Genomic DNA, 53,519 nt, shown 5'->3' with positions numbered 1-53,519 from the left:
ATCGCGCGGGAAGCGCGGTAGGCCGCGTCGGAGAAGACACCACGCGCGCTGAGCGTGTCGCTCAGTGTGCTGCCGCCGCTGACATTCGTTTCGAGCGCGTAGTAGGAAAGATACACAACATCAGCGCGCAGGAACGCGGATGCACGCAGCGCGCTCACCTCGCCCGCGGTCAGGACGCCCACAAAGTACGCGCGCTCGGGCGCGTTGGAGATATCAGACTGCGCGGTGGAGCTGTAGCGCAGTGCACGCAGCAGAAATTCTGTGTACATCTCCGCCGATGCACTCATCGTCGTGCCGAATGTCGTTGGGCCGACGCCGTTGGTGTAGCCTTTGGAGTAGGCGTAGGCCGCGTAGGGCAGCGCCCAGTCGGGCACGTCGGTAAAGGGCTGGTAGGCCGTGCAGGTCAGCGCCTCGCTCTCCTCGCCGAGAAGACGAATGAGCATAATGAGCGCCTCCATGCGCGTGGGGGCCTTTTCGAGGTCAAAGCCCTCGCCGTAGCCCGTGTCCGACCCGCGGAAGAGCGTGAGCGTTTTGAGCGAGGCGGCCATGGCCGGATAGTCGACCGAGGAAGAGCTTGCGATGGAATAGAAGCCGCAGTAATTCACGACCGCGGTCTTGCCGGTGACGGTGAAAAGCGCTGTCGTGTCCTCGGCGACGAGATAGCGGTGATTTTCCGCGAGCGCCGCGCCGCTTTTAACCTCACTGCCGTTCGTCACGTCGACGACCGCGCCGGAGGAAAACTGCACATTGACGCTGCCCGCCAGCACGATGACCTGAAGCCCTGTCGTGCCGGAGAGCACATCTCCCTGCTTGAGGCGCGACTCGGTGAAGACGTCGGCGCGCTGCGCGCCCACGTTGGCCTCGGCCACGGCGATGGTCGAGCGGAGTGCGGCCTCAGCCTTTGAATACGCCGCCTGATCGGACTTGTCGAGGGCGGCGTCGATGGACGAAGTCGCCTTGGTGGTAAACGTTGTTTGCAGATAGTTGAGCGAGATCAGCGGGTCGCTGCTGTCTCCCCCTGCGGCCATGGCCGCGGTGGCGAGCATCGTCACTGCGAGGAGCGATGCGAGCAGGGCAATGGGCCTTTTCACGGTTTGGCTCCTTCCTCCTCCGCCTCGGCGGAGGTCTTGGAGATGCGGTAGCTCAGCGTGAGCAGACTGTCGGCAAAGTGGACGTCCTCGGTGAAGACCTCGCTGCCGACGTGCAGCTCTGTGTTGGTGAAATTCCAGATCCCGCGCACGCCGAGCGCAACGAGCTGCTCGGCGACCTCCTGCGCGATGTGCTTGGGCACGGTCAGTACCGCAACATCGGGATGGCACACGGCGAAATAGTCGCCGATCTCGTCGAACGAACGGATAAGCACGTTGTTGACGCGCGTGCCGATGAGCGTGGGGGAGACGTCGAACGCGGTGTCAAGCAGAAAACCGGTCTGCATGAAGTCAAAGTTGCGCAGCAGCGCGTGGCCCAGGTGGCCGGCGCCGACGACGACGAGGCGGTGCTGCTCGTCCACGCCGAGAATATGACCGATCTCGGTGCGCAGCTCCAAAATGTTGTAGCCGTAGCCCTGCTGGCCGAATTCGCCAAAGCAGCTCAGGTCCTGGCGGATCTGCGAGGCGGTGATGCCCATGCGCTCGCCGAGCGAGCTCGACGAGATGCGCACGATGCCCTTGGAGTGCAGATCGTCGAGATAGCGGTAGTAACGGGGAAGACGCCGGACGACAGCGTCGGAAATTTTGCGTTTTTTCATAAGGAACGATCCTTTGTTTTAGGATACTGCAATTATACGAGCGAGAGAAGAAGTTGTCAATTTTTTTAACGATCTTTGACGAAAATTTTAGCTTTACAGAAGTGGAAAAAGTTGCTATACTTACTTTGTTAACCCCTGCGTCCCAATTCAATATGTGCCCGTAGCTCAGTTGGATAGAGCGTCAGACTCCGACTCTGAAGGCCGCTGGTTCGAATCCAGTCGGGCATACCATAAAGAATTACCGGTATAGATGCGTCTGGCGCAAAGCCAAGCGCATCAACCGTTTCCGGGCTTTTTCGAGCCCGGATTTCTTCTTTTGAACCATAGATTTTTATGGAGGTTTCGGAGCAACTGACCGGATTTGAACTGGAGTATCTCATGTCTTGGACAGTTTCCAACCTCCAGCGCCCTTTTAGAGAGAACTTTTCTCTCAAAAAAGCGGCATCATCGCAGAAAAAGAATCATAAATATTTGGGCGTCGTTTTGTCGGCTTTGACAGCTGAAAAAGCGGTGCCTTTTTTCAATTTCTAAAAGGGCGCTGGCTGCAGCGTCTGAAGCGGCAGGCCGGAGAAGACCTCTCCGGCCTTATTTTTTTACAACAGGAGGATCGCTTACATGGACACCCAAAACACAAGCCGTCAGCTTCGCTACCTTGAAGAAGTCCGTACTCCCCTGCACCGTGCAGGATTTGGAACCCTGCCGGTGGAGGGAGAGCAGTTGCCTGTCCATTGGAATGGCACACCCCTCTGCCGCATCACCGGCAAGGGCAGCGTATTCTATCGGCGAGAGGATGTGGACACGCCCCAGGCAGAGGATGCCCTATATCGCGTCGAGGACATCGCCGCGAAAACGCTGGAGTATATGACCGCTATGGAAGCTGCCCCGCAGCTCAAAGCCAGCGGACTGGATGGCGACTACCGTATCCTCGCTGACTTTGGCGGCACGGTGCTGGCAGGTTCTCCGAGCAAATACGGCGTTCAATTCGTCACATGGGATTGGGACTATGACCGCACGGGTGTGGTACACGGACACTACTTTATGGAGAACTACGATGGCGCCAAGCAGGACTTCGCCACACGCTCAGGACTTATCCAAAAGGAACAGCTTTTCAGCCCGGAACAGCTGACTGAGATTTACCGATGCTGCACCGACTCTGTGAATGAGCACTTCTTTGAGCTTACGGATATCATCACCAACTATGATCCTCGGAAAGCCTGCTGGCAGCTGACTTTGGACAGCTTGCTGGATGGCAGCAGCGATACTCGTTATGAGCTGATGCACGAACCTACCCTCGCCATCAAAACACCTACCAAAGAAAAATGAGGAGGAACCACACTATGAACTTTATTCTTAGCCAGCCATCCACTACGCTCGACATTTATACCCATGCCTTTGATAAGAACAAAAAGGCCGCCAGCGCGGGCTTGCAGGGGATGCTGGAGATATGAATATCGTCAGCATCGAAATAACAGTAGCTTTGTGCGGTGAGTTGTGGTATGTGTTGTGGCTGCAAAGGGAGGGATACCATGTACGACTACATGAAAGCCTTGCAGGAACGGTTTGACAAGAAGCCGCCGGAGCGGCTCGTCCGCGCTGTCCAATCCGCCCGCGAAGAGGTACGTGAGGGAGAATGGGTGATGAGAAGCGCAAGAAGCTGCTCCGTCTGCTAGATGCACAGAATATGTTACTGGAGGAGGCCACGCTGCTGAGCTTTACGGCGGGCTTCAAGCTGGCATGTGGCATCGCAAGGGATCTGGAAACAGATGGACTCTATGCTCCTACGCCTATTATTCACAATAATAGGTGAAAATCAACCTACGTTATTGAGCTCGGGTAGCTCGGTCGTCGCGGCTTTAGACCGCCTCGAGTGTATTTACGGCGCGGTGTTCTATGAGATTTTCAAAACGATAATCGTAGACAACGGCTCCGAGTTCGCGGATGCTGACGGCATTGAGCGGAGCGCCCGGCACAAGGATGCAAAGCGGACGACGGTCTATTACTGCCATGCATATAGCTCTTGCGAGCGCGGCACGAACGAGAATATTAACCGCATAATATGGCGGCAGTTCCCGAAAGGGACGGACTTCGACAAGGTGACGGCGGCGGAGGTTAAGTGCGTCGAGACGTGGCTCAATGATTACCCGAAAGAAATCCTCAGCTTTATGTCCTCGGCGGAGGCTTTCAAGATAGCGTTTGACCGGGCGGCGTGAACGCTCTAAAAATTTATTCTATCTTTTTCGCACAAAATACCTGACATTTGCGGAGCTCAGGTAGTTCTCCGCTGCAAGCAGGCGGATGAGCAGCGGCGAAAACGCGATGATACCGCCCGCGCAGAGGTAGATTGCGCACGGAGGCTCATGCTTCGTTCGTCTCTGAAAAGGTGAAGAAAATGCCTGCTGTCAAGAATGGTTTCAAAATTGAGATTCAATGTGCCGACATCGTGATCGTGGAGATGCAGCCTTATTACTTTGCTTTTCAGCTTTCTGTTTGGAATTGCTTTTTAGCCTTCTGCCTGATATAATAATGGTAGCATAACGCGAGAAACTTATCGATAGGATCGGGTGTATTTATGTGAACGCCAAGACCTGATCGGACAAAGAAAGGGTGGGGAGAATGTTATGTCAGAGATAATGTGGCACATCTGCATTTCGAGCATCTACACCTGTGACCGAGTTAGAATGCTTTCTACGATGGGAACGCTTTAATTGCAATTGTGGTCGGAATTCATTGATACTGTTATCTTTTTGAGCTTTGCTTATGGCTGGATACAAATGTTAAGGGAGATATTGATATGGCATTTTTAAATGAAAACGAATGGATACGCCTCAATGAGATCGCATACAATATTTCATTTATCTATACAGTAGAGGAAATGCAGCATGAAATTCTGAACCGATGGCTTCCTTTTTTGATTTCGTATGATAGCGCAATTTTTGCCCGAATCTCTATTGCGGAGAATGGATCCTATCAGTTTCAGGCCCCAGCGGCTTTTCATCTGCCTCAGCAGGCTGTCGATGTCTGGATGCAGGAAAGCCTGAATTCAGATGCTTTTCGCTGGGCGCTGTATACCTGTAAAGGCGGTGCTTTTCGGGAATCTATGGCATCTTCGGATGAACAGGTGAATAGCAGCGGAATCTACCAGAACTTCTATCTGCCCAATCGCTTGGCATATTCCGTCGGCCTTTCCATCTCCTTTCGAGAAGAACCGGTCGGCTTATTGAAATTGTACCGGCAAGCTGATAAGCCTCCGTTTAGCGAACGGGATATGTTTGTATTGGAGCAGTTGCACAAGCACTTTGCATACCGTTTAGTATATGAAGCAAAAAAGGGAGACACCCGCTATTTTTACGCAAAAGGATATCATGAAAAGTTGTGCAGCCAGTACGGCTTGACCAGTCGAGAAGGGGAAATGTTAGATTTGGCCGTACACGGGCTGTCCAATGAAGATATCGCTCAAAAAATGAATATCAGTATCCATACGGTAAAAAAACATTTCCACAGCATATATACCAAAATGAATGTGCGTAACCGGATACAGATGATCCAGAGTCTTCCTGTATCAACCAACAAGATCGATTTTGATGCGCTATAAATAAAACTCGGGAAAAATGTACCGCCTGCATTGGCTAAACTGCATTATCCTTTGGTAGTATATAAAGATTCGTTGGTCTTACATCGGGACACAGAAGGCTTGTCCAAATAATATACAGACTACATAAAATGGAACTGGCGCTGAATTTTAACGCCGGTTCCATTTTGCTATATTTGGGGTACAAAAGTTAGGGGATGCATATGAAACGAAGCGATATTTGGTGGGCAGCTGCTTATGGGTTGTTGGCTGTGTTTACGGTACTCTTTTGCGTCACAGGAGGCTTTGCCAAGGTCAATATAGCGTATCCTTATCTGGCAGGTTTTGCGCAATTCGCTGTCTATGCTACGGCGGGTGAGTTGCTCTCCGGACGTATGTTGGAGGGAACTTGGCAGATCAACCGGGCGACTTGGTTCAAAAGCCTGAGTTGGGGAATAGGAGGCGTCCTTGTCACGCTTGCCTTTACCGTGTTCAGCCAAGGTACCCGGCAAGCCATGGCAGCAGGTCTTCTTCCGGGATATGGAAATGCTCTGGCACAGGCCTTTTTTACCAGCTTGACCAATAATCTGTTTTTTGCTCCTATTCATTCCGCTCTGATGCGAGTATGTGGAAATTATGCTGAAATCCGCTTTTTGGCGGGACAGCATATCACTCCACGCCAAGCGGTGGACTCTGTAGATTGGGGAGAATTGATCGATTTTACTCTGTTTAAAACGATTCCTCTCTTTTGGATCCCCGTCAATACCGTGGGATTTCTTCTTCCGCAAGAATATCGTATCGTATTTGCAGCGGTGCTTTCCTTGGCATTTGGAATATTGATGACTGTTCTCAAATTAAGGGAACGGAAGAATCGGAGTAGAAAGGAGTTACCTATATGATTCAAATTTCAGATAACACTCAGCAGATCCAACCCTCCAAGATTCGAAAAATGTTCAATAAGGCGCTGGAGTACGATCATGTAATTAGTTTTACACTGGGAGAGCCGGATTTTACTGCCTCGTCGAACGTAGTGGAGGCTGGGTGCAGGGCCATTCGGGAAGGAAAGACCAAGTATTCAGAAAATGCAGGGCTGCTGGCTCTGCGCCAGGCGATTGCAGCGTATCTCCATCGCACAGAGGGACTCTCTTACGATCCTGCAAGCCAAATTGTGGTGACGCCTGGAGCCATGGGAGCCTTGTTTTTGGCGCTGAAAGTGCTGCTGAATCCTGGGGATGAGGTTATCGTCAACGAACCCTGCTGGACTAATTATGTCCAACAGATTCGGATGTGCGGCGGCGTGCCGGTGTCGGTGAAAACCAACGCACAACGGGGATTTGATTTGGATGTATCCGCTATTGCCGAAGCTGTTACCGATAAGACAAAGGCCATTATTCTAAACAGCCCATGCAACCCCACAGGAGCTGTAGCCAGCACTGAAACGCTGCTCCAACTGGCCGAATTGGCCCAGAAGCAGGACTTGGTGATCTTGGCTGATGAGGTGTATAAGCACATCCTCTTTGATGGGAGGACTTATACAAGCTTTGCTGCTCTGCCTGGAATGAAAGAACGGACCCTGGTTATTGATAGCCTTTCCAAAACCTATGCGATGACCGGTTGGCGTATCGGTTATGCTGCCGGACCGGAAAATGTGATCCGGAATATGGTCAAGCTGCAGGAAAATGTCAGTGCTTGTGCGGCCACTCCCTGCCAGGTCGCGGCTATTGAAGCTTTGGAAGGTCCACAAGACCACTTGAAGTATATGGTGGATCAGTACCGCCTGCGCCGGGACTATGTGATGAGGCGGATATCTGAGATCCCTGGTTTGTCCTGCCATGCTCCGGCTGGGACTTTCTATGCATTTATTGACATCAGTCAACTGGGTATGCCTTGTGAAGAATTTGCCATGAAGCTGCTGGAAGAACGACAGGTGGTAGTGGTACCCGGTACGGCCTTTGGCGAATTTGGCGAGGGATATATCCGTCTGTCCTATGCGACATCCATGCAGTGCCTGGAGCAGGGGCTGCAGGAGCTGGAGGAGTTTGTCAGATCCCATAAGACTGAGGGGGACCCCGCATGAGTATGATCAACGGTACCCGCTTATATGATCATTTGACCCGACTTGGGCGAATCGGTTTTGTGCCGAAAGAAGGAACCACACGATTGCCGTATACCCCTGCCTATGACGAAGGACGAATCTATGTTCAGCAGTGCATGGAACAGGCAGGACTTCAGACATCCGTCGATCCTGTAGGGAATCTGATCGGTACGCTTCCCGGTCAGGGAGAGATCATTTGCATTGGATCCCACATCGATACGGTGCCGGGGGGCGGGATTTACGACGGAACCTATGGTGTGTTGTCCGGAATCGAGTGTGTGCAGCGCCTTAAGGAGTTGGGATATCAAAATCGGCATCCCATCCAGGTGATTGCATTTACCGAGGAGGAAGGCAATGTCATTGGCGGAACTTTTGGAAGTAAGGCATTTACCGGCGGAGAGATTGATGAAGCTATGCGGCCAAATCTGGCCCTCCACGGACTTACAATGGAGCAGGTCGGCGCCTGCCGAAGAGATCTGACCCAATATCAGTGTTACTTGGAGTTACATATTGAGCAGGGCGGGGTATTAGAAGCTGAAAGGATGCAAATAGGCGTGGTTGATGGTATTGTGGGCATCGTGCGCTATCGCATGACGGTTTCCGGCTGTGCCAATCATGCAGGCAGCACACCCATGCATCTGCGGGATGACGCGCTGGTGAAAGCCTGCCGGATCATTACCCAGCTTATGGAACGGACTGAGGCCGCTTCGCCGGATATGGTCTGCACTGTAGGAACCCTTCAGGTGTTCCCAGGAGCGGTCAATGTGATTCCGGGCAAGGTGGAGTTTATTGTGGAACTGCGCAACCCAACGATGGAGCCCATGGATCAGGTCATTGACTCCGTGCTGAAAGAGCACCCGGAGCTGGTAGGCGAAGAATATATTCGCCAGTCGCCTACCCAGTGCAGTTCTAAGCTGATAAAGCTGAGCGAGACACTGTGCCGCAACCGCGGTATCCGTTTTCGCAGAATGTTCAGCGGTGCAGGACACGATCTGATGAATTGGGGGAAAGCGGTCCCCTCCATGCTTCTGTTCATTCCCAGCAAAGACGGGATTAGCCACTCTATCCGAGAATACAGCGCTCCTGAGGACTTGTACCAGGGAGCTGATCTGCTGATGGAGATGGTTCAGGCTTTGGACCAAGAGGAGGGAAAATTGTGAAGATCAAAATCATCAATCCCAATACGACGCAATCCATGACTGAAAGTATAGAAAATTTAGCACGTCGAGTGGCACGCAGCGACACTCAGGTTTGGGCGGTTACTCCGGCATCCGGGCCGGACAGCATCGAATGTTATGTGGATGAGTATTTGGCTGTTCCGGGGGTCCTGAAAGAAGTGATCCGGGGAGACCGAGAGGAAGGCGCCGATGCATTTATCATCGCCTGCTTTGGTGACCCTGGGCTTCAGGCAGCCAGAGAGGTCACCTCCAAGCCTGTGCTGGGTATCTGTGAGTCGGCCATTGCTGCTGCCAAATTTATAGCGCCGTACTTTTCTATCGTATCGGTGTTGGATCGGTCTCGCAAGGTTACAGAGGATGTGGTCTCCAACTATGGAGCGGAAAAGTTTTGCCGTTCTATCCGATCCACAGGTTTGAGCGTGCTGGAATTTGGCAGGGACCCCAAGAAGGGATTGGAAGCGTTAGCCTATCAGGGAAAGTTAGCCGTGCAGCAGGACGGCGCCGAATGTATTTTGCTGGGGTGCGCTGGTTTCGTGGACTTTGTTGAGGACCTGTCCGCCCAGCTGGGCGTTCCCGTGTTGGATGGGGTAATGCCAGCAGTTAAATTTGCGGAAGCCATGGTAGATATGGGGCTGCGTACCAGCAAGGTGTCTACTTGGGGCTTCCCAGAGCAGAAGAATATCGTAGGCTTTCCCATGTTTACCAAACAAGAATTGATATTTTAGGAGATGACAGTATGCGTACCTTGATTAAAGGAGGCACAATCGTAACCGCAGAACAAGAGTATGTGGGGGATATCCTGGTGGAGGGCGATGTGATCCGCGCAATGGGGACACATTTGGACGAAGCTGCAGATCGTGTGATAGACGCCAAAGGTAAATATGTGTTTCCGGGAGGCGTAGACCAGCACACCCACTTTTCCGCCCTGTGTAATGTCGGCAACCGTGACACCGCCGGATATGAGACGACCGACTCTGCTATTGTAGGCGGCACGACCACCATTGTGGACTTTGCTCCGCAGGATCCGGATCGCGGACTGCTGGATTCCATTGATTATCGAATCAATGTGCGGGCGAAGGATAAGTCTTGTGTGGATTTTGCACTGCATTCCATGGTAACATATATTATGGACAGTATCTTTGATGAGATCGAAGAATTTCCTCGGAGAGGCATTTCCAGCATCAAGATTTTTATGGCCTACAACGGCTCTCCGCTTCATGTAGATGACGGTACTTTCTTCCGTATTCTGGAGAAGAGCCGGCAGGTTGGCGCTACGGTATTTGTGCACGCAGAGAATGGAGAGATCCTGAATTTCCTCCGCAGCGAGTGTGTAAAGAAGGGCCAACTGACGCCGCATTACCATTATGTTTCCCGTCCGCCTTTTACTGAGGCGGAGGCGGTGCGCCGGGCTATTTATCTGGCTGGTCAGACCGATACGCCTCTTTATATTGCTCATATGACCTGTCGGGAAGCCATTGCCGAATTACAAAAGGCCAAGGGAACTGGCCAGCGGGTTTCCGGCGAGACTTGCACTCACTATCTGACCACCACTAAGGAAGTTCTGGATAATCCGGATTTCAATGAAGCGGCTAAGTTCGTTTGCTCCCCCGCTTTGCGGGATCGTGAGGACTGCGAGGCTCTTTGGCAGGCATTATCCGACGGACTGCTGACGGCGGTCTCATCCGACCACTGCGGTATAGATGTGGCAGAGCTCAAGCAGGCCGGCAGGAATGATTTTACTCAGATTCCAAACGGTTCCCCCGGCGCCGGCGATCGACTGCATATGGTGTGGACCGAAGGTGTATGCACGGGAAAGCTGACCCGCCAGAAATTTGTAGATGTTATAGCCACTCAGCCGGCAAAAATCAACGGTATCTATCCGAGAAAGGGAACGCTGGCGGTAGGTTCTGACGCAGATGTTGTCATTTTCGATCCCAATTATGAGGGGACAGTTCATCTGGCAGATAACCCTAACGGCGTGGACTACAACCTCTATGAGGGCCGTCGTCAGTCTGGCCGGGTGGAGACGGTTCTGCTGCGAGGCCAGGTTGTAGTGGAGAACGCCAAGTTTGTGGGCCGCTACGGCCAGGGAAAATTCATCCCTGCAAATATGTACGCATCCGGTTACGAAAACCGAAATTAACCAAGTGTGATCCGTAGCTACTCGCGCTGCCAAAACCGAAGATGTTGGGAGCGGTGGGAGGCTGGAAACCGGAGTGAGCAAAACTTTTGATCTGTTCATGAAAATATACGGTATATAGTATGATCAGTCTCGTTCAAAGCAGATATGCCGTGTCTTGATTTTGCAAGACTTACGTTTTGCGCATCCCTGGACCAAGAAAGTGAGGAGGTGTGATTTGCAGATTCGGATAGGGCCTGTAGTTGCGGAAGCAGAGATTCCATGAAAAAAACCATAGATAATTTATAACAGGAGGCTTGTTATATGGATACTACATATGGAGTGTTGTGTCTCATTCCCCCCATCGTGGCAATCGGATTGGCCCTGTGGACCAAACAGACGATTTTCTCTTTATTCATCGCGGTTTGGTTGGGGTCCACAATGATGAACGGCTTTAACCCTTTGGTTGGTTTTGTCAAAATTATCTCGGACTATATGATCCCCTCTCTCAGCGGAAATGCATCTTTGATTATTTTGGTTACACTCTCCGGCGGTATGATCGCCATGCTCCGTACCACTGGTGCTGCAGAGGCCTTTGCTACTAGGGTGACAAAGGTTATCAATACTGCCAAGAAGGGGCAGATAGTTACTTGCCTAAGCGCCTTCATTTTCAGCTATACGGAGCCCTGCCTCATGCTTGGTACTATCATGCGGCCCGTTACTGACATGGTGCGCATCTCTCGGGCAAAATTGGCTTATATCTTGGATTCCATGGGATGCAATTTAGCTGCGCTTTCTCCCATTAGCAGCTATGGTCCCTTTATCACGGGACTGATTGCCGCAGAGCTGTTGGCAAGCGGCGTTGAGGGCAACGAATGGGGCATCTGGTTGAATATGCTTCCGTTCAATCTGTATGGCGTATTTGCCATGATTTCTGTTTTGATCGTTGCTGCTTTCGGCTTGAACTTTGGCCCTATGTACAAGGAAGAAAAGCGGGCCAGAGAGACCGGAAAGCTGCTGGACGACGGGGTTCAGCCCTTGGTTCCAGAGGTGAAAAATGAACTGCCCGCAGATTATAAGCTTACTATGTGGAACTTTATTATCCCTATTGTTTGCCTGTTTGGTTCTCTCTTTGCCACCATTTTCTGGTCCGGCGATCTGGTTAACAACGGGTTGGTGGGATGCTTCCGCAGTGCCAACATTACACTTGCTATTTGCATCGCCTTTATGGGTGGCGCGCTGGGTGCGGGCATCATGGGTGTAAGCACCAAGCTCTTCAGCGTGACCAAGGCGTTCGATACCTTTGTCAACGGTATGGCCGAACTGATCTCGGTTCCCTTTATTCTGGTGTGCGCATGGTCCTTGGGCTCTATCGTCAAAGGCATGGGGACCAGCGAGTTTCTGATCCATATTGTGGAGCAGTACCTGACTCCCGGCATGGTTCCGGCTTTGGTATTCCTGTTTGGCGCACTCATTTCGTTTTCGACCGGTTCCTCTTGGGGCGTGTGGTCTATTATGATGCCCATTGCTTTCCCAATGGCCGTCGCCTTTGATATTTCCATTCCGTTTGTTGTTGGCGCCGTGATTGGCGGTGGCCTGTTCGGCGACCAGTGCTCCCCTATCTCCAATACGACTGTGCTCTCTTCTACCGGTGCTTCCTGCAACCATATCGTCCATGTTATGACGCAGATCCCCTACGGAATTACGGTTGGTATTTCGGCTTTCGTGGGATTCCTTTTTGGCGGACTGACCGGACAGTATGTCTTGAGTATTGCGGTTACTGCTGCTATTCTGACAGTGAGCCTGATTACTCTGACTCAGCTTACCAAACGGCGTTACCCTGAGAAGGTACACTAACTGCTTTGCCGTTGGAATAGGAGACATTTATGAAAAAGATTGATACCATTGTGGTGGCCCCGCATTTCTATACGATGGAGGGAGCCGGCGTGGGCTATCATAGTGATGCCGCTATGGCTGTAGACGGAGGCAAAATCTTGAAGGTGGGCAACCGGCCTGAGATTTTAGCGGAATATACAGCTGAGGAAATGATCACCTTGGATCATCATATGGTGCTGCCTGGTTTTATCGACGGCCATATGCATACTGCATGCAATATTATGCGCGGATTGGCCCAAGACACCAACAGTTGGATGATGTTCGGCCTCCAGCCCTTTGACAACGCGGTTAATGACGAGGAACGGGATGTGGGCAGCCGAGTGGCCATTCTGGAGGCCGTCCGGGCAGGCACTACCACTCTGGGCGACTATGAATCCAAAATGGAAAATGTGTGTGCTTTCATCGATAAGGTGGGCGCCCGAGGGAATATTGCACAGACGATTCGAGCGGCTAAACGACGGGTTTATCAACCGGGCGAACTCTATGAGTTTGATGATGCCATGGGAGAGGAAAGCCTGAATCGAAACATTGATCTGTATAATAAATGGAACAACAAGGCAGGGGGACGGATTAAGATCCTGTTTGGCCCGCAAGGCGCTGACTTTGTCAGCCCGGAGATGCTGTTGCGTATCCAAAAGGCGGTCAAGGAGCGGGGTACCAAAATCCATATGCATGTGCAGCAAGGAGATCGAGAGACCTATCAGATCGTCCAGCGCTATGGCAAGCGTCCTACAGCTTTTCTGGATGAGTTGGGCTATCTGGATGAATCTCTTATTGCAGTCCATCTTACTGACTGCACAGATGAGGAAGCTGCCCTTATTGCCAAACGAGGTGCCTCAATGATCGTTAATCCGGGTTCGATCGGCATCATTGATGGCATTGTCTGCCCAAGTGTTGTTTTCCAACAGGCGGGCGGTGTGGTGGCCTTGGGTTCCGATCAGGCTCCGGGCAACAACTGCCATAATATCATCAATGAGATGAAAAATGTTTGCCTCTTCAACAAGATCAAGTATCAGAATCCGGAAGTTATGCCCGCCTGGAAAGCCCTGCGTATGGCTACCATTGAGGGTGCCCAAGCGATTGGCTTGGGCGATACCGTAGGCTCTCTTGAGCCTGGAAAATGTGCGGACTATATTGCTATAGATCTCAATTGTCCCTCCATGTTACCGGTGTACACTTACCCAATGCGCAACATGGTACCTAATCTGGTTTACAGTGCCAGGGGATCCGAGGTTTCGCTGGTTGCAGTGGACGGCAAGGTCATAATGCGAGACGGCGCGTTTACCTATGTAGATGAAAAAGAGTACTTGAATGAGATATCTAAGTACCCAGATGACATCGGTCGGCGTGCAGCAGATGAGTTCTTCTCCATTGATGGGACCAATGCTCATTTTATGCGTGAGGATAAGCTGTAAGCGCCTGTTTTGGGGCCTGGGGAAGACCTCCTCAGGCCCCCCTTTTTATCAAGGTGGAAAGCTGTATGGCGGTCGGATATTGCGCGGTTGAATGGTCGTAACTGATTGCTGCATTTCCACAAAACGGTAATGAAGCAGCCTATAATGCTAAGTATTTTCAAATTTCTGCGGTTATGAAACGCCGTCTTCCGGGTATCTTGGTACAGGTTTCCTCTTTTGGAATCAATTGGACTCGATGCTCTGACCCGATATCAGAAAAACAGACTGCTAAGAGCTGCCCCATGATCAGTGTATTGCAATTTACAATAGGACTTTATTTTTGAAAACCTAAAAAGGTGTTTGTTAAGTATGAATCAGATTTTAGAACAAATATATAAAATTGGAATCATTCCTGTGATTGCTATTGACGACCCAGACAAGGCTGTCCCTTTGGCCAAGGCATTGGCAAAAGGTGGTCTGCCTGCCGCCGAAATTACGTTTCGGACCCAAGCGGCAGAGGCGTCGATCCGTGCTATCTGCAAAGAGGTTCCGGAGATGCTGGTCGGTGCTGGTACGGTTACGACCAGCGAGCAGCTGGACTGTGCGCTGGCAGCGGGAGCAAAATTCATCGTCAGCCCTGGCTTCAATCCGGATATGGTCAAATACGGCCTCTCCAAGGGGGCTTTGATGCTTCCCGGCACCGCCACCGGCGGTGAGATGGAGCAGGCAATGAGCATGGGCTTGGATGCGGTGAAGTTTTTCCCTGCCGAGCAAAACGGCGGTATTGCCAAGCTCAAAGCACTGGCTGGTCCTTACCGCACATTAAAGTGGATGCCGACTGGAGGCATAAATGCCAAAAATCTGATGGATTACCTCTCTTTCGACCAGATTCTCGCCTGCGGCGGAACGTGGATGGTCAAAAAGGACATGATCGAAAACGAGCGGTGGGACGAGATCATCCGACTGTGCCGGGAGGCGGTCAAAACCATGCTGGGCATTGAGCTTGCGCACGTCGGCGTAAACTGCGGAAGTGCTGAAGAAGCGGAGTCGCTGGCCCGTGCAGTCAGCGTACTGCTGGGACTGGATGTGCGCCAGACGAGCAAATCGTGGTTCGCAGGAAGCGCGGTTGAGTACATGAATAAGCCCGGTCCGGGGGTAAAGGGACACATCGGCTTCCGAACGAACAGCGTGAAGCGCGCGATGTATCATCTTGGCCGTGCGGGCGTTGTATTCGATGAGGATACGCTTCAGTATAATGACAAGGGCGAGCCAAAATTCGTTTACATCAAGGGTGACTTTGGCGGGTTTGCCATTCACCTTCTGAATCGATAGGAGGAAAGAGTATGCCGAAAGTAGTAACCTTTGGAGAATTGATGGTTCGTCTCCAGCCATACAATTACGAGCGCTTTGTTCAGGCGGACCACTTGGAGTTTTCTTTCGGTGGCGGGGAAGCTAACGTAGCTGTTTCGCTGGCTAACTACGGCCTTGACGCCGTCTACGTCACCAAGCTGCCCGCGCATGCCATCGGACAGGCTGCGGTCAACTCTCTGCGCCGCTACGGCGTGGATACCTCTATGATCGTGCGTGGAGGCGACCGTATCGGTATCTACTATAATGAGAAAGGCGCGTCTCAGCGCGGTTCCGTTTGCATTTATGACCGGGCGCATTCTGCCATTCAGGAGTCCACTCCCTCCGACTTCGACTGGGATGTGATTTTTGAAGGCGCGGACTGGTTCCACTTTACCGGCATCACGCCTGCGCTCGGCCCCAACATGGTGGATGCCTGCCGTGACGCCTGCAAGGCGGCGAAGGCACACGGGCTCAAGATTAGCTGTGATCTCAACTACCGCGGCAAGCTGTGGAGCCGTCAGCAGGCACGGGAGGCCATGACTGATCTGTGTCAGTACGTGGACGTATGCATTTCCAACGAGGAGGATGCCAAGGATGTGTTCGGCATTGAGGCGGAGGCGACCGATATTTATGCCGGCGAGATCAACCGCGAGGGCTACAAGTCCGTTGCAAGACAGCTTGCTGATCGGTTTGGCTTTGAAAAGGTCGCTATCACGCTGCGCGAGTCCCGCTCGGCGTCCGACAACGGTTGGAGCGCCATGCTGTTTGACGCTGTCGGCAATGAATACCATTTCTCCAAAAAATATGACTTGCATATCGTTGACCGCGTGGGTGGCGGAGACAGCTTCGGCGGCGGTCTGATTTACGCTCTGCTCACCGGTAAGGGCAATCAGCGGGCTGTGGAATTTGCCGTGGCGGCCTCCGCGCTCAAGCATACCGTCGAGGGCGATTATAACATGGTTACAGCGGCCGAGGTGGAAAAGTTGGCCGACGGCGATGGTTCCGGCCGCATCCAGCGCTGAATTGATTTTTAAAATATTCCCTGAATTTATAAAGTGTCATTGTAAGCTGCCGATCACTTCAAGATAGGGACTCTTGCAATTCTTCACCTTCCTTTCCTGAGTACGGCATTGTTCGTTGGTGAAAGGGACTGATACCCTGCCAAAGCGACGAACAATGCCAAGGGAGCGCAATGTTGGCAGACGAATAATAAGACCACGCAGCCCAGCGGGGCCGCGGTTGCCAGAGGAAGCGGACGCAAGCCAGAGGCGTGCATTCGCTTCCTCTGGCTTTTCTTTGCCCAAATGTGAGAGAGAAGTGAGATGCGCCAGGTAGCAGCAAGAGTGAAGCACCGTAAGCGTCAACTCCAGCGGCGCCTATACAGTCTCGTTCTCCGGGGTATAATAAAAGAGTTCTGGTATTGAGTGGCAAAAGAATCCCGGCTGCAATTCGCAGCCGGAATAAAAAGAGACCATCCCATATTTTGTGTAAACCTCCAAGGTGGTGTATCAGCCGCTTTATAATAGACCTCTTTTCCGTCCCGGCGGCTAACGATCAGACCTGCTGATTTCAACTGCTTGAGACGGTGAGAAACTGTAGGACTGCTCATATCTACCATGGCCGAAAGATTGATGACGCATTCCTCACAGTGGCAAAGCAGCCAAAAAATGCGGATACGGCTGCCATCCCCCAGCTGTTTGAAAATATCAGCTACGGTTTGAAAGTTCTCTACGCTGGGCATGTGTTCCAGTTCCTGCTCGATAGTTTGTCCGTGGTCGTGGAGTAAGTGGTTCTGAACCATTTAGCACTCCTCCTTGAAGTCATAGGCCGGAGGGAAAAGAAACTTTGCTTCTGAGATGTTTCTGGTTCAGGACCAGCGTCATGGGTGTAATCCAAGATACGGACACCATCGCCTACCTCTTTCTGCACCAGCTCCCGCATACGTTTGGCGAAAGGACAGGGGTAACCAATGGGAGTCCCTTTGCTGATACAGGAAGCAAACGCAATGGTGTCTGCGCCCTGTTCTACCAGAGAGCGGGCCCGCAGCACCGCTTTTTTCCGGGGCAGCCACCGCAGTTGATGAAGCCCACTAACTGAATATCCTCCTCTCCCATAAAAGCGCCTTTTCTCTCTCGGATTGTCCGAAAATCCCGGCTTCCGGGGCAGTAATCCTCTGTCTGCATACAACGAATAATGCCAAGTTTCATATTGGTTTCCTCCTTAATTTATTTAGGGACGACCATTCAGAATTTGGCCGGCCCATGGGGCGTAAATCGTTGTTCTGGATTCTCCCGAAATCTATTCTGAGTATCCACGCCGCGATGGAAATGGCGGGGGAGGGCGACGTGCTTGTCGTTTCCAATGAAGGAGATGACAAACGCGCGTTGATCGGAGAAGTCATGATGACCTATCTGCGTTATGAGAAGAAGATCGCTGGCATCGTGCTTGACGGACCAATCCGCGATATAGAAGAGCTCTCACAGTGGGACTTTCCCATTTATGCGACGGGCAGCACGCCTGGCGGACCCTATAAAGAAGGCCCGGGCGAGATCAACGTTCCCATCGCCTGCGGAGAGATCAGCGCGTATCTCGGCGATATCATTCTTGCCGACCACGACGGTGTGATCGCCATTCCTATCAAGAATGCGCCGACGGTGCTGGAGGCAGCTCGCGTCTATCACGAAAAGGATGAAGCTAAGGTAGCGGCGACCAAAGCCGGAAAGGCTGACCGCGGCTGGGTAAAGAAATTGCTCGAGAAAAAAGAAGTCGAAGTGATCGACGACCTTTGCGTTTCCGGATGATCAGCGGCAAAGCAAAACGACCATATAAGGCGGTACCTTGATAGACATGCTGTTTGACACCAAAGATTCCCCCTCGAAGACTCTGTACAGCGGAGTTTTCGAGGGGGAATCTTTAGCTGATGGCAAAGACACCTCTGCCGTTGGAGCAGCTTGTTTTCCTTTGAGGCCGCGTGATGCCGTTTTTGGCTCTGAAAGAGAAGTATACTGGCGATGTGTAGAGAGCCATGTCTGGAAGGCGAGCGTTTATTCCCACACCAGCTCCCGTGAAAGCAGATGCCCTGACTGTTATGTCGAAACCAAGGACTGGCTGGCTGATTCTCCGCTTGTGCAGATTTGGCACCCAACTAAAAATCTGCCGCGCGTACCGGAGGACGTAACAGTTCGGTCCAACAAAATATTCTGGTGGCAGCACGGGGAGTTTGTATGGCAGGTAAGCGCGAAAGACCGCCAGAAAAAAGATGGGCCGGTATTGCAATTATCATAAACACCTGCGGCTATCTGTGACGCATCCAGAGCTGGTAGCGCTGTGAGAAGAAACAATGAATGGGAGGCATCTGTCAGCAGCCGAAGCAAAAGAGGACATAATTGTCCGTACTGTGCAGATCGTTCTAAAAGACTGAGGAGCATCGCGGCGCAGCGCCCTGATCTGCTGAAGGAATGGGATTATGAGAAGAACGCGAAGCCGCCGCAAGAGGTTACTGCGCGCTCGAATAAAAAGTGTGGTGGAAGTGCAGTACATGCGGTCACGAGTGGCAGATTTCTCCTGACGGCAGGTGCGGCGTAAGCGGTTGCCTCTCCTGCGCAAAAAAGCAACGCCGAATCGCACCCGATGACGCGCACAAGATGTAAATCATTTCGCTCGGCCTGCGGGACTTTTGCCGCACGCAGCGTGTGCTGCCGGCCATTTGTCAAGAGTAAATGCACAAAAAAGCAAAAATATTTTTTATGAGGCCAGAATGAGGGCGATTTCTTCCCGGAAAAGCTGCTCGGAGCACAGATAACCGAACATTTTGCGGGGATAGTTGTTCAGCCAGTCCTCGATCCGCTTGGTTTCCTCGTAGGAGATTGTGCTCAGGTCGGTGCCCTTCGGCAGGTGCCGACGTATGAGGCCGTTCTGGTTCTCGTTGGATCCGCGCTCGCTCGGGCGGTACGGGTGGCAGTAGTAGACCTCAGTGCGGGATCCCCGGCCGGTGACGCTGCGCTCGATCCCGGCGGCGTCTGCAAACTCGCAGCCATTGTCGCAGGTGATCGACTGGAAGATCAGTGGGAACACTTTGGATCCGACTTTCTTCTCGAGGGTGTCGAGGGCAGCGACGACGCTGGCACTCGTCTTATCCGGCGAGGGGATGATGATCTCGCGGCGGGTCTTGCGCTCAGTCATCACGATGTAGGTGTTGCTGACGCCTTGGCAGCTCTCGACGCTGTCCATCTCCCAGTGACCGAAGGTGCTGCGGTCGTTGATGTGCTCGGGGCGATCTTCGATGCTCCGGCCCGCGGGCTTGCGTGGCATGGATCCGGCCGGGCGCTCCGGCTGGTGGCGCTTGCCGTGCTGCGGCAGCATGGAGACGGTCAGCTCGTCGCCGAAGATCTCGCCGCGGATGTAGTTGTAGGCGGTACTCGCGCAGATGTGGGTCTTGAATGGCCAGCCCTTGACCTCGGCCTCACCGATCGCAGCCTCCGGGCTGTACTTCTCGTCGCGGATCTTTGCGATCAGGTAGTCGGCCAGCTCGTAGTCGTTGCCGATCTTCAGATCCGGGCCCTTGGCGCGGAGGTTTGCCTCATATCGAGCCTGCGCGCCGTCGGGGTTGTATCTGATTTCGGTGGTGTAGTCGCTGTTTCGGTGCTCATAGGTGCATCGCTTTAGCTCGCGGTATATCGTCGTATGATGCACGCCGAGCTCCTTGGCGATGTCCGTCGGCTTCATTCCCGCGCGGATGAAGGCGTCGAGCTGGATGCGCTTGGTCGGCGTCAGATGGCTCCAGTGCTGTCCCATTGTGTTCCCCTCCGTGATAAAAGAAAAGGGGCGGCCCGCCGGCCGCCCCTTCTGTGTGTCAGTGTTCCTCGTACTTTTTCAGGAGCTCGAGCGTCTCCTCGTCTGTGATGATGTCAGCCAGCCTGCACTCCAGCGCGTTGCAGATCTTCAGCAGCGTCGGCAGCTTTGCGCCGTTGATGTCCCGGGCGCCGCGCTCGTACTGCTGGAGCACCTGCACCTTGATCCCAGCCAGATCGGCGAGCTGAGACTGAGACAGGCCGGCAGCCTTGCGGAGCTTTTGCAGCCCCTCGCTTTTGTAGGTCACTTTGATCGAGATGTCCATGTTGTTCCTCCCGCTTGACTTTGCCGTGGTTTCGTGGTTATAATGAAAAGGAACGGCGGGCGGGATTTTTCCCGCCGTCCTTCGACCTTACTGCTTGGGCTTTTGGTTCGGCTTTATTGTGATCGTAATGGTGGCAACCTGTTCACACTTTAGAGCCTGTTCCAGCAGCTCGAGCAGTTTTTTCATCTGCTCAGTATCCACGGCTTTGCCTCCTTTCCGCGGTTTTGCTCTCCTTTCTTTCTGTACTCGGCTATCCCTTGCCTGTGATTATATTATAGAGCGTTTGCTCTATAATGTCAAGCATAATTCGGCAGATTTTCAACATTTTCCCGCGTTTTTCCACAAAAAAAGCCGCACGGCGTCGCTGCCGTGCGGTTTTCTCATTCTTTCCCGAGCAGGTGGTTGATGGTGGTGCCGAGAGCGGTCGCCAGATAGTCCAGCTCGTAGTCAGCGACGACTCGGCCGCCGTTCTCGATCCTGCTGATGACCTTCTGCGTGACGTCCAGCCCGATGATCTGGAGCTTGTAGGCGAGCTGTTCCTGTGACAGGTTTGCCCGCAGTCGCTCCTCCCTGACTCTCTCCCCGGAGATGTTGCACCTGCCGTCTGGTTTGTATATTTTCGCAGCCCTCGCCTCCCTTTATGCTAAAGATGACTATGCAATATTGACTTTACCAGTTTTGGCGTGGTAATATTATGCCAAAGATGACTAAACGCTAAAAAGCGCACATAGGAGGGAAAAGCATGGGTACAAGGTTTAGACGCAGCTTTAAGGTGGCCCCGGGTGTCCGGGTAAACCTGAACAAAAAGAGCGCGAGCATCAGCTTCGGCCCGAAGGGCCTGAAGCACACGGTCAGCACGACGGGGAAAAGCCACACGACCGTCGGGATCCCCGGGACGGGTCTGTCATATACGACGAGCTCCGGCGGGAAGTCCGGCGCGCAGCAGGGCGCGGTCAGCATCCCCGCAGCGCAGCGGCCGACGTCGCCGAAAAGCAAGACGGTGGCGCTGCTGCTGTGCATCTTCCTCGGCTTCTTCGGTGTCCATCGGTTCTATGTCGGGAAAACCGGCACAGGCGTCATCTGGCTGCTGACGGCCGGGGCCTGCGGGATCGGCTGGCTGGTCGATATTTTCACCATCCTGCTCGGCGGTTTCTATGACTCCGAGGGCCGTGTGCTGCGGTTCCAGCCCACAGAGGCCGAGCTCGCCGCTGCCGGTGAAGCGCCGGATCCCGACGCTGAGGAGTAAAGCCCCACATAACAGAAAAAGCCCGCCCGGGATCTCCGGGCGGGTTTCTGCTTTTCTATGCGGTTTTAGAGTTTCGTGACGTAGTCCAGAGAGATCCAGCCCGCGCCGCTCTTGAGCTTGCCCCACTTGGTCGCGCCGGGGCCTGCGGCTTCGGCGACGATGGTGTAGATGCCCTTGCCCTTGATCTGGCCGGCGACGCCGTAGTTGGTGCCGGGGCCCTTGCGGATGTTCAGCACGTCGGCCGTCGTCCGCACGCGGTAGCTCGTGGCCGTACCTGTGCTGCCGGTCGAGATGTCCGCAGCGTTTACCCAGCCGTAAACGGTGGAGCCGCCGCCGACCGCCTTCAGGTGGTACGGGTGCGCCTTGCCGGCCGCGATGGCCGTGATGGTGGCCTTGCCGGGCTTGCAGATCTTGGCGTCCTTGGCCGCCGCGCTGGTGTAGTGCTGCGTGCCCTTGAAGTCGACCACGTCGCCGACCTTCAGGCCGGTCTCTGTGTTGCCGGAGGTCTGGCCGCCGGTGCTGCTGCCTGCATCCTTGACGCCGAGGCGCTTGTTGACTTCGGCGGCGATCTGGCCGTGGCGGTTGTAGAGGTAGTCGCCCGGGCAGCTCTTATTCGCGTAGTCCCTGTGCACGGTCATGTTGCAGCCGTTCAGGTGGTTCACGCGGTCGTTTTTTCTGGTCGACCAGACGAGGCGCTTGATGCCGTTTCGCTTGCAGATGTCGGTCACGAGATCCAGCAGCGCGGCGTATGCCTTCGCGGAGACGGGCCAGTCAGGCGCGCCGCCGTTGTTGGCGACTTCGATGGTGACGGCCCGCTGGTCGTTGGCGTTGGACGAGGTGCACCACGAGCGGTTTGCCTCGTCGACGTACAGGGCGATCCGGCCGTCGGTGCCGATGCCGTAGTTGCTGGACGCCTGCCGCGCAGAGCTGGCGAACAGGTTGCCGCAGGTCTCGACGGAGCAGTTGCCCGCCATGCAGTGAATAGTGATGGTGTCGATCTTCTTGGTGCGCTTGCCCGAGTGGTTCGGGCTGAGCTTGGTGTAGACCACCAGAGGGCTGTTACTCATTGTCGTCTCCTTTCCCGCCGGTCAGCTCGTCGAGAGTCTCGTCTGTGATGGTCTCGCCGGGCTTCAGCTTGATGTCGTCGGTGTTCTGGTTTTTCATGGGTTTACCTCCTTTACAAGCAAGAAAAGGGCGGGCCGGAGCCCGCCCTCTCCGTTATTCGATGGTCAGGCCCTCAGTGTTGAGCTGCTTGACGATTGCCTCGATCGCGTTGACGACGCTTTCCTCGTCGACCTTGAAGCCCTTCTGCTTCAGGAAGTCGAGGACGTACTGCTTCTTCTCCTCGCCGCGGCCCTGTCCGACGTAGAGCTGCTCAGCGGCAGCGACGCCGATCTTTACCCACGCGGTCAGCTCCTTGCGCTGTGCCTCGGTGGTCTGCTTCTTCAGCCACGGGATCAGGAAAACGCTGACGCCGGCGCCGATCAGGGCGAGGGCTGCGTTGACGATGGGGGTGATGTCGATGGTGTTCATCCTTGTGCCTCCTCATTGTTGAGAGTGTCCCCGGACGGATCCGGGATCGGGTTGCCGTCGGCGTCGAGCCTGTGGCGGTTTCGGCTGATTTTCTCGCCGAGGCTCTTGCCGGCGTATGTGATTAGATAGCCGACGCAGGCGGTGAAGATGGTGCCGGTCAGCTCACCGACCGGGTCGCGCCCGAAGGCAGAGAGCAGCAGAGAGCTGGCTGCGCTGAGCGTTGCCACGCTGGCCGCCCAGTATGCGAGCTTTTTGCTCGCCTCGATTTTCTTTTTACGCTTGCGCCGGCGCTTCTTTGCGGCCATGCTGCTCACCTCCTTAGTCGATGATCGCGTGGATCCCCTGACTGGTGAGGAAGTCCTTCTGCGCGTGTTTGATTTTGGCAGCGTAGTCGAGGGCCGCGTGCATATCCCCGTTACAATGCGCGTCAGGGATGCGCTGCACGGCCCGGGCCGTCGCCTCGCCGAGGGCGATGGCTGCCGACGTGCCCTGAATGGTGATGATCTGGAGATCTTCACGGGCACGCTCTCGGGCCGCTGCCTCTTTCTGTCGTTTGGCCTCCTCGGCCTCCTTTTGCTTCTCGCGCTTCTGGATCCTGTGCTCGAGCATCCAGAAGCAGAAGCCGGTCACGGCCGTCGGGATCCCCATAAGGACGACGAGCGCGCCGATGTTGATTTCGATCATTGTGTCACCTCATAAAAGCCGGAGGGCCGCAGGACGCGGCCCTCCTTGTTGTTGGGCTTACTCCTCGACGTCGTCGAAGTAGCCCATGTCGACGAGATACTTGTGCACGCGGGCCTTCAGCTTCGCGGGGACGTTGTCCTCGGTGATGCGGCCCATGATGATCTCGCCTGCATACAGACGTACCAGCATTTCACGCTCCTCCTTTCCTGCAATTTTTAATAATAGCCACGCGAGGGCCCGGGCGATCATTCGCTCGCCCCTTCCTTCGCGGTGCCAGCGTTTGCGGCTGCCTCGATGGCAGCGATGGCGTCCTTGACCTGCTTGCGCAGTTTCTTCGGGACGTCGTTGATGGTCATGGTGGAGCCTTCGCGGGTCAGCTCCTTGACGTACAGCTCGACGATCTTGCTCATGCTGTTACCTCCCCTCCGTCGCCGTAGACCACGTCGGCCAGCTCCATGATGCAGCCTTTCAGCAGCTCGATGGTGTCAGCCTGCTCGGCGATGGTTTTGTCCTTCTTGGCCTCTGCGGCCTGTTTCTCGTTCAGCTCTTTGATGCTGTCAGCTCTGTGCTTAATCATGCAAAGTTACCTCCGATCGACTGGATGTAGCAGGTCTCCGTAGCAGAGCCGCGGAGCAGCTTGGCCTTAACCTTGACGCCCCACGCTGCGGCCGTCTTGGTCTTGTTTGTGAAGTAGTGCTTCTGGCCGGCTCTGACCTTCTGCGTGATGTCCTCCCACGTCGGGCTCGCGTCGTTGCCGTTGTTGCAGATCCAGACCTGAAGCGTGCAGCCGGCCGGGAAATTGCCCTGAATGTTGGCGAGGGCCTTGGTCGGCATGGCGTCGGCCTCCATAGCGAGGGTCTGCTCGAACTCGACGGACGTGACGGCCTTGGTGAAGGTCAGCGTGCGGGTGACGCTGGCGTCCTTGGCGTCGGTCGCCACGATCTTCAGGGTGTGGCTGCCGTTCACGACCTTCAGCCACGCCTCGGAGCCGATCGTCAGCGTGTTGGTATGGCCGAGGGTCACGGTGTAGCTGCGCAGCGTGACGCCGTCCAGCATCTCCACGACGTCGACCTGATGGCCGTCGGCGTCGGTGACGGTGTACTCGTAGGACGGGGCCGCCGTGCTGAAGCTGCCGAGGGCGCCGTCCGTGCCGCTGATGACGGGCGGTCGGTTATTGGTGACGGTGCGGGTGGCGCTGGTGGTGTACGCACTCTCCGCGCCGGCGGCGTCGTATGCCTTGACGCGGTACTGCACGCTCGTCCATCCGTAGGTGATGGCGTCGGTGTAGCTGCGCGAGGATCCCTTGTAGATCTGCGCCCATGTGCCGCTCCCGACCTTGCGCTCCAGAACGTAGCCGGAGAGGTTGCCGTCGGGGTCGGTGGAGGCCGCCCACGAGATGCTCAGGTTCTCGCCGCCGAGCACTTCGCTCGGGACAGTGATGGACGACGGCGCTGTGGGCGCCTGATTGTAGATCACTGTATAGCATCCATCCGAGTCGACGGAGTCGGAGATCAGGAGATCAGAGGACAGATTACAAGCGGGGCGCAGGCCGCGGTAGCCGAAGTAGGCGCAGTCCCAGCCCAGAGTGCCACCGGTGTAGACGCCGCGGGCGTTGCCGGCCGAGCCGGCATAGGCGTCCCGCAGCCAGTAGTACCACGCGGCGCCAGAGCCCGGGTTGCTGGAATAGTTGGAATTGGCGACGCAGGAGGCCGTCACGGTGGCGATGCGGCTGTTGTTGTCGCTGAAGATCGCCAGCTTGCTGCCGCAGACGTGGTCACCGCTCAGGCCGACCTCAGTGCAGGACAGGGGGAAGATCTTGTCCGTGCAGGTCTCCGTCCCGCCGCCGTCTGTGGAGCTCTTGCCGACCGTGATGGTGGTGTTCAGCAGAGCCGCCCGCTCGTTGGCGGTGAAGGCGTTCAGAAAACCGGCGAGGCCACTGTACGGGTTGACGCCGTTCCAGACGTGGGAGGAGTCCGGCGTCTGGTCTGCGGAGTGCTGTGCGGTGTACCACTGGCCGGCAGCCGCGGGGCTGTTGAGCCACTGGCGCAGGTTCGAGTAGATGTAGCGGTTGTTGCCGTAGCCGCGGCGGTCGCTGTTGCCGTTACTCGGTTCTGTTGCGTCGAAGCACAGCATCTTGATGATCTGGTTGGTCACGAGCGTGACGCTGTTGGAGGGGTAGCCTGCGTGGTTCTTATCGGCCACGATCCAGACGATCGGGCTGCCGTACAGGCTGCCGAACTTGACCTTCGACTTGTTTGCGAGGTTGCTCAGTTTTTGGGCCATGAGTTGTGTCTCCTTTCGGTGATGGTTTGAGCTCCGGGAAATAGCTGAAGAAATAGGCGTCCATGTTCTGCCGCAGGTGGTAGGTGTTGCCGTGTGAGATGTGGCCCGTCCAGCTCGCGTAGGATTGCACGACGCTGTCGAGTGTCATCTTGCCGGAGTCCACCAGCCCGCGGAACTTGCGGATCTTGCGCTTCATGTTGTCGATGCTCTTGGCTCGCACTTTTCTCACGACCTTGCCGGTCTGCGTGAGGTAGGTGTGAAAACCGAGGAAGTCGATGCCGTTCTTCAGCGGGAGGATCTGCGTCTTGCCGTTCAGCCGAAGGCCGAGCGGCTTGATGTACGCCTCGATCTCCTTGAGTATCTGCCGGAGCAGCAGCTTGTCGCTGTGGATGATGTAGAAGTCGTCCATGTACCTGCCATATACGAGGCCGCGGTCATCCCTCAGCCAGTGGTCGAAGGCGTCCAGATAGAGCAGCGCGAGCAGTTGGCTCGACTGGTTGCCGATCGGGATGCCGGGGTCTGGCGTGCTGTCGATTATGAGCCACAGCAGCCACTCAGCGAAGTCGATCAGCTCGGGATCCTTCAGCCACTTCAGGGCCCGGCGGGCCGTTTCGTAACAGTAGGAATGGAGCAGGGTGTAAAAGAACTTTGAAAAATCGCCCTTCAGTACCCAGCCGTCGGCGTAGTCCCACTCGTTCATCGGCCGGGGCGGCAGGCCGGCAGCCTTGCGGGCTGCTTCGTCTGCTGCCTTTCGGCTGAAGAAATAGTGGCGCATGGCCGCAGCCAGACGGTCGAGGCCGTCGTGGGTGCCTTTTCCGATCTGGCCGGCGTAGTTGTCCCGGATGAAACGCCGGGAGAACGCCGGCTCGAGGACGTTGTCGCAGAGCGAGTGCTGGACGACTTTGCCCTCGAAGTCGATGGCGAGGACGAGCCGCTCCTTGGGCTCGTACACCTTGAAGGGGTAGTAGGGCCCGAAGGAATAGTCGCGCCGCTGGAGCCTCTCAGAGAGGGCGACGGTGCGCTCGATGGCCTCCATGCGGTAGCGCATGGCGGTCGGGTTGTCGCGCTTTCCGCAGCGGGTTTTGCGGTATGCTTTGTAGAGCGCAATGGTGCTGTTTACGATATTCTCCATTGAAAAGTCTCCCCGCCGTGTATAGCTCCGGCCACGCTTTGCGTGCGCCGCCGGGAGCATCGGCGGTCTTGTGTTTACCCATGACCGGGCCGGTCAGACGGCCGCGGCTGCGGGAGGGATATGCCTTCCTTGGATGATGGGGCACAGTGTTCGCCGTCCGTCTCCGGGCGGTTAATAAGTCGGGCGATCCATCGAAGCGGGGCGCAGGCCGTTGTTGCCGTTGTAGGCGTTGTTCCTGTTCAGAGTGCCATCGGTGTTGACGTTGCGGGCGTTGTTGGCCGAGCCGGCACGAAAAAACAAGGCATACCCCGAGGGCCGCCTCACTGGTGACGCTTCTGCGCGTCCAGCTTGGCGGCCCTCTCTTTATCGGTTTTGTACCATTTGGCGGTCTGGTTCTTCACGCCGGCCGCCATCTTCGCCCAGTATGCAAAGGCGTCATCGCTGAAGCCGCTGAGGATCTCATGCGCGAGCTCGATGTGGTGGATCAGCTTTCGGCAGTTGCGAAGCGCCGACCGCTGCGCGCGATACCTGAGCTCACGCTCCTCGGGATCCGTCAGGAGCAGATCGTTGGCCTCCATCAGATCGGCGACGAGGTCGCTGGCCTCGTTCATCATCCTCTGTGCCAGACCGAGCCGCTCCTTCTTCGGGAAAACGGCCGGGTTTCTGGTCTTGATGTAGGTGTGTTTCTCGAGCTCCTTGGCGTCCGTGATGACCTGCATCTCGGGCAGTTTGTCACGGCCGAAGGGCGGGCGGCCTACATTGGCCCGCTCGTATGGCCGCGAGTGTCCGTTGCTTGCCGTAGTATCTCACCTCCTCGCCTTTGATTGTGACGCGGGCGCTGCTGCCGTCGTATGTCTTGCCCTGAATGACGATGACGCCGTCCTCCCGCTTGCAGCAGGAGCAGGGCAGGGCCAGCTCGACGAACAGGTGCGCGATGATGCAGGAGGCTTCGGCCGGTGGGATCGGGGTGTAGTTGTAGCAGTTTCCCATCAGCACTCGAGCCTTTGAAGTGAAGCGTTCCAGACGCCAGACTTCAGCGTGATGCCTGTTAAGTCTGCGAATGTGATCTGGAACGGGTTACTTGTGATGTCGCTGAAAACGGCGTCCCACAGCGTTGCGATCTTGCTGGTGTTCTGGCCGACCGCGTTGCTCAGGTCGTTGGCCGATGCCTCGGCAGCCTGCGCGATTGCGATGGCCTGCCGGGCGAGTGCCAGAGCCTCCTCGGCCGTAGCCTGCGCGCCGAGGGCGATGGCCTTGTAGGTCTCGTAGTCCTCTTTGGTGGCGTAGGCGTCGGCGGGGATGTAGGCGGTCACGTTGGTGGCCGTGCCGATCGCGGTGACGATGTCGATGGTTTTCTCGACGATGGTGGCGCCGCCGGAGGGCGGGATCCACTCGGCCAGATCACCGCAGTTGCCGTAGCAGTACAGCACCTCGCCGACCTCGGGATCGGGATCTTCGGCATAAAGGCCGAGCTCGCGGTAGTAGAAGCCATCGGTCTCGTCGCCGTTGGTGAAGATGCCGCCGACGGCCACGGTGCCGTCGCCGTTGATCTTCAGCTTCGTGATGTCGACGGTCGCCTTCGGGCTGACCACGCCGGTGAGGGTGCGGGGCGTCTGGCCCTCCTCGAGGTAGCCATCGCCGAGGACGATCTTGGTGTAGTTGATCTTCTGGCCGGCCACGCCCTTCGCCAGAACGATCAGGCCGGCGGTGGTGATGTCGTTGTTGATAAATGCAGCCATGTCTATCTCCTTTCCTTAGTCTGAGATGACCGCCGCGTCGGTGCCGATGCTGACGGTCTCGCGGTTGTTGTCGTGGACGACGGCCGCGTGGTAGATGTGGATCTCGTCGCTGCCCATGACGTGCACCTCTTGGGTGTGATCCCTGACGGCCATGCCGGAATAGAGGAACATTTCGCCGGTCAGGCAGATCAGGATCGCGTCGAGCCACGAGCTGCGGCGCTTGACCGTCCGCAGCAGCTTCAGGAACAGGTCGAGATTGCTGTTGACGAGGCTCGGGTTGTCGCTCAGCACCTTGAAGTGATGCGGCTGCCCGCCGTACTGATACCACTCCCTGACCTCGCCGGTGCCGAAGTAGTCGGCCACGATCTGCTCCACGGCGTATGGGGTGCCGAGTTTCGCGTAGACGCGGTCGCTGCTGCGGATGACGGCCCGCTTGACTGCGATGGGCGCGGTGCTGTCATACCACTGGATGTTCAGCTCCCACGCCATTTCGTCGAGCTCTGCATCGTTGAGCTGGTCGATCTTGTCCCACCTGCTCAGGAGCTTCAGGCGCGCATAGGCGTCGCGGCTGATGATGTCGCAGCCGGTGGCGAGGCCCTTGTCGCTGCCGTCCTCCTGCATCCACGCAGGCAGCAGCTTGACCATCTCGGTCTCATTGAGCCGCATTTACACCACCTCACTCTCGACCTTGTGGCTGACAGTCAGGTGGCCGCTGAACTTGGCGACTTGCGTGTCGTCGAGGGCCTTGTAGGTCGGCTTGACGACGTCCACGCGGAAGGCGCCGGTCAGGTTCTCGCCCCACGAAGGCGAGAGGATCCGCTTGCGGAGCTGGTCGGGGTTGATGTCGCGGCCGAGGGCTGCGACTTGCCACTCGTTGTAGCGGTCGATCGCGCCGCCGGTGCCTTCGACGTTGGCGATCACCTCGGCCTCGTTCTTCGGCGTGGTGTAGTACACGATCTCGATGTCGTAGGTCTCGACCTCCGGGGGCACGGCGCTCACTTTGTCAGTGAGTGGCCGGATGTCCTTGGCGTTGACCACGTCCAGCACCTTCGCCAGCATGGCAGCGTCGGGGATCCCGCCGCCTTCCAGCAGGGGCACGATCTTGACGCAGCCCTCCAGCGTGCGGGTGATGATGATGTCGATGCTTTCGGCAGCCGCGAGACTGCCCTTGAGCGTGATGGCCAGCAGGCCGTCGGCGTAGTCGACGGTGTAGTCCGTGTCCTTGACCGCCGCCGTGCTCTGCCCGTGGGCCTTCACGACGAGGGTGTCGGTCAGAAGTGTGCCGCCGCCCTTGAAGGCTTTGCCGTCGTAGACCGTGAGGGTCTCGCTGACGGTTTCCTTCTCGCTGACGGCCTTTGCGTCCACGATGGAGCTGTCGGCCGTCATTACCCAGTAGATGTAAGCCTGTTCAGGGCCCGCGGTGGATCTCTTGGCGGGCGCCAGACGGATCCGCTCGCGGAGGCGGTTGTCGCCCTCGGTGGTGTAGGGCTCGCCGTCATCGCCTCCGGCCGTTTCGGTCAGATTGGTGACGGACTCGATGTAGGGGATCAGGTCGACAAGGGTGGTGATCGTGCCGGCTGCGTAGCCGTTGAACTTCGTGCCGTTGCTCACGGCCGAGGTCGGCACCTCCACAGAGTAGGCGCCAGCTTGCAGCACAGCGATCTCGTCGGTTGCAAAATAGTTTTCGCTGTCCGGCGTCACCTTCGTCCACTTCGGAATGATGATGTTTTTCTCCTGCGGCGTGGAGACAGAGAAGCGCATGGTCGTCTTGGCCGGTGTGCCTTCCAGTCGTTTCACATCCTGTCGCTCGCCGATGGCGTCCAGTACCTCGCCCCTCGCATAGCGGAGGAGCGTCTGCCGGCCGGCGTCGTTGAGGCTGTTGTAGAGGGCAACGAACACGGGCACGAGAGCCTCGCCGAAGATCCGGCGCTCGTCGCCCGGGTAGAGCGGCTCGCCGGCGCCCTTTTCGAGCTCGGTGATGATGGTCTTGTATAGGGTGCTCGCGTCTGTCGTGGTGAGTTTGATGTCCTCGCCGTAGGTGTTTGTCGCGTCGCTCACGCTGTTCACCTCCTTCATGTGATATTGTCGATGCTGGCCCGCAGCTCGAAGTCGCCGGCCTGAGCGGTCATAGCCTTCAGGTCGGAGTCACTGAGCTGCACGCGGGGCTCGTAGGTTTCCACGAGGAACTCCACGTCGGCGGCCAGATCGGTCGCAGCGGTTTCGCTCGGCTTGTCGATCAGCGTGCGGTCGATCCCTTTGATGCGCTCATAGGGCACCTCCCCGCGGATGGTCTTTAGGAGGTTCTGCACACAGATCTCGGGCGCTCCGTTGCCAGATGCTTTCATTGGGATCACCTCGCTTTACTTGAGCTGCGCATTGGTTGGCTTTTTGGATGCTTTGGCGCTGCTGGAGGCTCCGACGTTCACAGCCGAGGAGCTGATGCCGAGCTCCTTGTAGGTGGCGATGCCCGCCGCCGACTTGGAGCTGCTGCCGCTCTTGCCGCTACTGCTGGATTTTCCAGAACTGGCCTTTTTGCTGCTGGCCTCCTCGGCGTACTCTGTCAGCTTGATCGTGATCTTGCCGGTCAGGATCCTGCCGAGGTTGTCCAGCTTGGTGTCTGATAGGCTCACGCCTGTGAGCTGAAGGTTGGCCGGGCCGAAGCGCCGGCCGGCCAGATAGAAGGGGGCATACTGCCCGACCAGCGCCGTCCACGACTCGTACTCACTGCGCACGTCGCAGCCGACCGCGGCGGCCAGATCGAAGTCGAAGCTCATGCTTTGCAGCTTGAGCGCCTTGGTCTTGGTCGCCGGGGATCCGGCTTTGTCGTCGCTGTTTTCCGTGTCGAGCTCGACGCTGTGAGAGACGCCATTCAGGGCGGCGATCCTCTGGCTGGAGACGCCCCACGTCTTGCCGTTCCATGATGCCATGACGGCCATGTCTATCCCTCCTTACTGTGGGCCAGAAGTGCCGCCTCCCATGCTGTCGGTGTGGGTGTGGCCGGTCAGGCTGATGCCCGTGGCGGTCACGTCTGCCGACGGGACGCTGATGCCCTTGTCCTGCATCGTGAGCGCGCCCTTCTTGACGGTGATGTCGCCCGGGACGATACCGTCCCACTCTCCGTCCATGCGGGAGAGGATGATGCCAGTGCCGTCCTCGAACATGGCGTAGGCGACTTCTGTGCCGGGGGTCAGGTTTCCCATCTCCCCGCGCAGATACCACGGGATCGTCAGCGGTCGCGTGACCATGCTGTCGGCTGTGCTCGGGAGCACTCTGGCCGTGGTTTTGTCGCCGTTCCTGTCGGCCTTTCCCTCCACGCTGGAGATCTTGCCCTTCTGGATCATTTGGTTGTTGCTGTTCATCAATATCCCTCCAGTGGCTTGCGGAGGTATAGCTTGCTCCGCGTCTTGACGTAGTCGTGCCGGATCCGGCTGATGAAGGCTGTGCCGTCCCACGACTTAACGCCATCGGTCGCCAGCGTGACCACAGATCCCGCCGCATAGTCTCGCAGCAGCGAGCCCGTCCAGAGGGTGCCGACGGTCGCGTTTTTGTTGGCGCCCCGGAGGAGGCCCTTGGCGAAGCGGTCGGCCTCGCTCTGGTCAGTCATGCGGAAGGGTAGGATCCGGCGCAGCACCTTGTCGCCGCCGTTCGGGGCTGCGAAGGTGCCGGTCAGACCGCCGTTGACGGCTTCGGCCGAGCCGTAGGCGTTGGTGCCCTCGTCGCGGTACTCGAAGTCATTGGCCGGGGTGATGGTGATGGTGTCGACTGGCTGCTGGCTTTCCATGTACGCCTCGTCGTAGACGACCAGCTTGCCGTCATACACCAGAAACGCCGCGCCCTCGAGGGTGCAGCGGTTTTGAAAAAATGCGAAGTCTGCGAGGTTGTTCTGCTCGACGTAGTCGTAGGTCTGGTCGGTGATCCCGTAGGTCTCGAGCGTCAGGCTGTGGCGGCCGGCGATCTCCTGAGCCAGTTGCAGGAACTTGACCTTTTCCCACGATTTGCTCCGCTTATCCTTCGCAGACTGCGGGATGGAATAGGCCCGCAGGGTGATGATGCCGGACTCGGGGACGACGCTCTCGACGAACATTTCGCCCGTCTTGGCAGCGCCGTCCTCGATGGCGATGGTGTCGCCCTTCTTTGGGTTCCACGAGTCCCACAGCTCACGGGTGTCGTTGAGTTTGAGCAGTAGCTCGTCGCTCTGCTTTTCGGCGTACATATCGTGATAGCAGCGGTGGACGCTGATGTCCGGGTAGATGTCGACGCCTTCGTATAGGATCTTCACGGCGTCACCTCCTCCACGGCGGCAGGGTCTCCGGCGTCTCCACGGTCTCGACGATCGGGATCCGCACAGCCTCGCCGCCCTCGAAGATCAGCACGTCGCTGAGGTCGGGGTTGGCTGTGATGATGGTGCTTGCCATGCGCTCCTCGTTGTAGGCGACGAGCGCGATGCTGTCGAACGTGTCGCCGCCCTGCGCCACATAATCAATAAAGCCGACTGTCTGCTGTGACATAAGCGCCGCCCTCCCTTCTGCTGAGTGCCTCGAGAATGAAGTCGATGAACTCCGGCTCGAGGTCGCGGAGCTTTCGGATCAGTGCGTCCTCGTCAGTGTCGCCCTCGACCTTGATCTGCGGAGAGAAGGACAGGCCACTCAGATCGTAGACCACAGCAGTGCCGGAGCCGCCGCTGAGCAGCTCGTAGTCGCTTTCGCCGTCAGATGCCCCGAGCATCCGGCCCGCCTCTGCCCAGTAGGACAGGTTTTGTGAACGGTATGCAGGGTTGAAACTGATGACCGCCTCGGTCGGGTAGCGTGGATCCTCGCCGGCGATGGACGGCCCTCTTGTGAAGCCGCCGGTCGCATAGCCAGAGACAGACGCGCTGCCGCCTCCACCTCCGAACAGGCCGGCGATCTTGGAGATGACGCCAGAGCCGAAGCTGACGATCTTCGATACCCAGCCGACAATCGTGCCGAGCACGCTGGCGATGGGTTCCAGAATAGACAGCAGCGGAGTCAGCAGTGGGGTGATGGCGCCGATCAGGCTCAGGATCGGGGGGAGTAGTGCCTGAACGAGCTGCATCAGGGGATCAAGCAGCGGCATGATGACGCTGTTGACGATTTGCAGAGCCACTTCCAGCAGCGGGGTGATGACCGGCAGCAGGCTCGAGATGATGCTCACCAGCACAGGCAGCACGGCGCTGACGATCTGCGTGATGATAGGGAGCACGGTGGCAAGCAGGCTGGCAATAGGCGGCAGGATCGCGGAGACGATCTGCATGAGTGGCGGGAGGAGCGTCTGCACGAGGTTGAGAAGCGGCGGGAGCAGAGTGCTCATTAGCTGCGTCAGAACTGGCAGAAGGTCGGCCGCGAGCTGAGAGATCAGGGGCAGAACGTCCTCGAGGGCGTCGGCAGCGCCGGTCAGGAACTCGTCGACAAACGGGGCCGCAGCCTCGACCGCCTTGGAGATGGCCGGAGTGATCTGCTCCATCAGTTTTTGCAGGGTCGGCATGAACTTGTTGAGCCCGTCGAACACAGTGTTCGCCATAGGCTTGAGGGCCACTTCGAGCCCCTGCTTCATAACCTGAAGCCGCTCGGCGAAGTCGTAGGTGTCATCAGCTGCGCCGGCGATTGTCTCGCCGTTTTCTTGCAGCTCAGCCGTCAGGTCTGCGACGGCCAGAGAGCCGTCTCGGATTGCTGCGGCCATCGTGGAGCCTGCCCTTGTGCCGAAGATCTCCGACGCGATGCTGGCGGCCTCTGCGGCCGTCCCGGCGTTTTTGATCTTTTCGTAGTACATGGCGAGCCCGTCGCTGGCGCTGATGCCCTCCTTGGCGAGTGTGGCGACGCTCTTTTTCATAGCGCCGAGCGCTTCGTCGGTGTTTACGCCGGCCTTGTCGAGCTGGCCCATCAGGGCACTCGCCGTCTCGAAGGAGTAGCCCATCTCCTGAAGCTGCGGGCCGAACTTCTGCATATCTGCCATCAGATCCGTGAAGCCCATGCCTGTGCTCTGGCTAACCTTAAAGATGTAGTCCATAGCGCCGCCCATGTCGTCGGCGTCGATGTTCCACTGCTGGAAGGCTTGGCTCGACTCCTCGATCACGCTGCCGAGGTCGTCCCCGAGCATATCGCTCACTTGGATGGCCTGCTTGGAGATCTCCTGAAGTTGCGGGCCGGTGAGGCCGAGGCGGGTGTTGTAGTCTGCGATCGCCTTGCTGGCGTCCTCCATTGTGGTCGGGACGCTCTTATAGACGGCGTCGAAGTCATCCAGAAGCCCATCCAGCGCGTCGCCGGTGGCGCCGGTTCCGATGCGGATAGCATCAGCAGCGCCATCGAAGGACGCGCCGAGATCCTTCATGTACTTTCCAGCCTCGACGACTGCCTTGCCTGTCGCCACAGCGATGCCGCCCACGGCTGCACCAACGGCCAGCGCCTTCACGTTCAGGCCACTGATTTTCTTCTGAGCCTGTTCGATGGCTTTGCCGAGTGATGGGTCGATGCTGCCGGCCAGATTGACGACCGCCTGCATCGTTTTTCCGTTTGCCATGTGCGTCACCTCCTTCTGATGTGTGGTTTCTTAAAGCTGGCCGCACGAGTCGGCCGGCTCGCTTGGAGCCGCTTGGCCTCCTCGACGGCCTCCCCGTATTCGGTCAGGAAGTCGGTCAGCCTTCGCTCTCCGAGGTCTCGCGTTGATGTGTGGAAGGCTCGGGCGTAGTCTCGGATTGCGCGTCGGAGCTGTCGGGGGTGTAGGGTTCCTCCGACTTCCCGGAAATAAAATCCCGGCCGATCCTCATAATCTTCATAACGTCGTAGCCGCGGACGCGCTCGAGGTCGGAGATGTCGATCTCAGGGTTGACCGCGATGATGGCAGCGAAGCCGAGGTAGAGGTGCAGGCCGTAGTCCAGCTCGGCCGCGCCGGCTGCGTTGCCATTCTTGGAGCCGCTGGCGCTCAGCTTTCTGGCGTCAGCTTCAGCAAACGCCTGTGCGGTGATCTCGCTGATGTCATAGGTCAGCTCGTTGTAGCTCTTGCCGTTGATCTGCACAGGGTTGTCGAGCTTGATGGTGTTCTTCATTGGGTGCGTCTCCTTTCGATAAACAGAGGGCGCCGCATAGGCGCGGCGCCCTTCAGGTTACAGCAGGCTGCGGATGTCCTTGGCGTAGTCGACGCCGCCGACGCGCAGGATCGTGTTGAGCTGGTCGATCAGCCAGTATTCAGCGCCGCCGACGTAGAGCTGGTAGCGGCTCACGGCAAACGTGGCCTCGTTCTCGCTGGTGTTGCCGGGATCCACGGAGAGGCCCGGGATGCCCTTAGAGACGCAGCGGAGGAACGCCTTGCAGCCTTCGGTCTTGGTGGAGCCGTCGGCCTGCTTGACGTCCTGAGCCCAGCGGATCTCGATGGTCTTGCTCTCGAGCTTCATCATGTTCCGCAGGCCGAGGTCGATGCCGATCTTGGTGATGGATGCCTCCATAGCCTCGATCTGGCCGAGGATGGGGGCGGTGTAGGTTCCCATAGCCTTGAAGTCAGCGGTCACGGGAGTGACAGCCGGCAGCGCGATGGTCACGTCTTTGGCGACGAGAGTGCCGCCGATGTAGACGGTGTCGGCGAGGATGGGGCCCTTCAGGTCGAGCCACAGGTTTGCCATTACTCGTCACCTCCTTCGTAGTAGACAGAGAAGCCCGCGTCGGTGTAGGCGACGTAGACGCTCGCAGACTTGAGGGGCGGGGTCGGGGTGACGGCGATGTCCCAGCGGAAGTCGCCATTCATCACGTCCGTGGTGCTGTTCTCGCTCTCGAGGAACAGGATCACGGGCTCGCCCAGCAGGGCGCCCATGCTCACATAGCCGTCGAGCTTCTCCTGCTCGCGGTTGATGATGCGATCCTTCAGCGCACGGGTCATAGGGCTGTCGATCTCAGGGCTCCACTCGCGCTGGAAACTATTGGTGATGTGCATGAGCATACGCATGGAGACGTCAAAGATCGCGCGAGGATCCACGTCTGCGCCGTATGTGTAGGCGGCCGTATGGTCGCCCCACAGTACCCACTCGCCTCCCCATGCGACGGCGGTGCTGATGCCGTTCTGCGTCAGCTCCTTGCCGGTCTGCTGGTCGAAGCCGCGGTTGTTGGCGTTGGACCCGAAATACTGCTTGATGACGGGGATGGCCTTGTTGCCGCAGGTCTCCATCGGGACGCTGTTGTGGCTGAAGTCAGCGCGCATAAGCTCGACCACGGCCAGCGTGCTCAGGTGGAACACGTTGCCGAGGTTGTCCACAGCCTGCGGCCAGTAGACCTTAGAACGCTCGCCGGTGAAGGCGTTGGCCTTCTTCCATGCGATCGCCTTGGTGATCGTGTCGACCGCCTGCGCGGCGCTGTCCACGAGAGGCAGGTCGGCCACGACGAAGGCGTCCCAGTGGCCGTTGATCTTCTTGCAGGCCGTCAGCATGGCGTTGTAGACGGCAGGGCTGTGACTCCAGCCGGGGGCCGCGATCAGATTGCAGACCGCGAACTGCTCGGGATAGAGCAGCGCGATCGCGCTCAGGCCGCTGTACTCGCCGGAGGAGGTGACGCCGCCGATGATGTCGCTGTCTGCGATCTCAGAGTCGTCCACCTCACTGAAGCTGGCCGTCAGGCTGCCGGCGAGCTGCGCGTCGTCCTTCAGGCTGGTGATGATGACCGTGCCCTTGGTGAAGTTATAGTCCACAGCGTAGTCGGTGTCCTCGACGTAGTTGCCGCTGTCATTCTTTGCGATGGTCAGGGTGTCGAGGATGATCTTGTCGCTGGCGAACTCGGCGCGGCCGCCGGTGAAGGTGAGGGTCTTGGTGGTGGCCGTCTCCTTGCGGTGCTTGCCCGCGGAGGGGTCGAGCACATTGATGACGTAGATCGGGCCGATGTTCCCGAGGGTGTTGTTGAAATGCGCGTACACGGCCTCGCACAGGGTAAAGGTGCCCCAGTCGGACGAGTAGCCGATCTTCTTCTGAGCGTCGACCAGACTGGTGATCTTGATCGGCGCGTTGATGATGCCGGCCTCGCCGAAGCCGCGCACGAGGTTGACGGGTGCCGTGCCGATATAGACCGGCGTGGTGCCCGCCTGCACGGCGCTCTGTGCCACGGTCTCGCCGATGTGGCCGTAGGCGCCGTAGAGGTATTCGTTTGCCATCTGCTTATCCTCCTTTGCATGAAATTAGAGCAGCCGAGCGGCTGCCCTTAAAGCAGGTGTTGGTAGCTTTTCGGGTTGCGGGTCAGTGTCTCCTCGATGGAGAACTCAGCCCATGCAAACCAGTACGGGTAGAAGTCAGGGACGGCGTCTTGCTCCGTGACGGGGCCGAAGGTGATGCCCTTCTCCTTGATGACGCGGAGGTCGCCGAGGTACTCGGCGTTTTCAATCAGCCGGAGAGCTGTGTCCACAAAATTCCATGCGTCACGCCAGCCCTCTCCGTTCTTCACGAAGTAGGAGGCCGCCGCCTCGTTGTATTGCTGGATGTAGGTGCCGCTGCCGTCGCCCTTCGGCTTGAAGATGTCGGGCCCGTGGTAGCCGGGATCCCACGCTGAGAAGCAGAGCCGGATCTTGATGTCTCGGGCACTCTGGAGCAGGTCGTCGTCGCCCTGAACGATCTGCACGCAGACCGACGGGATCGGCGCGGCGATGTTCGGGGGCGTCCTGTCCTTCGATGGTACGAAAAGCGAGAACGCGGCCGGGTTTACCAGCTTGTATGGGTAGGAGGCGTCCGTTGCGTTGTCGTCGGGGAGCTTCAGCTTGACCAGAGGGCAGACCTCGGCGGTCAGCCAGTCCCGGACGGTTTCGATGCTGTTGACGATGGACATGGGGCACCTCCTACATGGTGACAGTCTGGCCGAGGGCCACGGTGGCGATCCCCATGTCCTCGCTCCAGTCGTTGACGATGTACTCGCGGCCGTCGACGTTGAGCCCTTCGCCCGCCGGGCGCCGAGCGGGCAGATCCTCGACCGCTGCGTAAAGCAGCAGAGAGGACTCCGCGACGCTCAGCTCTTGCCCCCCTTGGCGTTCCTTCAGGGCGTTGTCGTCCAGCACGGCGGCGATGGCTCTGCCTTCGACGGTGTGCTTCTCACCGAACTCGTCGAGATTGAGAAACGTGCGCCGACGGTCAGCCTCGACCATCGCCTTGAAGCTGAAGGCCATCAGACGGGATCGGCGGCGCCGATCTGAGGGGGCTCCTCGTCGTCGGCACCGTCATCAGGCTGCTCGGCCTTGGCGGCCTCGATGGCAGCGATGACGTCGGCCTTCTTGCGCATAGCAGAGGCGTCCACGCCATAGCGCGCGGCCACTTCCTTCAGCTCGTCGAGCTTCATGTCCTCGTTGTACTCAAGGGCCTCGTCGGCCGCTGTGTTGGTGCTGGCAGGCTCGTCGACGTCGTCGCCGGGAGCGGGTGCGGGCTGCTCGGCAGTCTCGCCCAGCTCGCCGATGTACTTGGCGACGCCTTCCTTCACCAGACGGGCCTCCAGCTCGTCGTCGAACTTCTGAGGGCCGTCTGCTTCAGTGATGGGGATCACCTTGCGGCCGTTATAGTAGCCGAAGGTGCCCTTGATGATCTGGATCATGCTCTGCTCCTTTCTGCTGCGCCCAGTCCGTCAGGACGTCCGCAACGATGAACGGGTTCTTGTTGTTGGGGATCATCAGCGGGCGGCTGGAGATGGTCAGCGTGCGGCTGTTGCCTTCGGCGCTGCTCACATACTTCGGCACGCGGCGGCCGGCGTAGGTGTGGAACTCGCCGTCGCTCTGCTCGACCTGAGAGACGGCGCCGTAGGCGGTGCGGCCAGCGCCGGGAGCGGTGAGGACGCACTTGCCGGACGGGATGTAGAGCTTGTCGTTGCCCTCGTCGTCGGTGTAGGTCAGGTCGTAGGAGATGACGCTGATGATGCGGCCGAGGACGTTCAGGCGGGCCACGATGGCAGCGCCGTCAGGCAGCAGCTCAGGCTCCACGTTGCCGATCTCGATGCGGCGGTTGTCGAGGAGCTTCTGCACGGCCGCGTCATTGATGATGGTGTCAGCCACGTCCGGGGAGCAGACCAGATCAGAAGCGCGGAGGCCGCGCTTGGTCAGCATACGGATCATGGCCTCCAGATCCTTCAGGATCTTGCCGCCGGTGGCGTCCCACTTGGCCGTCGGGGTGTAGGTCGCGGGGTTGCTGGCCTCGGAGTAGAAACGGATCTCCATCTCGTCGGCCTTGTCGACGTCGTCGGCGATGTGCTTCATCACGCAGCCATTGGTCAGCATGGTCTCGGCGGCCATCGCTTCTTCGCGGTTGGTGATGAGCTCGCCCAGCTCGTCAGCGTCGCGCAGGATGAGGGTCTGCTGGCGCTGCTCAGGGGTGAGCTGAGAGTAGAGAGCCTCGCCGAAGCCGCGCTTGCGCAGCTCGTCGAGGGTCAGGACGCGACGTGGAGCCACGAAGGGCGGGGTGTAGCGTTCCATATTGTAGCCGGCGCGCAGGACGGTGACGCCGCCCTTGCGAGGGGCCACGAAGGGCGCCAGCTTCTTGCTGCCGTCACGGAACTCGACGAGCACGTCGTCGGTGGCGAAGATGTCGCTCGCGTCGTTGGTGGGGAAGTAGCGGTCACGCAGGAAGGTCGCAGCAGGGGTGAGCTGCTGCACGGCCATGAGCAGCGTGTGGGTGTCGTAGAAGTTAAAAGGCATTTTGTTGTCCTCCTTCTCTTAGTATTCGATGGCGTCGGAGAGCAGGATGCCGGCCTTGCGCAGCTCCTCCTCGTCGGTCGCCTTCAGGGTGTAGCCGCTTGCGACGGCCAGCTTGTTGCGGGCGAAGTGGCCGGTGCGGTAGGCCAGCACGGTCACGTCCGCGGTGGTGCCGACTTCCACGTCCTCGGCGAGGATGCAGTTGGCGGTCAGGGTTTCGTTGGTGGTCGCGGTGGAGCCGAGGATCACCAGCTTGCCGTCGCCGGCGGTGCCGGCAGACAGGGCCAGCACGGTGCCGCGCTTATAGGTGGCTGCGGCGGTGGCCTCCTTGCAGATGGTCACGGTGAACACGTCAGTGACGGGCTCGTTGGCAACAATCAGACCGTCATAGCCGACGCTGCCGAGGTTTTCGTCCAGTCTCTTGCTCATTACTTCTTACCTCCGTTCTGAGACTTGGTGGAGTTGTAGAGGCCGACGATGGCGTCCACCTTTGCCTTGTCGTCGTTTTCGCTGCCTTCCTCGCCGCCGTTAGGGGCAGCGCCGACGCCGGCAGCGCCGGACTCGTCGTTGTCAGCCTTGGCGTCCTTCAGGTGCTTGGCACCGAGGGCCGCCTGCTTCTGCATAGCCTTGAGCGCGAGCTGCTCAGCGGTGCAGGGGGTCTCGCCGTACTTGGCGTCCCTGACGAGCTGCGCGTCGCCCACACTTGCGGCGATGCTGTCGATGGCCTCGATGCGGGCGCGTTCCTGCGTTCTGGCAGTTTCGGCCGCCTGCTGCTCGATCTGAGCCACGACGTCGGGGTGCTGTGCTCTCATTTCTTCGAGGGTCATGGTCTTGTTGTCCTCCTTCTTGGGGCCGTCGTTCTTGGCGGCCGCGTGTTTATTTCCAGCCGCAGGGGCGGCGTGGATGCTGTTGTCGATGGGGATCGTCCCCGGGATGTGTCTGAAGCCCTTGACGTCGTGCCGGATGCCGGCGACGAGGAGCACCTTCTTGTCGGCGCTCAGGGTGACGTCGGGGCCTTCGTCTGTGAGCAGGGTGTCGGCAAAGCCGTTGTCAATGGCCTCCTGCCCGACCATCCACGTCTCGCGGGTCATCATGCTGCGGAGCTGGTCGACCTCGAGGCCGGTCTTGGCGTGGTAGATCTCTGCGATGGCCCGCTCGCTCGCGTCGAAGTCCTTCTGGAGCTTCTTCAGGTCTGCGAGGGTGTAGTAGTCGTAGAGCAGCCCGGCGACGCCGTGGATCATCACCATGCTGCCGGGATAGACCTGCACCTCGTCACCTGCGCAGGCGATGACACTGGCCGCGCTGGCCGCGATGCCTTCCACGACGACGACCTTGTGGCCGGTCAGGCCCTTGATGGCGTTGTGGATGGCGATGCCGGTGTAGAGGTCGCCGCCGCAGCTATTGATCTTGATGGTGATGTTGCTCTTGCCCTTGACGGCCGCGAGATCCTCCATGAAGCTCTCGGGCGCGATGTAGAGGCCGGGCTCGGGCTCGCCCGTCCACCAGTCCACAGGCTGACGGCTCACGACGTCGCCGTAGAGGGTGATCTCGCCCTCGTCGTCGCCGATGCTGGCGACGTTCCAGAACTTGATCGGCGTGCCCGCAGTCTGAGGCCCGGCGCAGAGCCGGGGAGTGTTATGCGTTCTCATGCTTGTCTCCTTCCTTGATGCTTTTGATGGCCTCGGCGACGATCGCCTCCCGCAGAGCTGCGGAGATCGTGCCGCTGGCCGCTGTGCTCTGGTCGACCTGCCCCTGCGCTGCGCGCAGCTTCTCGTTTTCCCGAGCGAGCTGGTCGACGTTGGCGTCCCACTGACCGCCGTTGAGTCGGATGGTCGCCTGCTCTCTGGTCGTGATGCCTTCGCCGATGGCGAGGATCTCGGCCGTGATCTCCTTCGTCGGGTCGAGCTGTCCCTGAGAGGGGCCGATCCACTCGGCGCCGAGGTATGCGGCGCGGATCGCCGGGTCTGCGAAGAAGCCCGGGGCGCTGATGCGGCCGCGGGCGACGGCTTCGGAGAGCCAGATCTCATATACCGGCGTGCAGAAGTCATCGACAAACCACTTGCGCCTCATGCGGAACGCCTTCCACGCCTCCATCAGGGCGGCGCGGCTGGCGCTGTACGAGCTGTTGAAGCTCTTGAGCAGCAGGTCGGCCGGGATCTCGAGCGCCGCGCCCACCTGTTCGCAGATGGCACGCAGGAAGGTGTTGAAGCCGCTGGCCGGCCGTTTGGGGTCTGCAAAGGTCACGTCCTCGCCGGGCTCCATGATGTTGATCTGGCCGGGGCCCATCTCGTACTCGTTAGGATCTCGGCTCACCTCCGGCAGGCTGCTCCCGACCTCGTTGAACGGGTTGTCGCCGGCGCCTGCCTCGGTCTTGATGAAGGCCGTGAAAAACGACTCGACGACCGCCGCAGTCAGCTCGCTCTCGGTGTAGCGGCGAAGCTGGAGCAGGGGCTCGATGACCTGCGCGAGATAGCTGACGCCGCGGTATTGATCCGGGCGCTCGCTCTCCATGACGTGCAGGATGTTCGGCAGGCCAGTCCGCTCGCCGTATGCCTGAACACGGGCCCACGTTGTCGTCGTGCTGCCGAGCTCGAAGGGGTAGGTGCTGCGGATGTGGTACGCCTCGATCTGGCCGTCGTCGTTCACCTCGACGCCGTCGTAGATGGTGTTGCCGTTGGCCGCCCTGCCGGTGGTCAGCAGCATCGGGGTGATGATGCCGGAGGTCGTTGGCGTGGCGACTCGGTCAGCCTCGATCAGGTGCAGGCGTAGCGAGTAGGGTGTGAGCGGCGTCGGCTCGTACTGCTTCACGACGGCGAACACGTCGCCGCTGACCAGCCACGAGGAGAGTGCGAGCTGCTGCATGGCTGCGAAGTTGTTGACGCCGGTGGCGTCGCACGCCCTTTTGTTCTCAGACCAGAGAGCGAACTCACGCTCGGCCTGAGCCTGCCATGCGTCGGCGGCCTCCTGCGTCATGCCGAGCGCCTCGCGGTCGATCCGACTCTTGAGCTGGAGGCCGATGCCGACGACGTTGGTGCGGTTGGTGCGGATGGCAGAGGTGGCGATCGGGGCCGCCATGTAAAGCATCCGGGCACGCTGCCGCAGGGTGTAGTTGTTGGCGTCGATGTCCTCCTTCGGGCTGCCGCTCATAGCTCTGAAGCCCTTGGTCGCCTTCTTGTGCCAGCTCGCGCCGGCGTCGCCGTAGCCCTTATTCACAGGGCGCGGCTGCTGCCGCCTGTTCTGCGGGCGGCTTCTGCTTTTTCTTTTGCTGATGGTGCTCACCTCCTTCATGGTGAAGATGGCCGAGCCGGGAGAAAAGGAGCGAAAACTCCCGGCGTCGGCCTATGAAAAAAGCCCCTTTCGGGGCTTCTTTCACCAGTCTCGGGGCACTACTCCCACAGCTTTTCGCGGCTTCTCGCCGTTCAGTGCGGCCTCGAGGGCTTCGATGTCTGCCTCGAGCTGTTTGATGGCGGCCCGGATGGATCCGAGGTCGGTGTTGTAGCGGGCCAGATTTCGCGAGCCGATGCCGTAGCTCTGGACGCCTCCGTCCAGCATCTCGGCCTCTCGCTTCAGGTAGAGATCCAGCCGGTTCCTCTTGATGGAGAGCTGGTACTCGATTTGTTCGCGGGTCTTTCTCATTGTGGTGTGTCCTCCTTACCAGTCGTCGAAGGCGTCGGCCCGGTTGTGCCGTTGCCGCTGCCGTCGCTGCTGCGGGGCCTTCGGTTTTTCCTCCAGTCCTTGCAGGCGGCGCTCGATGGCGTCCATGTCGGGGTTGATGATCTTGAGGCCGGCGTTGGCGTAGTCGCGGCAGTCGAGGGCCTCGTTGCGGTTGTGCCCGGGCAACTTCTCCCACGCCCAGCGGTCGCCGCGGCGCGTGTGCGTGAGCACCAGCTTCTCGGAGAGGAGCCCGTTGAAGAAATTGAGGTCATAGCCGGCGTCGGGGTGCCGGTTGAAATGGCAGTATTTTGGCCCGGGCTCCTGCACCTTCAGATTAGCCATGATCGTCGCCTTGCCGGCGTCGACGCCGATGGTGTAGAGCCAGCAGGTGATCCGCTTGTTGTCGCGGATCGGCACCTTGCTCGGGGGCGAGACGAAGGGGATGCCGTCGCCGCCCTTGCCCTTGATGGCAAAGACGCGCTTGCCGGCGCGGGCCCGGCACGCCTCATAGACCTCTTGGGTGAAGTGGCCGCCGGAGTCGACGCAGGTGATGGAGATCTTCAGGCCGCGGCCGTTTTTGAACTTGTAGACGTGGTCGACCACGTCGTCGAGTCGCTGCCAGACCTCCGGGGTGTCTGGCCGGCCCATGATGTAGCCCTTGACGACGCCCCACGTCTCGCCGTACTTCCCGTGACCGACTACCTCGTATTCGAGGCGGTTGTCCTGAGTGTCGACGCCGCAGGTCAGCACGAGCACGCCGTCAGGCAGCTCCACAGGGGTGCCGTCCGGGCGGGTGCCGTAGTCCTCACGGCGGGCGAGCATGGTGTCCTCGTCCTCGAGGTCGCCGCGATCTTCCCACAGTTGGCCGAGCAGGGTGTTGTAGACGACCTTGAGGCGCTGCGGGTCATCCTTGGCGTCGAGGAACTTGAGGACGATTTTCTCCCACGGAGTCCACGGGCTCGAGAAGGCATTGAGCCAAAAAGAACGGACGCCCTTCTTGTAGGCGTCCGGGTTGTCGGCGATCCACTTGGCCGGCTGCTTTCGCATGACGTCCTCGGGGATCAGGCAGCCGCAGGCCGGGCAGCTCCACGAGACGCCGCTCTTGAGGCTCCACGACTTTTTCCCGCGGATCCTCTTGGCCTCCGGGTCGAAGTGGATATTGTCGAACACGATCTCGCTGTACTCCCCACACTCGGGGCAGCGGTGGCACCAGCGTTCCTGCGTGCCTTGGTAAAAACTCGTTTCGATGTTGCTGTTGCCCTTGATGGTCGGGGTGGAGACCTCGACCGCCTTGGCGTTGTAGAATGTGGCCTGACGTGCTTCGGCCAGCGCCCACGGGTCGCCCTCGGTGCCGGCGCTGGTCGCCCAGCGGTCGCGCTCGTCGCCGATGATATAGCGGGCAGGCGTGGAGGCCAGAGCCGAGGCACTGTTGGAGCCGGTCAGGGTGAGCATCCCGCCCGGGAACGACTTCTGGAGGATCGTGTTGCCGCTGTCCTTGGCCTTGACGTCGTGCACCTTCGCCTTCAGGGGTTTGCTGTCGCGGATCATAGGGGCCACGCGGAGGCGGCTGAACTTCCGGGCGTCGTCGATGGTCGGGTGGACGTAGAGGATGCTGCCGGGGTCTTGGTCGATGATGTAGCCGATGATGTTGAGCTCGAGCTCAGACTTGCCGACCTGAGAGGCGGCCACCATGACTATTTTGTGCACCTTCGGATCCGTAAAGGCCCGCATGGGCTCCTCGAGGTACGGGGTGCGCTTGGTACGCCACGGGCCGGCCTCGGCTGAGCTTTCCGGGGAGAGGCGGCGGTGCTTGTCGGCCCACTCGTCCACGGTCAGGCTCTCAGGCGGGGCGAAGCGTTTGACCGCTCCGGCGATGGCGGTATTGAGCTTCGCGGCGGCTTTTTTAGTCGTCCGCGTCATCGGCGAGCTGCTCGCTCCAGCCTTCCCGATCCCTTACTCGCCGGGCGTACACCTCGGGATCGTATTTATAACCGGCCAGCTCCGTCAGGATCTTGTAGACCTCTGTGCGGATGATCTCAGACGCCTCGGCGGGTGTTGCTGCGCCGGTGACGTCGACGGCCAGACGGCCCGGCAGGGCCACGAGCATCGACCTGATATTGTAGACGAGGTCGGTCATCACAGCCTCGACGTCCTCGCTGCGGTGCATGGTGCCCTCGAGCTCACTGAGCTGGAGGGCGGCGATGTCTGCCTTGCTGCGCTTGAGGTCAGCCTCAGCCTCCAGACGTCGGCCCTCGATCTCGCTGTCCTTCTTCGACGGCTCCCGGCCGTTGGCCTTGGCCGTCAGGTATCGGATGTACCTCTGGATCGTCGGCAGCAGGTCATAGCGGTTGGCGTTGCCTTCCTTGACCGCGGCGATGACGCCATCCTTGGTGAGCTGCTGCACTCGGCGGGGCGTCATGTCGAACAGGGCCGCGATGGTCTTGCTGTCGACGAGCTTGTTGTTGGTTGGGTTCGGCATGGCGTTCCCTCCTTTCTGCCGCTCGGGCGAAACGAAACGGCCCGAAAAAAATTTTTCCCGGCTGCGCGTTTTTTGGGCTCGCCAGCACCGCAGGCCAGAGAGGCCCGTCACAGTACCTTGCGGCGCTGCGCGTGGCCGTGGAGGCGTCTGCGCGGCGCTGTGGCGCGCTCTGTGCGCGTCTGGCGGTGTGGGGCCGGGCTCGGTGCAGGGCGCCGTGGTGGGCGCCCTGCGGGCCGCTGTGGGCTACTTCCCGAGAGCTCGGTCGAGGTTGTGCTGGAGGCGCTTGGCCGTCTCCTCTTGGAGTCGGGTCATTATCTTCTCATTGGTGCGCTCGCTGGTTATCATGGAGGGCACCGAGATGGTGGTGAACTTCTTGATGTCGGTGCGCGTCCGGCTCATTCGCTGGAATGGAATGGCGCTGACGCCGCCGGCCTTGGTGTTGCCCGTCCCCATGAGGATGTTGTGCGATCGCTCGGAGTACGGGCCGCCCGGGGTGCGGGTGTTCAGGTAACGGCCGATGACCTTCTTCTGCCCCTTGACCACCTGCATCCGCAGCGTGTAGCTCTTGCCCGGCGGTGCGGTCTTTGGTGTCATGCCGAAGTGCACAGGGGTGAGCATCCGGCCGGAGTAGGTGATGGTCAGCTCCTCGATGGTCTCACCTGAGACGCTGACGCTGCCCGCCATCTTCTTCGGCTTGCTGCTGTTCTTGCCGGACGGGGTGATCTCGCCCTTCTTGATGTTGTAGACGGCCGTGACCTCCTGAGTGATCCAGCCCGGGGCTCTGGCCTTGACGTCCTTGATGGTGTTGCTGATGGCCTTCTTGCCGCCGTTCTCGATTGCCTCGAGGTCGGCGACGAGCTGTTGCAGGTTGCTGAGCTGCGCCGAGATGCTGTTCTGCGGCATGGCCGTCGCCTCCTTCCTATACGCAAAAAGAGACCGGCGGGCGTTGGTTCGCCCGTCGGCCTCTTGCCGTCGGTTGTTATTTGGTTTTCCTCTGGTCAGCCGCTCGGAATTGTCACGGCGTTGCCCGTGTGTCCGGCGGTCTTTTGCAGGATATAGAATAGCACGGGTCGTTACTGCTTTTCAATTCCTTTTACTTCCCTTTTGTTCCTTTTACTGCGTTTTACTGCCGCAGCTCAGGCAGGGGCTCCAGCTCGTCCAGCACGGCGGCGAGGTTGAGCAGGGCGCGGCCGTGGATCTTGTATGTCCTGTTCTGGTAGGCGTCCACTCTGTCGACGTAGTCCCGCCGATCACCGAACAGGACGCCGCAGGTGCTCTCCCAGTCAGCCCGGTCGAAGTAGCGCAGCCGGATGACGGCGCGCTCGTCGGGGTTGGAGAGCTGGAGGATCATGCCCTCGATGGCGTTGCGCTCCTGCTTCTCCTCAGCCTTGAGCCGGTCGATCTGTTCCTCGAGCTCCATTTTCCGCTCCACCATCATGCCGGTGCGGTCGGATGGTGTGCCGGATCCGCGTGGCATACCTGTCAGATCAGGGCCGGGCGGTGAGGCCATCGCCATCTCCATGCGGTCGAGGCGTTCGAGCTGGTTGTCGATGTCCCTCAGCATGGCGGTGTAGGCCGCGAGCCTGTCCTTGATCCGTTGTGTGATCGGCTTCTCGCTCATTATGTCAGAGCGTCACTCCTGCTCACCTCCTTCCTCGTCAGGCTCGAAGATCGCGGCGATCTCCTCGCGCGGTAGCTCTCGGCCTTGACGGACGCAGCGCACGGTTGTCTTTCCTGTTATTCTGATGTACCTCTTGACGATCACGTCCGTGAAGGCGGGCGTCAGCTCCATGATGTAGGAGGGCTGCCCGTATGCCTCGCAGGCGGCCAGCGTCGTGCCGGAGCCGCCGAAGGGATCATAGACGCCCGTGGCGAAGTCCGTGTTGTCGACCAGCTTCTCCAGCAGCTCGACGGGCTTCTGCGTGGGGTGCAGCTCATTCCCGGAGCGGGAGATGCTCAGGACGTTGCCGTAGCCCTTGTGGCCGTCGAAGTGGGTGGCGGCCTTGGCGCCGAACAGAATGAGCTCATGCTGCGAGCGCCAGCCGACGCCCATGCCCGGCGTGCCCTTGTCCCATACGATCTCAGACTTGACGCCGAAGCCGGCAGCCTCGACGAGGTCGAACAGATATACCCACATACGCCAGTCGGTGAAGATGTAGGCGTAGAGGCAGGGGATGTCGGTGAGTGCGCCGCGGATCAGGTTTTGGTAGCCGCGTGTGCTGAGGATGTCGTTGGCGATCTTCGGGGCCTTGCCGTTCTTTCTCTCGGTGCCGATGCTGCCGGTCGACTTCTGCGACTCCTTGCTGCCGCCTGAGCAGTATGGCGGGTCGGTCAGCAGGATCTCGGGCTTGTTGCCGTCGAGCAGCAGGGCGCGATCCTCCGGCCGGGTGCAGTCTCCGCAGAGGACGCGGTGCCGGCCGAGGATCCAGAGGTCGCCGTACTGTGTGACCGGCGCGGCCGGGGCCGGGATCTCGGCGTCGGGGTCGCTGCTCGGCTCCTTGGTGTGCAGCGCCTCAGAGAGCGCCGTCACGATGTTGCCGTAGTCGTCCTCGGTGTAGCCGCTGAGCATGAACGGGATCTCGCCGGTGTCGATGTCGGCGAAAACCTCGGCGAGCATCTTGTTGTCAGTTGTGGCGAGCTCCGCGATGCGGTTGTCTGCCGTCAGATCGGCCAGCTCCTCGGCCTCGCTTGCGTAGTCCTGATAGTCGACCGGGGCGTCGGTCAGGTCGTCGAGTTGCGCGGCCATAAGACGGCCGTGGCCCTTTGTGACGAGCCCGCTGCGCTTGCTGACAGTGATCGGGGCGCGCCAGCCCGTCGCCCTGATGATAGAGGCGAGGAGCTTGATCTGCTCCGGCGGGTGCTGGTTGGGGTTCTTTGGGTTGGGCCGCAGATCCTTCAGCGGGACGATGGCGTCGTGTGCACAGAACACGGGGACGCTGCCGGCGTATGCCTTGGGCGTTGCCGTGGTGCTGTACTCCTCGATCTCGGGGCCGGTCTGCGGCTGCTGTTTATTCATGGCCGTCACCTCCTGTGGAGAATTGCTTCTCGATCCACTTGTGGAGGCTGGAGCCCTGCCAGTTGTTTCGGCCGTCAAGACGGTTTTTCAGCCGTTCCAGTTTCGCCTCCTCGACCTCCTCGGTAGATCGGTGGAAGATGATGCGGAGCTGGTCGAGCATGATCTGGACGTCGGCCATCTCCTCGATCACGTTGCCGATCGCTGCGGTCACTTCGCAGCCAGCCTGTGCCCGTTTGATTTTGCAGAGGGCTTTGGTCAGCTCGGCCATCTCCTCGACGGCCATGTCCATTTGTGCCGGTGCGCCGTAGGTCGTGATTGCGCGATCCAGCAGGGCCCGGCGCTCCTCCGCGGTTATCACGGGCGGCCTCCCTTCGTCAGCTCTCTGACCAGTATGGCCACGAGCACGATCACGATGATGGCGAGGGTGATGGCGGTCGGGATCCAGATCGGGGCCAGTACCCACAGCCAGCTCCAGTTGATGACGCCGGTGAGCTTCAGGACGATGAAGGCGACGGCGAGAAGGCCGCAGAAGCCGATCCCGCCGGCCGTCGTGTTGTTTCTTTCGTTGTTCATGTATTACCTCCAGTATTATTTGCCGAGCCCCTTCTGCGCGCAGGCTGTGCAGGCGGTTCGGACGTCGGGCTCCAGTGCGAGGATCCGGCGGGCCGTGTCTGTCTGCCAGCACTCAGCGCCACAGACGGGGCAGGTGGTGAGCTGCCAGTCGTCCGTCGGAGGCTCCGGGACGTTATCACGCAGCGGCATGGTGAGGATCCCGCCGTCTCCGGGCTGGTGGGGCGAGAGGACAGGCTCGGGCTCGTCGGGGATCATGGCGTCGAGGAGCTCGTTGTACTTCTTGAATATGGCCTCCGACGCTGCGCTCCAGCTCTCGCCGTGCTCCGTGTCCTCCGGGGTGGCGACGTGGGCCAGCTCGTGCGCCAGCAGCTCAGGGGCGGCGCTGATGGGCGCCTCGGCCGAGATGCAGACGATCGGCGTGCTGCCGTCGTCGGGGAAGATGGTCAGGCCGTAGGCGGTGCCGTTGGTCTCGTCCCGCAGGTCGGGGACGTACTGGACGACGTACTCGATGCCGGGGTAGAGCTCAGAGAAGGCCCGGGCCACGATGGCCGTCGGGTCGTTGATGAAGGGCGAGGCCATCGGGCCGATCTTCTCGTACTGCTTCAGGGCCGTGTAGGTCTCGCGCAGCATGGCCCGCACTTCGTCCTTCTTGATGCCGTTGATGGTGGGCCCGTTCAGGATCAGGTCGAGCATCCTGTCGCTCCAGTCCTGCATCAGGTGGGTCTCCGGCATACCGCAGCCGAAGGGCACGACGTCGACCTTCTCACGGGTGAGGGTTTCGTATTCTTTCACGGTGCTGCTCCTTTCAGAAAAGCCGAGCGGGCCGGAGCCCGCCCGGCGCTCCATTTACTGCATGACGACGACCTTGCCGGCGTCGATCAGATCGCCCATGTTCTTCAGGAAGTAGTCGGCGATGTTCTTCTTGGCCTCGAGCTTCCAGATGCCGCCGTCAGCCTCGAAGAAGCCGATCCCCTCGTCGGGATCCACGCGCAGCAGGAACTCGCTCTCGGGCTGCTCCACCTCGAGGAAGGTGCGGAACGGCCGCAGCATGACGCGGGGCTTGATCTCGACGACCGCGTTGAGGGCGACGCCCTGACGCGCCTCGACGGTCTGTGTGACGCCGTTGTCGTTGGTGCTGACGCTGTTCTCGTTGGTCATGCGACTCAGCAGGTCGAGCAGGTAGGCCGTGCCCTCGTTGGGGATGCAGAGGCTCCGCAGCTCGATCAGAGCTACCTCGCGTCCTCTGAAGCCGGTGTACAGGCCCGGGGCGTCAGCCTTGGCGCGGTAGAGCGTGTTGCGGGAGAAGTCGCTCAGGTAGGTGGTCATCACCTCGACGGTGTCGTTGCTCTTGACCTGCACCATGATGGTCGTGCCGACCTTCTCGAGCTCGGTGCGGATCAGCTTGCAGATGCTATCGAGTCCGCTGACGCTGATGCAGTCAGGGCGGTCGACGTGCGGCGGGATGCGGGTGAGTGATGCGTCGGCGTAGGTCTGGCCGTCAATCTCGAAGATCTTGGTCTCCTTCAGGCTGACGATTTTGTCGATCATTTTTGCGAGCATTGTGTTGTCCTCCTTGTTCTGTGTTGTGGGTGTTTATCCGTGCTGGACGAGTTTCAGGAGCTTCGGGGCCTCCTGTTGCGTGCCGTCCATGTTCATTTGGCCGGGCACCTGCGGCACCATCTCGGCGACGACGAGCTCGCCGTTGCCGTCAGAGGTGACATAGAGGGCCGTGGCGACGGGGTTGGTGGCTGCGAGCGTAGACTTGGCTGTCACGGAGACGCCGATGGTGCGGCGCTCGTCGTCCGGGGTCAGCTCGATGGTGAGGGTGATCTTGCGCTTGGCGGTGGCCTTCGTGTTGGGGTCGAGGATGTTCTGGATCACCTTGTCCATCTCATAGTCGACGCGCTCCTCGAAGGCGCCGCGGGCCATCGACATGATGCTGTCGCGCTGGTTCTGTTCGTTCATGGGGTTTCTCCTTTCTTTCCGCTGCCGGCCGTGCCGTACTTCTCGAGCGTGTCCTTCATCGCTCCGGCGATGCACTCGGCCATAATGGTCGCGGTCTTGGTTTCGCTGTTTTTTGCAGCCTGTTCAATAGCTGCGCGGATCTCGTCGGGCTCGTAGCCCGTGTTCTCATAGGCGGCGAGCTTCTGGACGAGCACCTCCTTGGTGGCTGCGCTCCAGTAGCCCGTCTTGATGCCGTTGGCTCTCTCGTGGGTCAGGCGTTCCATGCTGGCCCTCCTCTCAGGTGGCCGATCCGAGCGTCATCTGCTCGGCCTCGGTTGGGTTGTCTGCGTGGGCTGCGGCCGTTTGGCCCGTGGGGCCCGAAGGCTCCGCTCTGGCCCACACGGCCTCGGTGGCGTCCGAGCGGGTGGCCTTACGGCGGCCGACCGTCGTGAGGATCCCGATCTCCTTCAGCTCTGTGAGCCGCGGGGCGACGTAGTTGCGGTTGAAGTACGGGATCCGGCCGGCTGCGACGAGCTCCTCGGTGATCTCGCTGGCCGTGAGCTCACGGTTGCCGAGGGTCTCGAGGATCAGGCGGCAGCGGGCGGCCCGCTTGGGGAGTACGGCGTCATAGCTGCGGCGCCGGGTCTCTTTGGTTGTCTGGTTCATGTGTTTCCTCCTTTCCGGCCAGCTCGACGCTGTCGACTGGCGCGTCCTTGACTTCAGGCGTCGGCGCTTCGTTGCCCCACACGTCCCATCCCGGGGCGGCTTCTCGGGCAAAAAGCTCGATGCGGGGTAGGTCTCCCATCAGCTCGACGATCCTGTCGCGGATTTCGGCCGGCTTTCTGCTGTGCTGCTGGAGCGGGGAGAGGACGATGCTGCGGACGCTGCCGCTGATGCGCTTCGGCTTGCCCTTGGTCGCCAGCAGGCAGATCTCTGAGTTGCTGCGCGTCCAGTTTCCGAGCCCCATGAAGATGCCGGTGCCGTTTCTGTTCTGCTTTACCCAGTTGAAGGCGACGGTCTTGTAGCTGAAGCCCCACGCCTCGATCACGTCGAGAGCCTCGCGGAGCATGGGGAAGGTCGCCCACATGAAAAGCACGCAATCCTCGTTAGCAATACCCCCCCCC

The 53,519-nt window shown here is 59.0% G+C and carries 66 protein-coding genes, 1 tRNA gene and 2 pseudogenes (1 of these 69 running past the window's edge); 18 read left to right on the top strand and 51 right to left on the bottom strand.

Annotated features, from left to right (window positions below):
* Together NI20_RS0109775 and NI20_RS0109770 are read right to left on the bottom strand one after the other, a co-directional pair.
* Window positions 1–1,091 carry the 5' portion of a hypothetical protein gene (locus tag NI20_RS0109775; protein ID WP_033121202.1) on the bottom strand. The gene continues 25 nt to the left of window position 1, outside the view, so 1,091 of the gene's 1,116 nt are visible here — the first part of the coding sequence; it begins with the start codon at window positions 1,089–1,091; its stop codon lies beyond the left edge, outside the window.
* Window positions 1,088–1,747 (bottom strand): redox-sensing transcriptional repressor Rex, encoded by a 660-nt coding sequence (locus tag NI20_RS0109770; protein ID WP_033121201.1) that lies wholly within the window; start codon window positions 1,745–1,747, stop codon window positions 1,088–1,090. The genes NI20_RS0109775 and NI20_RS0109770 overlap by 4 nt, the downstream gene beginning before the upstream one ends.
* Window positions 1,748–1,901: 154 nt before the next feature.
* Here NI20_RS0109770 and NI20_RS0109765 point away from each other — a divergent pair.
* The 14 genes from NI20_RS0109765 (at window position 1,902) to NI20_RS0109705 (ending at window position 16,369) form a co-directional block, all read left to right on the top strand.
* Window positions 1,902–1,978 (top strand) — tRNA-Arg (locus tag NI20_RS0109765).
* A gap of 384 nt (window positions 1,979–2,362) precedes the next feature.
* Entirely contained in the window at window positions 2,363–3,070 is a 708-nt protein-coding gene (locus NI20_RS0109760) for a hypothetical protein (protein ID WP_052084572.1), read from the top strand.
* Between the two features lie 203 nt (window positions 3,071–3,273).
* Window positions 3,274–3,417, top strand: a complete 144-nt coding sequence (locus NI20_RS15120) for a hypothetical protein (RefSeq protein ID WP_156108614.1) — start codon at window positions 3,274–3,276, stop codon at window positions 3,415–3,417.
* A gap of 153 nt (window positions 3,418–3,570) precedes the next feature.
* Window positions 3,571–3,957, top strand: a complete 387-nt coding sequence (locus tag NI20_RS0109755; RefSeq protein ID WP_197055376.1) for an IS30 family transposase — start codon at window positions 3,571–3,573, stop codon at window positions 3,955–3,957.
* 581 nt (window positions 3,958–4,538) lie between these two features.
* Window positions 4,539–5,339, top strand: coding sequence for a helix-turn-helix transcriptional regulator (locus NI20_RS0109750; protein WP_033121200.1), 801 nt, complete (start codon window positions 4,539–4,541; stop codon window positions 5,337–5,339).
* A gap of 200 nt (window positions 5,340–5,539) precedes the next feature.
* Entirely contained in the window at window positions 5,540–6,214 is a 675-nt protein-coding gene (locus tag NI20_RS0109745; RefSeq protein ID WP_033121199.1) for a hypothetical protein, read from the top strand.
* Window positions 6,211–7,392, top strand: coding sequence for a pyridoxal phosphate-dependent aminotransferase (locus NI20_RS0109740; RefSeq protein WP_033121198.1), 1,182 nt, complete (start codon window positions 6,211–6,213; stop codon window positions 7,390–7,392). Before NI20_RS0109745 ends, NI20_RS0109740 begins: the two co-directional genes overlap by 4 nt.
* The gene (locus NI20_RS0109735) at window positions 7,389–8,570 is read left to right on the top strand and encodes a Zn-dependent hydrolase (protein WP_033121197.1); all 1,182 of its coding nucleotides are present in this window, start codon (window positions 7,389–7,391) and stop codon (window positions 8,568–8,570) included. Before NI20_RS0109740 ends, NI20_RS0109735 begins: the two co-directional genes overlap by 4 nt.
* Window positions 8,567–9,313 carry an aspartate/glutamate racemase family protein gene (locus NI20_RS0109730; RefSeq protein ID WP_033121196.1) on the top strand — a complete coding sequence of 249 codons (747 nt, stop codon included), beginning with the start codon at window positions 8,567–8,569 and terminating at the stop codon, window positions 9,311–9,313. Before NI20_RS0109735 ends, NI20_RS0109730 begins: the two co-directional genes overlap by 4 nt.
* Window positions 9,314–9,324: 11 nt before the next feature.
* Window positions 9,325–10,731 (top strand): dihydropyrimidinase, encoded by a 1,407-nt coding sequence (gene hydA / locus NI20_RS0109725; RefSeq protein ID WP_033121195.1) that lies wholly within the window; start codon window positions 9,325–9,327, stop codon window positions 10,729–10,731.
* Window positions 10,732–11,031: 300 nt separating this feature from the next.
* Window positions 11,032–12,564 carry a Na+/H+ antiporter NhaC family protein gene (locus NI20_RS0109720; RefSeq protein WP_033121194.1) on the top strand — a complete coding sequence of 511 codons (1,533 nt, stop codon included), beginning with the start codon at window positions 11,032–11,034 and terminating at the stop codon, window positions 12,562–12,564.
* Window positions 12,565–12,593: 29 nt separating this feature from the next.
* Window positions 12,594–14,018, top strand: a complete 1,425-nt coding sequence (locus NI20_RS0109715) for an amidohydrolase family protein (RefSeq protein ID WP_033121193.1) — start codon at window positions 12,594–12,596, stop codon at window positions 14,016–14,018.
* A gap of 348 nt (window positions 14,019–14,366) precedes the next feature.
* The gene (locus NI20_RS0109710; protein ID WP_033121192.1) at window positions 14,367–15,329 is read left to right on the top strand and encodes a bifunctional 4-hydroxy-2-oxoglutarate aldolase/2-dehydro-3-deoxy-phosphogluconate aldolase; all 963 of its coding nucleotides are present in this window, start codon (window positions 14,367–14,369) and stop codon (window positions 15,327–15,329) included.
* Window positions 15,330–15,340: 11 nt separating this feature from the next.
* Window positions 15,341–16,369 (top strand): sugar kinase, encoded by a 1,029-nt coding sequence (locus tag NI20_RS0109705; protein WP_033121191.1) that lies wholly within the window; start codon window positions 15,341–15,343, stop codon window positions 16,367–16,369.
* A gap of 338 nt (window positions 16,370–16,707) precedes the next feature.
* On the opposite strand, the gene NI20_RS0109700 is transcribed toward NI20_RS0109705, so the two are convergent.
* Together NI20_RS0109700 and NI20_RS13860 are read right to left on the bottom strand one after the other, a co-directional pair.
* Window positions 16,708–17,148 carry a metalloregulator ArsR/SmtB family transcription factor gene (locus NI20_RS0109700; protein ID WP_081958452.1) on the bottom strand — a complete coding sequence of 147 codons (441 nt, stop codon included), beginning with the start codon at window positions 17,146–17,148 and terminating at the stop codon, window positions 16,708–16,710.
* A gap of 80 nt (window positions 17,149–17,228) precedes the next feature.
* Window positions 17,229–17,554, bottom strand: a pseudogene (locus NI20_RS13860) (CGGC domain-containing protein); the annotation flags it as partial.
* Between the two features lie 69 nt (window positions 17,555–17,623).
* Here NI20_RS13860 and NI20_RS0109690 point away from each other — a divergent pair.
* The 3 genes and pseudogenes from NI20_RS0109690 (at window position 17,624) to NI20_RS16015 (ending at window position 18,997) form a co-directional block, all read left to right on the top strand.
* A complete protein-coding gene (locus tag NI20_RS0109690) occupies window positions 17,624–18,148 on the top strand; it encodes an RraA family protein (protein WP_369699413.1) in 525 nt (174 codons plus the stop codon).
* A 46-nt stretch (window positions 18,149–18,194) separates the two neighbouring features.
* Complete coding sequence (locus NI20_RS14630) at window positions 18,195–18,632, top strand: zinc-ribbon domain-containing protein (RefSeq protein WP_081958450.1); 438 nt, start codon at window positions 18,195–18,197, stop codon at window positions 18,630–18,632.
* 42 nt (window positions 18,633–18,674) lie between these two features.
* Window positions 18,675–18,997, top strand: a pseudogene (locus tag NI20_RS16015) (zinc-ribbon domain-containing protein).
* Between the two features lie 94 nt (window positions 18,998–19,091).
* Here NI20_RS16015 and NI20_RS0109685 read toward each other — a convergent pair.
* The 3 genes from NI20_RS0109685 to NI20_RS14625 form a co-directional block, all read right to left on the bottom strand.
* On the bottom strand, window positions 19,092–20,141 hold the full coding sequence (locus NI20_RS0109685; RefSeq protein ID WP_033121190.1) for an IS30 family transposase: 1,050 nt from the start codon (window positions 20,139–20,141) through the stop codon (window positions 19,092–19,094).
* Between the two features lie 58 nt (window positions 20,142–20,199).
* Window positions 20,200–20,463, bottom strand: coding sequence for a helix-turn-helix domain-containing protein (locus NI20_RS0109680; RefSeq protein WP_008981396.1), 264 nt, complete (start codon window positions 20,461–20,463; stop codon window positions 20,200–20,202).
* Window positions 20,464–20,843: 380 nt separating this feature from the next.
* Window positions 20,844–21,011: a helix-turn-helix domain-containing protein gene (locus NI20_RS14625; RefSeq protein WP_242842977.1), complete on the bottom strand. Its 168-nt coding sequence runs from the start codon at window positions 21,009–21,011 to the stop codon at window positions 20,844–20,846.
* Window positions 21,012–21,205: 194 nt separating this feature from the next.
* Here NI20_RS14625 and NI20_RS15410 point away from each other — a divergent pair, with 194 nt between their 5' ends.
* On the top strand, window positions 21,206–21,709 hold the full coding sequence (locus tag NI20_RS15410) for a DUF4236 domain-containing protein (RefSeq protein WP_020989836.1): 504 nt from the start codon (window positions 21,206–21,208) through the stop codon (window positions 21,707–21,709).
* Window positions 21,710–21,774: 65 nt separating this feature from the next.
* Here NI20_RS15410 and NI20_RS0109665 read toward each other — a convergent pair whose 3' ends face one another.
* The 44 genes from NI20_RS0109665 to NI20_RS0109460 form a co-directional block, all read right to left on the bottom strand.
* On the bottom strand, window positions 21,775–22,776 hold the full coding sequence (locus NI20_RS0109665; RefSeq protein ID WP_033121188.1) for an N-acetylmuramoyl-L-alanine amidase: 1,002 nt from the start codon (window positions 22,774–22,776) through the stop codon (window positions 21,775–21,777).
* Window positions 22,777–22,927: 151 nt separating this feature from the next.
* Window positions 22,928–23,242: a phage holin, LLH family gene (locus NI20_RS0109660; protein ID WP_008981399.1), complete on the bottom strand. Its 315-nt coding sequence runs from the start codon at window positions 23,240–23,242 to the stop codon at window positions 22,928–22,930.
* Window positions 23,239–23,547, bottom strand: coding sequence for a hypothetical protein (locus tag NI20_RS0109655; RefSeq protein WP_033121187.1), 309 nt, complete (start codon window positions 23,545–23,547; stop codon window positions 23,239–23,241). The genes NI20_RS0109660 and NI20_RS0109655 overlap by 4 nt, the downstream gene beginning before the upstream one ends.
* A 13-nt stretch (window positions 23,548–23,560) precedes the next feature.
* The gene (locus NI20_RS0109650; RefSeq protein ID WP_195495660.1) at window positions 23,561–23,926 is read right to left on the bottom strand and encodes a serine/threonine protein kinase; all 366 of its coding nucleotides are present in this window, start codon (window positions 23,924–23,926) and stop codon (window positions 23,561–23,563) included.
* Window positions 23,927–23,983: 57 nt separating this feature from the next.
* Window positions 23,984–24,115, bottom strand: coding sequence for a hypothetical protein (locus NI20_RS15870; protein ID WP_020989839.1), 132 nt, complete (start codon window positions 24,113–24,115; stop codon window positions 23,984–23,986).
* Between the two features lie 56 nt (window positions 24,116–24,171).
* Window positions 24,172–24,336 (bottom strand): hypothetical protein, encoded by a 165-nt coding sequence (locus NI20_RS15100; RefSeq protein WP_156108611.1) that lies wholly within the window; start codon window positions 24,334–24,336, stop codon window positions 24,172–24,174.
* The gene (locus NI20_RS15095) at window positions 24,333–24,503 is read right to left on the bottom strand and encodes a hypothetical protein (protein WP_156108610.1); all 171 of its coding nucleotides are present in this window, start codon (window positions 24,501–24,503) and stop codon (window positions 24,333–24,335) included. The genes NI20_RS15100 and NI20_RS15095 overlap by 4 nt, the downstream gene beginning before the upstream one ends.
* Window positions 24,500–26,209, bottom strand: coding sequence for a DUF6273 domain-containing protein (locus tag NI20_RS0109645; protein ID WP_033121186.1), 1,710 nt, complete (start codon window positions 26,207–26,209; stop codon window positions 24,500–24,502). Before NI20_RS0109645 ends, NI20_RS15095 begins: the two co-directional genes overlap by 4 nt.
* A complete protein-coding gene (locus tag NI20_RS0109640) occupies window positions 26,118–27,341 on the bottom strand; it encodes an RNA-directed DNA polymerase (protein ID WP_033121185.1) in 1,224 nt (407 codons plus the stop codon). Before NI20_RS0109640 ends, NI20_RS0109645 begins: the two co-directional genes overlap by 92 nt.
* Before the next feature lie 320 nt (window positions 27,342–27,661).
* Window positions 27,662–28,060, bottom strand: coding sequence for a hypothetical protein (locus NI20_RS0109635; RefSeq protein ID WP_008981408.1), 399 nt, complete (start codon window positions 28,058–28,060; stop codon window positions 27,662–27,664).
* A 13-nt stretch (window positions 28,061–28,073) separates the two neighbouring features.
* Window positions 28,074–28,331, bottom strand: a complete 258-nt coding sequence (locus NI20_RS0109630) for a hypothetical protein (RefSeq protein ID WP_033121184.1) — start codon at window positions 28,329–28,331, stop codon at window positions 28,074–28,076.
* Window positions 28,331–29,080 (bottom strand): hypothetical protein, encoded by a 750-nt coding sequence (locus NI20_RS0109625; protein WP_033121183.1) that lies wholly within the window; start codon window positions 29,078–29,080, stop codon window positions 28,331–28,333. Before NI20_RS0109625 ends, NI20_RS0109630 begins: the two co-directional genes overlap by 1 nt.
* 15 nt (window positions 29,081–29,095) lie before the next feature.
* On the bottom strand, window positions 29,096–29,746 hold the full coding sequence (locus NI20_RS0109620) for a phage tail protein I (protein ID WP_008981414.1): 651 nt from the start codon (window positions 29,744–29,746) through the stop codon (window positions 29,096–29,098).
* On the bottom strand, window positions 29,747–31,138 hold the full coding sequence (locus NI20_RS0109615; protein WP_033121182.1) for a baseplate J/gp47 family protein: 1,392 nt from the start codon (window positions 31,136–31,138) through the stop codon (window positions 29,747–29,749).
* A 14-nt stretch (window positions 31,139–31,152) separates the two neighbouring features.
* Window positions 31,153–31,425 (bottom strand): early E1A protein, encoded by a 273-nt coding sequence (locus NI20_RS0109610; RefSeq protein WP_033121181.1) that lies wholly within the window; start codon window positions 31,423–31,425, stop codon window positions 31,153–31,155.
* A 15-nt stretch (window positions 31,426–31,440) separates the two neighbouring features.
* Window positions 31,441–32,016, bottom strand: a complete 576-nt coding sequence (locus NI20_RS0109605) for a hypothetical protein (protein WP_033121180.1) — start codon at window positions 32,014–32,016, stop codon at window positions 31,441–31,443.
* A gap of 12 nt (window positions 32,017–32,028) precedes the next feature.
* The gene (locus tag NI20_RS0109600; RefSeq protein ID WP_020989844.1) at window positions 32,029–32,439 is read right to left on the bottom strand and encodes a hypothetical protein; all 411 of its coding nucleotides are present in this window, start codon (window positions 32,437–32,439) and stop codon (window positions 32,029–32,031) included.
* Window positions 32,439–33,359 carry a phage late control D family protein gene (locus tag NI20_RS0109595; RefSeq protein WP_033121179.1) on the bottom strand — a complete coding sequence of 307 codons (921 nt, stop codon included), beginning with the start codon at window positions 33,357–33,359 and terminating at the stop codon, window positions 32,439–32,441. Before NI20_RS0109595 ends, NI20_RS0109600 begins: the two co-directional genes overlap by 1 nt.
* A gap of 4 nt (window positions 33,360–33,363) precedes the next feature.
* Window positions 33,364–33,588, bottom strand: coding sequence for a tail protein X (locus NI20_RS0109590; RefSeq protein WP_033121178.1), 225 nt, complete (start codon window positions 33,586–33,588; stop codon window positions 33,364–33,366).
* Complete coding sequence (locus NI20_RS0109585) at window positions 33,560–35,614, bottom strand: phage tail tape measure protein (protein WP_033121177.1); 2,055 nt, start codon at window positions 35,612–35,614, stop codon at window positions 33,560–33,562. Before NI20_RS0109585 ends, NI20_RS0109590 begins: the two co-directional genes overlap by 29 nt.
* A gap of 115 nt (window positions 35,615–35,729) precedes the next feature.
* On the bottom strand, window positions 35,730–36,140 hold the full coding sequence (locus NI20_RS0109580; RefSeq protein ID WP_033121176.1) for a phage tail assembly protein: 411 nt from the start codon (window positions 36,138–36,140) through the stop codon (window positions 35,730–35,732).
* A 57-nt stretch (window positions 36,141–36,197) separates the two neighbouring features.
* Window positions 36,198–36,710 carry a phage major tail tube protein gene (locus NI20_RS0109575; RefSeq protein ID WP_033121175.1) on the bottom strand — a complete coding sequence of 171 codons (513 nt, stop codon included), beginning with the start codon at window positions 36,708–36,710 and terminating at the stop codon, window positions 36,198–36,200.
* Window positions 36,710–38,221, bottom strand: a complete 1,512-nt coding sequence (locus tag NI20_RS0109570; RefSeq protein ID WP_033121174.1) for a phage tail sheath family protein — start codon at window positions 38,219–38,221, stop codon at window positions 36,710–36,712. Before NI20_RS0109570 ends, NI20_RS0109575 begins: the two co-directional genes overlap by 1 nt.
* A 47-nt stretch (window positions 38,222–38,268) precedes the next feature.
* The gene (locus tag NI20_RS0109565) at window positions 38,269–38,886 is read right to left on the bottom strand and encodes a hypothetical protein (RefSeq protein WP_033121173.1); all 618 of its coding nucleotides are present in this window, start codon (window positions 38,884–38,886) and stop codon (window positions 38,269–38,271) included.
* A 10-nt stretch (window positions 38,887–38,896) separates the two neighbouring features.
* The gene (locus NI20_RS0109560; RefSeq protein WP_033121172.1) at window positions 38,897–39,220 is read right to left on the bottom strand and encodes a sugar ABC transporter ATP-binding protein; all 324 of its coding nucleotides are present in this window, start codon (window positions 39,218–39,220) and stop codon (window positions 38,897–38,899) included.
* A complete protein-coding gene (locus tag NI20_RS0109555) occupies window positions 39,220–39,639 on the bottom strand; it encodes a Rho termination factor N-terminal domain-containing protein (RefSeq protein ID WP_033121171.1) in 420 nt (139 codons plus the stop codon). The genes NI20_RS0109560 and NI20_RS0109555 overlap by 1 nt, the downstream gene beginning before the upstream one ends.
* Window positions 39,602–40,732 (bottom strand): major capsid protein, encoded by a 1,131-nt coding sequence (locus tag NI20_RS0109550; RefSeq protein WP_242842976.1) that lies wholly within the window; start codon window positions 40,730–40,732, stop codon window positions 39,602–39,604. The genes NI20_RS0109555 and NI20_RS0109550 overlap by 38 nt, the downstream gene beginning before the upstream one ends.
* A gap of 18 nt (window positions 40,733–40,750) precedes the next feature.
* Window positions 40,751–41,158 (bottom strand): head decoration protein, encoded by a 408-nt coding sequence (locus NI20_RS0109545; RefSeq protein WP_033121170.1) that lies wholly within the window; start codon window positions 41,156–41,158, stop codon window positions 40,751–40,753.
* Window positions 41,158–42,378, bottom strand: a complete 1,221-nt coding sequence (locus NI20_RS0109540) for a head maturation protease, ClpP-related (protein WP_008981430.1) — start codon at window positions 42,376–42,378, stop codon at window positions 41,158–41,160. Before NI20_RS0109540 ends, NI20_RS0109545 begins: the two co-directional genes overlap by 1 nt.
* On the bottom strand, window positions 42,365–43,942 hold the full coding sequence (locus tag NI20_RS0109535; RefSeq protein ID WP_033121217.1) for a phage portal protein: 1,578 nt from the start codon (window positions 43,940–43,942) through the stop codon (window positions 42,365–42,367). Before NI20_RS0109535 ends, NI20_RS0109540 begins: the two co-directional genes overlap by 14 nt.
* Before the next feature lie 156 nt (window positions 43,943–44,098).
* Window positions 44,099–44,365, bottom strand: a complete 267-nt coding sequence (locus NI20_RS0109530; protein WP_008981432.1) for a hypothetical protein — start codon at window positions 44,363–44,365, stop codon at window positions 44,099–44,101.
* Between the two features lie 15 nt (window positions 44,366–44,380).
* Window positions 44,381–46,303 carry a phage terminase large subunit family protein gene (locus NI20_RS0109525; RefSeq protein ID WP_008981433.1) on the bottom strand — a complete coding sequence of 641 codons (1,923 nt, stop codon included), beginning with the start codon at window positions 46,301–46,303 and terminating at the stop codon, window positions 44,381–44,383.
* Entirely contained in the window at window positions 46,287–46,862 is a 576-nt protein-coding gene (locus tag NI20_RS0109520) for a protoporphyrinogen oxidase (RefSeq protein ID WP_008981434.1), read from the bottom strand. The genes NI20_RS0109525 and NI20_RS0109520 overlap by 17 nt, the downstream gene beginning before the upstream one ends.
* A 243-nt stretch (window positions 46,863–47,105) precedes the next feature.
* On the bottom strand, window positions 47,106–47,765 hold the full coding sequence (locus NI20_RS0109515; protein WP_033121169.1) for a hypothetical protein: 660 nt from the start codon (window positions 47,763–47,765) through the stop codon (window positions 47,106–47,108).
* Window positions 47,766–47,985: 220 nt separating this feature from the next.
* The gene (locus NI20_RS0109510) at window positions 47,986–48,483 is read right to left on the bottom strand and encodes a hypothetical protein (protein ID WP_033121168.1); all 498 of its coding nucleotides are present in this window, start codon (window positions 48,481–48,483) and stop codon (window positions 47,986–47,988) included.
* A gap of 12 nt (window positions 48,484–48,495) precedes the next feature.
* Entirely contained in the window at window positions 48,496–49,878 is a 1,383-nt protein-coding gene (locus NI20_RS0109505; RefSeq protein ID WP_052084568.1) for a site-specific DNA-methyltransferase, read from the bottom strand.
* Window positions 49,871–50,236, bottom strand: coding sequence for a hypothetical protein (locus tag NI20_RS0109500; protein ID WP_242842975.1), 366 nt, complete (start codon window positions 50,234–50,236; stop codon window positions 49,871–49,873). Before NI20_RS0109500 ends, NI20_RS0109505 begins: the two co-directional genes overlap by 8 nt.
* Window positions 50,233–50,451 (bottom strand): hypothetical protein, encoded by a 219-nt coding sequence (locus NI20_RS0109495; protein WP_008981440.1) that lies wholly within the window; start codon window positions 50,449–50,451, stop codon window positions 50,233–50,235. The genes NI20_RS0109500 and NI20_RS0109495 overlap by 4 nt, the downstream gene beginning before the upstream one ends.
* Before the next feature lie 15 nt (window positions 50,452–50,466).
* The gene (locus tag NI20_RS14245) at window positions 50,467–51,243 is read right to left on the bottom strand and encodes a hypothetical protein (protein ID WP_156108609.1); all 777 of its coding nucleotides are present in this window, start codon (window positions 51,241–51,243) and stop codon (window positions 50,467–50,469) included.
* Window positions 51,244–51,297: 54 nt separating this feature from the next.
* Window positions 51,298–52,011, bottom strand: a complete 714-nt coding sequence (locus NI20_RS0109480; protein ID WP_033121167.1) for a hypothetical protein — start codon at window positions 52,009–52,011, stop codon at window positions 51,298–51,300.
* 33 nt (window positions 52,012–52,044) lie between these two features.
* On the bottom strand, window positions 52,045–52,416 hold the full coding sequence (locus tag NI20_RS0109475) for a hypothetical protein (protein WP_033121166.1): 372 nt from the start codon (window positions 52,414–52,416) through the stop codon (window positions 52,045–52,047).
* A complete protein-coding gene (locus tag NI20_RS0109470) occupies window positions 52,413–52,679 on the bottom strand; it encodes a hypothetical protein (RefSeq protein ID WP_033121165.1) in 267 nt (88 codons plus the stop codon). The genes NI20_RS0109475 and NI20_RS0109470 overlap by 4 nt, the downstream gene beginning before the upstream one ends.
* 13 nt (window positions 52,680–52,692) lie before the next feature.
* Window positions 52,693–53,061 (bottom strand): hypothetical protein, encoded by a 369-nt coding sequence (locus NI20_RS0109465; RefSeq protein WP_033121164.1) that lies wholly within the window; start codon window positions 53,059–53,061, stop codon window positions 52,693–52,695.
* The coding region (locus NI20_RS0109460; protein WP_033121163.1) for an MT-A70 family methyltransferase at window positions 53,021–53,519 on the bottom strand (499 nt) is incomplete at its 5' end. The genes NI20_RS0109460 and NI20_RS0109465, both read right to left, overlap by 41 nt.

The organism is Oscillibacter sp. ER4 (assembly GCF_000765235.1).
Lineage (GTDB): Bacteria > Bacillota > Clostridia > Oscillospirales > Oscillospiraceae > Hominicoprocola > Hominicoprocola fusiformis.
Note: the sequence above shows the minus strand (reverse complement) of the source record. Positions and strands in the feature narration are given on the sequence as shown.

Coding starts and splice junctions, on each gene's coding strand:
- NI20_RS0109550 (WP_242842976.1), bottom strand. CDS start 40,732: ATGCCTTTTAACTTCTACGACACCCACACGCTGCTCATGGCCGTGCAG.
- NI20_RS0109530 (WP_008981432.1), bottom strand. CDS start 44,365: ATGAGAAAGACCCGCGAACAAATCGAGTACCAGCTCTCCATCAAGAGG.
- NI20_RS14630 (WP_081958450.1), top strand. CDS start 18,195: ATGCTGTTTGACACCAAAGATTCCCCCTCGAAGACTCTGTACAGCGGA.
- hydA (WP_033121195.1), top strand. CDS start 9,325: ATGCGTACCTTGATTAAAGGAGGCACAATCGTAACCGCAGAACAAGAG.
- NI20_RS0109750 (WP_033121200.1), top strand. CDS start 4,539: ATGGCATTTTTAAATGAAAACGAATGGATACGCCTCAATGAGATCGCA.
- NI20_RS0109470 (WP_033121165.1), bottom strand. CDS start 52,679: ATGGAACGCCTGACCCACGAGAGAGCCAACGGCATCAAGACGGGCTAC.
- NI20_RS0109745 (WP_033121199.1), top strand. CDS start 5,540: ATGAAACGAAGCGATATTTGGTGGGCAGCTGCTTATGGGTTGTTGGCT.
- NI20_RS0109540 (WP_008981430.1), bottom strand. CDS start 42,378: ATGAGAACGCATAACACTCCCCGGCTCTGCGCCGGGCCTCAGACTGCG.
- NI20_RS0109685 (WP_033121190.1), bottom strand. CDS start 20,141: ATGGGACAGCACTGGAGCCATCTGACGCCGACCAAGCGCATCCAGCTC.
- NI20_RS0109655 (WP_033121187.1), bottom strand. CDS start 23,547: ATGGCCGCAAAGAAGCGCCGGCGCAAGCGTAAAAAGAAAATCGAGGCG.
- NI20_RS0109465 (WP_033121164.1), bottom strand. CDS start 53,061: ATGAACCAGACAACCAAAGAGACCCGGCGCCGCAGCTATGACGCCGTA.
- NI20_RS0109560 (WP_033121172.1), bottom strand. CDS start 39,220: ATGGCCTTCAGCTTCAAGGCGATGGTCGAGGCTGACCGTCGGCGCACG.
- NI20_RS0109635 (WP_008981408.1), bottom strand. CDS start 28,060: ATGCAGGTCATCACGGACGCCAAGGAGCTCGAGAAACACACCTACATC.
- NI20_RS0109525 (WP_008981433.1), bottom strand. CDS start 46,303: ATGACGCGGACGACTAAAAAAGCCGCCGCGAAGCTCAATACCGCCATC.
- NI20_RS0109505 (WP_052084568.1), bottom strand. CDS start 49,878: ATGAATAAACAGCAGCCGCAGACCGGCCCCGAGATCGAGGAGTACAGC.
- NI20_RS0109740 (WP_033121198.1), top strand. CDS start 6,211: ATGATTCAAATTTCAGATAACACTCAGCAGATCCAACCCTCCAAGATT.
- NI20_RS0109575 (WP_033121175.1), bottom strand. CDS start 36,710: ATGGCAAACCTGTGGCTCGACCTGAAGGGCCCCATCCTCGCCGACACC.
- NI20_RS0109600 (WP_020989844.1), bottom strand. CDS start 32,439: ATGAACAGCAACAACCAAATGATCCAGAAGGGCAAGATCTCCAGCGTG.
- NI20_RS0109715 (WP_033121193.1), top strand. CDS start 12,594: ATGAAAAAGATTGATACCATTGTGGTGGCCCCGCATTTCTATACGATG.
- NI20_RS0109720 (WP_033121194.1), top strand. CDS start 11,032: ATGGATACTACATATGGAGTGTTGTGTCTCATTCCCCCCATCGTGGCA.
- NI20_RS0109580 (WP_033121176.1), bottom strand. CDS start 36,140: ATGAAGAACACCATCAAGCTCGACAACCCTGTGCAGATCAACGGCAAG.
- NI20_RS0109480 (WP_033121167.1), bottom strand. CDS start 52,011: ATGCTCGCAAAAATGATCGACAAAATCGTCAGCCTGAAGGAGACCAAG.
- NI20_RS0109570 (WP_033121174.1), bottom strand. CDS start 38,221: ATGGCAAACGAATACCTCTACGGCGCCTACGGCCACATCGGCGAGACC.
- NI20_RS0109710 (WP_033121192.1), top strand. CDS start 14,367: ATGAATCAGATTTTAGAACAAATATATAAAATTGGAATCATTCCTGTG.
- NI20_RS0109640 (WP_033121185.1), bottom strand. CDS start 27,341: ATGGAGAATATCGTAAACAGCACCATTGCGCTCTACAAAGCATACCGC.
- NI20_RS0109495 (WP_008981440.1), bottom strand. CDS start 50,451: ATGAACAACGAAAGAAACAACACGACGGCCGGCGGGATCGGCTTCTGC.
- NI20_RS0109645 (WP_033121186.1), bottom strand. CDS start 26,209: ATGGCCCAAAAACTGAGCAACCTCGCAAACAAGTCGAAGGTCAAGTTC.
- NI20_RS0109555 (WP_033121171.1), bottom strand. CDS start 39,639: ATGATCCAGATCATCAAGGGCACCTTCGGCTACTATAACGGCCGCAAG.
- NI20_RS0109610 (WP_033121181.1), bottom strand. CDS start 31,425: ATGAAAGCATCTGGCAACGGAGCGCCCGAGATCTGTGTGCAGAACCTC.
- NI20_RS15120 (WP_156108614.1), top strand. CDS start 3,274: ATGTACGACTACATGAAAGCCTTGCAGGAACGGTTTGACAAGAAGCCG.
- NI20_RS15095 (WP_156108610.1), bottom strand. CDS start 24,503: ATGATTAAGCACAGAGCTGACAGCATCAAAGAGCTGAACGAGAAACAG.
- NI20_RS0109760 (WP_052084572.1), top strand. CDS start 2,363: ATGGACACCCAAAACACAAGCCGTCAGCTTCGCTACCTTGAAGAAGTC.
- NI20_RS0109705 (WP_033121191.1), top strand. CDS start 15,341: ATGCCGAAAGTAGTAACCTTTGGAGAATTGATGGTTCGTCTCCAGCCA.
- NI20_RS0109475 (WP_033121166.1), bottom strand. CDS start 52,416: ATGAACGAACAGAACCAGCGCGACAGCATCATGTCGATGGCCCGCGGC.
- NI20_RS0109620 (WP_008981414.1), bottom strand. CDS start 29,746: ATGCGGCTCAATGAGACCGAGATGGTCAAGCTGCTGCCTGCGTGGATG.
- NI20_RS0109520 (WP_008981434.1), bottom strand. CDS start 46,862: ATGCCGAACCCAACCAACAACAAGCTCGTCGACAGCAAGACCATCGCG.
- NI20_RS15870 (WP_020989839.1), bottom strand. CDS start 24,115: ATGCTGGTACGTCTGTATGCAGGCGAGATCATCATGGGCCGCATCACC.
- NI20_RS0109770 (WP_033121201.1), bottom strand. CDS start 1,747: ATGAAAAAACGCAAAATTTCCGACGCTGTCGTCCGGCGTCTTCCCCGT.
- NI20_RS0109515 (WP_033121169.1), bottom strand. CDS start 47,765: ATGCCGCAGAACAGCATCTCGGCGCAGCTCAGCAACCTGCAACAGCTC.
- NI20_RS0109735 (WP_033121197.1), top strand. CDS start 7,389: ATGAGTATGATCAACGGTACCCGCTTATATGATCATTTGACCCGACTT.
- NI20_RS0109630 (WP_033121184.1), bottom strand. CDS start 28,331: ATGGGAAACTGCTACAACTACACCCCGATCCCACCGGCCGAAGCCTCC.
- NI20_RS0109650 (WP_195495660.1), bottom strand. CDS start 23,926: ATGATCGAAATCAACATCGGCGCGCTCGTCGTCCTTATGGGGATCCCG.
- NI20_RS0109585 (WP_033121177.1), bottom strand. CDS start 35,614: ATGGCAAACGGAAAAACGATGCAGGCGGTCGTCAATCTGGCCGGCAGC.
- NI20_RS0109700 (WP_081958452.1), bottom strand. CDS start 17,148: ATGGTTCAGAACCACTTACTCCACGACCACGGACAAACTATCGAGCAG.
- NI20_RS15100 (WP_156108611.1), bottom strand. CDS start 24,336: ATGAGCAAGATCGTCGAGCTGTACGTCAAGGAGCTGACCCGCGAAGGC.
- NI20_RS0109605 (WP_033121180.1), bottom strand. CDS start 32,016: ATGGCCGTCATGGCATCATGGAACGGCAAGACGTGGGGCGTCTCCAGC.
- NI20_RS15410 (WP_020989836.1), top strand. CDS start 21,206: ATGGGTACAAGGTTTAGACGCAGCTTTAAGGTGGCCCCGGGTGTCCGG.
- NI20_RS0109680 (WP_008981396.1), bottom strand. CDS start 20,463: ATGGACATCTCGATCAAAGTGACCTACAAAAGCGAGGGGCTGCAAAAG.
- NI20_RS0109625 (WP_033121183.1), bottom strand. CDS start 29,080: ATGGCTGCATTTATCAACAACGACATCACCACCGCCGGCCTGATCGTT.
- NI20_RS0109565 (WP_033121173.1), bottom strand. CDS start 38,886: ATGTCCATCGTCAACAGCATCGAAACCGTCCGGGACTGGCTGACCGCC.
- NI20_RS0109545 (WP_033121170.1), bottom strand. CDS start 41,158: ATGAGCAAGAGACTGGACGAAAACCTCGGCAGCGTCGGCTATGACGGT.
- NI20_RS0109665 (WP_033121188.1), bottom strand. CDS start 22,776: ATGAGTAACAGCCCTCTGGTGGTCTACACCAAGCTCAGCCCGAACCAC.
- NI20_RS0109660 (WP_008981399.1), bottom strand. CDS start 23,242: ATGAACACCATCGACATCACCCCCATCGTCAACGCAGCCCTCGCCCTG.
- NI20_RS0109510 (WP_033121168.1), bottom strand. CDS start 48,483: ATGAGCGAGAAGCCGATCACACAACGGATCAAGGACAGGCTCGCGGCC.
- NI20_RS0109590 (WP_033121178.1), bottom strand. CDS start 33,588: ATGTCACAGCAGACAGTCGGCTTTATTGATTATGTGGCGCAGGGCGGC.